Origin of the sequence: Parabacteroides provencensis (genome assembly GCF_900232875.1) — a bacterium.
GTDB lineage: Bacteria > Bacteroidota > Bacteroidia > Bacteroidales > Tannerellaceae > Parabacteroides > Parabacteroides chinchillae.
Map to the genome: position 1 here is coordinate 115,344 of NZ_LT960491.1, position 57,671 is coordinate 173,014.

At 39.9% G+C, this 57,671-nt stretch carries 47 protein-coding genes, 3 pseudogenes and 1 riboswitch (2 of these 51 cut by a window edge); of the genes and pseudogenes, 24 read left to right on the forward strand and 26 right to left on the reverse strand.

The genetic code is table 11. From position 1 onward, the window contains the following. The 3 genes from CTY47_RS13815 to CTY47_RS13825 form a co-directional block, all read left to right on the forward strand. A protein-coding gene (locus tag CTY47_RS13815; RefSeq protein ID WP_099465371.1) for a glutamine--tRNA ligase/YqeY domain fusion protein crosses the window boundary here: on the forward strand, positions 1–380 show its 3' end. The gene continues 1,363 nt to the left of window position 1, outside the view; the window shows 380 of its 1,743 coding nt (coding positions 1,364–1,743); its start codon lies off the left edge, out of view; its stop codon occupies positions 378–380. An 82-nt stretch (positions 381–462) separates the two neighbouring features. Further along, positions 463–1,911: a CDC27 family protein gene (locus CTY47_RS13820; protein ID WP_099465372.1), complete on the forward strand. Its 1,449-nt coding sequence runs from the start codon at positions 463–465 to the stop codon at positions 1,909–1,911. 14 nt (positions 1,912–1,925) lie between these two features. Further along, positions 1,926–2,837, forward strand: a complete 912-nt coding sequence (locus CTY47_RS13825) for a DUF368 domain-containing protein (RefSeq protein WP_099465373.1) — start codon at positions 1,926–1,928, stop codon at positions 2,835–2,837. Between the two features lie 240 nt (positions 2,838–3,077). On the opposite strand, the gene CTY47_RS13830 is transcribed toward CTY47_RS13825, so the two are convergent. The 9 genes from CTY47_RS13830 to CTY47_RS13870 form a co-directional block, all read right to left on the reverse strand. Further along, positions 3,078–3,992, reverse strand: a complete 915-nt coding sequence (locus CTY47_RS13830) for a hypothetical protein (RefSeq protein WP_099465374.1) — start codon at positions 3,990–3,992, stop codon at positions 3,078–3,080. Positions 3,993–4,019: 27 nt separating this feature from the next. Beyond that, on the reverse strand, positions 4,020–5,294 hold the full coding sequence (locus tag CTY47_RS13835) for a porin family protein (RefSeq protein WP_099465375.1): 1,275 nt from the start codon (positions 5,292–5,294) through the stop codon (positions 4,020–4,022). A 2-nt stretch (positions 5,295–5,296) separates the two neighbouring features. Next, on the reverse strand, positions 5,297–5,842 hold the full coding sequence (locus CTY47_RS13840) for an RNA polymerase sigma factor (protein ID WP_099465376.1): 546 nt from the start codon (positions 5,840–5,842) through the stop codon (positions 5,297–5,299). Positions 5,843–5,916: 74 nt separating this feature from the next. Then, complete coding sequence (locus CTY47_RS13845) at positions 5,917–7,098, reverse strand: TolC family protein (RefSeq protein WP_099465377.1); 1,182 nt, start codon at positions 7,096–7,098, stop codon at positions 5,917–5,919. A 3-nt stretch (positions 7,099–7,101) separates the two neighbouring features. Continuing rightward, positions 7,102–10,209 carry an efflux RND transporter permease subunit gene (locus CTY47_RS13850; protein ID WP_099465378.1) on the reverse strand — a complete coding sequence of 1,036 codons (3,108 nt, stop codon included), beginning with the start codon at positions 10,207–10,209 and terminating at the stop codon, positions 7,102–7,104. Between the two features lie 11 nt (positions 10,210–10,220). Continuing rightward, the gene (locus CTY47_RS13855) at positions 10,221–11,423 is read right to left on the reverse strand and encodes an efflux RND transporter periplasmic adaptor subunit (RefSeq protein WP_099465379.1); all 1,203 of its coding nucleotides are present in this window, start codon (positions 11,421–11,423) and stop codon (positions 10,221–10,223) included. A gap of 110 nt (positions 11,424–11,533) precedes the next feature. Beyond that, complete coding sequence (locus tag CTY47_RS13860; RefSeq protein WP_099465380.1) at positions 11,534–11,926, reverse strand: DUF6769 family protein; 393 nt, start codon at positions 11,924–11,926, stop codon at positions 11,534–11,536. A 65-nt stretch (positions 11,927–11,991) separates the two neighbouring features. After that, the gene (locus tag CTY47_RS13865; protein ID WP_143813398.1) at positions 11,992–12,960 is read right to left on the reverse strand and encodes a FimB/Mfa2 family fimbrial subunit; all 969 of its coding nucleotides are present in this window, start codon (positions 12,958–12,960) and stop codon (positions 11,992–11,994) included. 11 nt (positions 12,961–12,971) lie between these two features. Then, positions 12,972–14,360: an Mfa1 family fimbria major subunit gene (locus tag CTY47_RS13870; RefSeq protein WP_233202198.1), complete on the reverse strand. Its 1,389-nt coding sequence runs from the start codon at positions 14,358–14,360 to the stop codon at positions 12,972–12,974. A 261-nt stretch (positions 14,361–14,621) separates the two neighbouring features. Between CTY47_RS13870 and CTY47_RS13875 the strand changes: the two are divergent. Continuing rightward, positions 14,622–15,582 (forward strand): annotated as a pseudogene (locus CTY47_RS13875) (hypothetical protein). A gap of 103 nt (positions 15,583–15,685) precedes the next feature. Here the strand turns inward: CTY47_RS13875 and CTY47_RS13880 are convergent. Beyond that, on the reverse strand, positions 15,686–17,914 hold the full coding sequence (locus tag CTY47_RS13880; RefSeq protein WP_233202199.1) for an alpha-amylase family protein: 2,229 nt from the start codon (positions 17,912–17,914) through the stop codon (positions 15,686–15,688). A 141-nt stretch (positions 17,915–18,055) separates the two neighbouring features. Next, complete coding sequence (locus CTY47_RS13885) at positions 18,056–18,826, reverse strand: sulfide-dependent adenosine diphosphate thiazole synthase (protein WP_099465383.1); 771 nt, start codon at positions 18,824–18,826, stop codon at positions 18,056–18,058. Between the two features lie 62 nt (positions 18,827–18,888). Next, positions 18,889–18,986: riboswitch (TPP riboswitch) on the reverse strand. Between the two features lie 134 nt (positions 18,987–19,120). Between CTY47_RS13885 and CTY47_RS13890 the strand changes: the two genes are divergently transcribed. The 7 genes from CTY47_RS13890 (at position 19,121) to CTY47_RS13915 (ending at position 25,096) form a co-directional block, all read left to right on the forward strand. Beyond that, entirely contained in the window at positions 19,121–19,354 is a 234-nt protein-coding gene (locus tag CTY47_RS13890) for a 4Fe-4S dicluster domain-containing protein (RefSeq protein ID WP_099465384.1), read from the forward strand. A 17-nt stretch (positions 19,355–19,371) separates the two neighbouring features. Then, positions 19,372–20,457 carry a 3-methyl-2-oxobutanoate dehydrogenase subunit VorB gene (locus CTY47_RS13895; protein ID WP_099465517.1) on the forward strand — a complete coding sequence of 362 codons (1,086 nt, stop codon included), beginning with the start codon at positions 19,372–19,374 and terminating at the stop codon, positions 20,455–20,457. Positions 20,458–20,470: 13 nt separating this feature from the next. Continuing rightward, a complete protein-coding gene (locus CTY47_RS17135) occupies positions 20,471–20,641 on the forward strand; it encodes a hypothetical protein (protein ID WP_199163429.1) in 171 nt (56 codons plus the stop codon). A gap of 60 nt (positions 20,642–20,701) precedes the next feature. Further along, complete coding sequence (locus CTY47_RS13900; RefSeq protein WP_099465385.1) at positions 20,702–21,466, forward strand: thiamine pyrophosphate-dependent enzyme; 765 nt, start codon at positions 20,702–20,704, stop codon at positions 21,464–21,466. A gap of 7 nt (positions 21,467–21,473) precedes the next feature. Further along, positions 21,474–22,016 carry a 2-oxoacid:acceptor oxidoreductase family protein gene (locus tag CTY47_RS13905; protein WP_099465518.1) on the forward strand — a complete coding sequence of 181 codons (543 nt, stop codon included), beginning with the start codon at positions 21,474–21,476 and terminating at the stop codon, positions 22,014–22,016. A 137-nt stretch (positions 22,017–22,153) separates the two neighbouring features. Beyond that, complete coding sequence (locus CTY47_RS13910; protein ID WP_099465386.1) at positions 22,154–24,241, forward strand: putative porin; 2,088 nt, start codon at positions 22,154–22,156, stop codon at positions 24,239–24,241. 30 nt (positions 24,242–24,271) lie between these two features. After that, a complete protein-coding gene (locus CTY47_RS13915) occupies positions 24,272–25,096 on the forward strand; it encodes a transporter substrate-binding domain-containing protein (protein ID WP_099465387.1) in 825 nt (274 codons plus the stop codon). Here the strand turns inward: CTY47_RS13915 and CTY47_RS13920 are convergent. After that, positions 25,081–26,658, reverse strand: coding sequence for a PAS domain-containing sensor histidine kinase (locus tag CTY47_RS13920; RefSeq protein WP_099465519.1), 1,578 nt, complete (start codon positions 26,656–26,658; stop codon positions 25,081–25,083). The genes CTY47_RS13915 and CTY47_RS13920 overlap by 16 nt on opposite strands. Before the next feature lie 187 nt (positions 26,659–26,845). On the opposite strand from CTY47_RS13920, the gene CTY47_RS13925 reads away from it, so the two are divergent. Then, positions 26,846–28,108 (forward strand): DEAD/DEAH box helicase, encoded by a 1,263-nt coding sequence (locus CTY47_RS13925; protein WP_099465388.1) that lies wholly within the window; start codon positions 26,846–26,848, stop codon positions 28,106–28,108. A 51-nt stretch (positions 28,109–28,159) separates the two neighbouring features. Here the strand turns inward: CTY47_RS13925 and CTY47_RS13930 are convergent, their stop codons facing one another. The 7 genes from CTY47_RS13930 to rbsK all read right to left on the reverse strand — a co-directional run bounded on the left by CTY47_RS13930 (position 28,160) and on the right by rbsK (position 34,895). Next, entirely contained in the window at positions 28,160–29,095 is a 936-nt protein-coding gene (locus CTY47_RS13930) for a glycosyltransferase family 2 protein (RefSeq protein ID WP_099465389.1), read from the reverse strand. Between the two features lie 8 nt (positions 29,096–29,103). Then, entirely contained in the window at positions 29,104–29,484 is a 381-nt protein-coding gene (locus tag CTY47_RS13935) for a GtrA family protein (protein ID WP_099465390.1), read from the reverse strand. Continuing rightward, entirely contained in the window at positions 29,459–30,220 is a 762-nt protein-coding gene (locus CTY47_RS13940; RefSeq protein WP_099465391.1) for a hypothetical protein, read from the reverse strand. Before CTY47_RS13940 ends, CTY47_RS13935 begins: the two co-directional genes overlap by 26 nt. Before the next feature lie 146 nt (positions 30,221–30,366). Further along, positions 30,367–31,368, reverse strand: coding sequence for a GRP family sugar transporter (locus CTY47_RS13945; RefSeq protein WP_099465392.1), 1,002 nt, complete (start codon positions 31,366–31,368; stop codon positions 30,367–30,369). Between the two features lie 7 nt (positions 31,369–31,375). Continuing rightward, a complete protein-coding gene (locus tag CTY47_RS13950; RefSeq protein WP_099465393.1) occupies positions 31,376–32,392 on the reverse strand; it encodes a nucleoside hydrolase in 1,017 nt (338 codons plus the stop codon). Positions 32,393–32,403: 11 nt separating this feature from the next. Continuing rightward, on the reverse strand, positions 32,404–33,921 hold the full coding sequence (locus CTY47_RS13955) for an ADP-ribosylglycohydrolase family protein (protein WP_394340721.1): 1,518 nt from the start codon (positions 33,919–33,921) through the stop codon (positions 32,404–32,406). A gap of 59 nt (positions 33,922–33,980) precedes the next feature. Beyond that, entirely contained in the window at positions 33,981–34,895 is a 915-nt protein-coding gene (rbsK, locus tag CTY47_RS13960) for a ribokinase (protein ID WP_099465395.1), read from the reverse strand. A 435-nt stretch (positions 34,896–35,330) separates the two neighbouring features. On the opposite strand from rbsK, the gene CTY47_RS13965 reads away from it, so the two are divergent. The 6 genes from CTY47_RS13965 (at position 35,331) to rpiB (ending at position 43,429) form a co-directional block, all read left to right on the forward strand. Continuing rightward, positions 35,331–36,851, forward strand: coding sequence for a hypothetical protein (locus CTY47_RS13965; protein WP_099465396.1), 1,521 nt, complete (start codon positions 35,331–35,333; stop codon positions 36,849–36,851). A 189-nt stretch (positions 36,852–37,040) separates the two neighbouring features. Continuing rightward, the gene (locus tag CTY47_RS13970) at positions 37,041–38,120 is read left to right on the forward strand and encodes an aldose epimerase family protein (protein WP_099465397.1); all 1,080 of its coding nucleotides are present in this window, start codon (positions 37,041–37,043) and stop codon (positions 38,118–38,120) included. A gap of 34 nt (positions 38,121–38,154) precedes the next feature. Then, positions 38,155–39,432 carry an MFS transporter gene (locus CTY47_RS13975; RefSeq protein WP_099465398.1) on the forward strand — a complete coding sequence of 426 codons (1,278 nt, stop codon included), beginning with the start codon at positions 38,155–38,157 and terminating at the stop codon, positions 39,430–39,432. 121 nt (positions 39,433–39,553) lie between these two features. Continuing rightward, positions 39,554–40,705 (forward strand): galactokinase, encoded by a 1,152-nt coding sequence (galK, locus tag CTY47_RS13980; RefSeq protein ID WP_099465399.1) that lies wholly within the window; start codon positions 39,554–39,556, stop codon positions 40,703–40,705. A gap of 256 nt (positions 40,706–40,961) precedes the next feature. Next, a complete protein-coding gene (locus CTY47_RS13985) occupies positions 40,962–42,989 on the forward strand; it encodes a transketolase family protein (protein ID WP_099465400.1) in 2,028 nt (675 codons plus the stop codon). Further along, the gene (gene rpiB, locus CTY47_RS13990; protein WP_099465401.1) at positions 42,989–43,429 is read left to right on the forward strand and encodes a ribose 5-phosphate isomerase B; all 441 of its coding nucleotides are present in this window, start codon (positions 42,989–42,991) and stop codon (positions 43,427–43,429) included. Before CTY47_RS13985 ends, rpiB begins: the two co-directional genes overlap by 1 nt. A gap of 116 nt (positions 43,430–43,545) precedes the next feature. On the opposite strand, the gene CTY47_RS13995 is transcribed toward rpiB, so the two are convergent. The 4 genes from CTY47_RS13995 to CTY47_RS14010 form a co-directional block, all read right to left on the reverse strand. Next, positions 43,546–45,108: a carboxylase gene (locus CTY47_RS13995; RefSeq protein WP_099465402.1), complete on the reverse strand. Its 1,563-nt coding sequence runs from the start codon at positions 45,106–45,108 to the stop codon at positions 43,546–43,548. A 167-nt stretch (positions 45,109–45,275) separates the two neighbouring features. Next, positions 45,276–46,106 carry a metallophosphoesterase gene (locus CTY47_RS14000; protein ID WP_099465403.1) on the reverse strand — a complete coding sequence of 277 codons (831 nt, stop codon included), beginning with the start codon at positions 46,104–46,106 and terminating at the stop codon, positions 45,276–45,278. A 33-nt stretch (positions 46,107–46,139) separates the two neighbouring features. Next, on the reverse strand, positions 46,140–47,717 hold the full coding sequence (locus CTY47_RS14005) for a sulfatase family protein (protein WP_099465404.1): 1,578 nt from the start codon (positions 47,715–47,717) through the stop codon (positions 46,140–46,142). Continuing rightward, positions 47,714–49,144, reverse strand: coding sequence for a sulfatase family protein (locus tag CTY47_RS14010; RefSeq protein ID WP_099465405.1), 1,431 nt, complete (start codon positions 49,142–49,144; stop codon positions 47,714–47,716). The genes CTY47_RS14005 and CTY47_RS14010 overlap by 4 nt, the downstream gene beginning before the upstream one ends. 162 nt (positions 49,145–49,306) lie before the next feature. Here CTY47_RS14010 and CTY47_RS14015 point away from each other — a divergent pair, with 162 nt between their 5' ends. Together CTY47_RS14015 and CTY47_RS14020 are read left to right on the forward strand one after the other, a co-directional pair. Beyond that, positions 49,307–51,334, forward strand: a complete 2,028-nt coding sequence (locus CTY47_RS14015) for a DNA topoisomerase 3 (RefSeq protein WP_099465406.1) — start codon at positions 49,307–49,309, stop codon at positions 51,332–51,334. Between the two features lie 28 nt (positions 51,335–51,362). Next, a complete protein-coding gene (locus CTY47_RS14020; protein WP_099465407.1) occupies positions 51,363–51,857 on the forward strand; it encodes an NUDIX hydrolase in 495 nt (164 codons plus the stop codon). Positions 51,858–51,961: 104 nt separating this feature from the next. Here the strand turns inward: CTY47_RS14020 and CTY47_RS14025 are convergent, their stop codons facing one another. Continuing rightward, a complete protein-coding gene (locus CTY47_RS14025) occupies positions 51,962–52,279 on the reverse strand; it encodes a hypothetical protein (RefSeq protein WP_099465408.1) in 318 nt (105 codons plus the stop codon). A gap of 561 nt (positions 52,280–52,840) precedes the next feature. On the opposite strand from CTY47_RS14025, the gene CTY47_RS14030 reads away from it, so the two are divergent. Together CTY47_RS14030 and CTY47_RS14035 are read left to right on the forward strand one after the other, a co-directional pair. Then, positions 52,841–53,527, forward strand: coding sequence for a response regulator transcription factor (locus tag CTY47_RS14030; RefSeq protein ID WP_099465409.1), 687 nt, complete (start codon positions 52,841–52,843; stop codon positions 53,525–53,527). A 12-nt stretch (positions 53,528–53,539) separates the two neighbouring features. Then, positions 53,540–55,309, forward strand: coding sequence for a sensor histidine kinase (locus CTY47_RS14035; RefSeq protein WP_099465410.1), 1,770 nt, complete (start codon positions 53,540–53,542; stop codon positions 55,307–55,309). Positions 55,310–55,311: 2 nt separating this feature from the next. On the opposite strand, the pseudogene CTY47_RS14040 reads toward CTY47_RS14035, so the two are convergent. Both CTY47_RS14040 and CTY47_RS14045 read right to left on the reverse strand, forming a co-directional pair. Next, a pseudogene (locus CTY47_RS14040) lies at positions 55,312–55,964 on the reverse strand (LytR/AlgR family response regulator transcription factor). After that, positions 55,961–56,510: pseudogene (locus tag CTY47_RS14045) on the reverse strand (histidine kinase); the annotation flags it as partial. The pseudogenes CTY47_RS14040 and CTY47_RS14045, both read right to left, overlap by 4 nt. 144 nt (positions 56,511–56,654) lie before the next feature. Between CTY47_RS14045 and CTY47_RS14050 the strand changes: the two are divergent. After that, complete coding sequence (locus tag CTY47_RS14050; protein ID WP_099465411.1) at positions 56,655–57,410, forward strand: DUF5131 family protein; 756 nt, start codon at positions 56,655–56,657, stop codon at positions 57,408–57,410. Between the two features lie 182 nt (positions 57,411–57,592). Beyond that, positions 57,593–57,671, forward strand: the 5' portion of a protein-coding gene (locus CTY47_RS14055; RefSeq protein WP_099465412.1) for a nitroreductase family protein. Its footprint extends 650 nt past the window's final position; 79 of the gene's 729 nt are visible here — the first part of the coding sequence; its start codon is at positions 57,593–57,595; the stop codon falls past the right edge of the window.

Consider the following 57,671-nt stretch of genomic DNA (forward strand, 5'->3'; position numbering starts at 1 on the left):
AAAGCGGCATGCCTGACAGCAACCGCAAGGTAAAGGGTACATTACACTGGGTAAGCTGTGCACATTGCCTACCTGCCGAAGTGCGCTTATACGACCGTCTGTGGAAAGTAGAAAATCCGCGTGACGAACTAACTACTATACGAGAAACAAAGGATTGCTCTGTCTTAGACGCAATGAAGGAAATGATCAATCCGGACTCTTTAAAAATATTGACAAATTGTTATGTAGAGAAATACCTGGCAAATGCTAAGCCTTTGGATTATCTACAATTCCAACGTATCGGTTATTTTAATGTAGATAAAGACTCTACACCTCAAAATCTGATCTTCAACCGCACTGTATCTCTGAAAGATACATGGTCGAAAATCAAAACTAAATAAAAATGATGAGTCAATTCTTCAATATGCCAATGTACCAATAATAACTTTATTGGCATATTGGCATTTAACTAAATATTAAGACATGAAAAAAGACGATATCTCACGCTTATTGCAACGTTATCTGGATACTCGTGATTCAGGCAAAGAACCTTATTTTGATGCCGACGAGATTGATGATTTGCTTGAAAGCTTTGAAAAGTCTGACGATTACGCCTACTATGATGAAATACTAGAGCTTGGCCTAAAACTTCATCCAAACAATACAACCCTGAAAATCAGAGAATGTAGGCGATATGCATATAACGATAACTACGAAGAAGCCTTAGCACTCATCGAAAACATTGGTGAAACGAATAATGAAGACCTGGATATTCTACGAATCGAATGTTATTGCTATACAGATCAATCGGAGAAAGCTATTAAATTCGCTAAAGATCTTATTTCAAATGACTGCGAATATTCTGAAGCCATCTTCGAATGCATTATACCAATATTAAACGATCTGGATTTCCAGAAAGAAGCCCGTGAATTTCTGGAGCTTGGTTTAACAATCTTTCCAGATAACCAACTTCTTAAAAATGAATTATGTTTTTTATTGGAAGCCGAAGGAAAAATACAGGAAGCAATTGATATATGCAACGAATTAATAGATAAGAATCCATATTCCAATGATTACTGGTTCACATTGGGACGTTTATATTCCATGATTCCTGATTATGACAAGGCTATCGAAGCATTTGACTTTGCTCTTACCTGTGATGATTCGGATCCTGAATTAAAAGTATTAAGAGGATACTGCCTCTATATGAACGAGAATTACGAAAAAGCACTGGAAGCATACAAAGAAGTAATAGACAGCGAATCTTTTTACAGGGTAAAACCTCTTATGGCTGAGTGCTATGTTAAATTGGAAAGGTTTGATGAAGGCTATAAATTATTAAAAGAAATTCTAAAGCAAACCGATACAGAAAAGGATCCTTCTGTCTACGTAAACTTTATCCGTTGCTGTCTGGAAACCGAAAGGGAGAAAGAAGCTACATCCATGTTGAATAAAACAATCAAACTTTTTCCTGATAATGTACGGATACTGTCCCTTTTGGCTCTTACCTATCTGGAAAATGATCATGAAGAACAAGCACTACAAATAACCGACTATTTGTTCAAAGCTATTGACTCTGCAGAAGAAGAAGGTACTAAAGAAGGATGTGACAGCCTTTTACGGGCAGGTCAATATTTATACCTGAAAGGTGATATAGAAAAAGCATTACTCTATTACAAAAAGATCTTACAACGGAACCCGGATATACCTCATATGAATATCCACATGGCTATGGCTTATTTATCATTGGGAGATATCAAGAGATTTCAGGAATATTATGAACAAACATCTCCTGTGGAAATGATGAATTTCCTGAAAAAATCAGGTATAAACCTTGATAAAATAGATTTGAACAATCCGTTTATCAGCCGCCACATTCCGCCGGAAGACCTCGCAAAAGAATTTTTAAAAAACAAAGACAACAGTAACTAACAAATTAATTAAAAATGGACAGAAATCTAAAAGACTACGGTCTCTTGGTTCTTAAAGGCATGGGAATGGGCGCAGCAGATGTAGTACCCGGTGTCTCAGGAGGTACAATAGCCTTTATTGTTGGTATTTACGAGGAACTGATCAATTCTATCAAAAGTATCAATGGAACTTCATTAAAATTATTATTTACAGGAAAAATTGCCGCTTTCTGGAAAGCGATCAATGCAAACTTCCTGTTGTCTATTGTTGCAGGTATCGGCATCAGTATATTCTCATTAGCCAAGCTTATCACCTATTTATTGATTTACCATCCTATTTTAGTTTGGGCATTCTTCTTTGGCTTGGTGTTAGCCTCAACCTGGTTTGTTGCTAAAGATATCAAACAGTGGAATTGGAAAACCATCCTGAGCTTCATCAGCGGAGCTATTATTGCTTATTATATAACTGTTGCGACGCCTGCTGAAACATCCAACAGCCTGCCTTTCATCTTCCTTAGTGGAGCAATAGCCATCTGTGCCATGATATTACCAGGTATTTCCGGCAGTTTTATTCTTGTATTGATGGGAAAATATTTCTATATAATGGAAGCTGTAAAGACATTCAATATTCCGATAATGCTTACATTCATCTGTGGAGCAATCATAGGTATCACTTCTTTTTCAAGAGTATTGTCTTTTGCTCTACGTAAATTCCACGATATTACAATTTCCGTATTAGCAGGATTTATGCTAGGTTCGCTTAATAAAGTATGGCCATGGAAAGAAATAATAGAAACTTATACCGACAGCCATGGTGAAATCAAACCATTGATAGAAGCTAATATTATGCCCAATCAATTAGTATGGGAAGCTATAGGTTTGATGATACTTGGATTTGCATTGGTTTATTTTCTCGAAAAATTATCGATGAAAGGAGCAAAAGTATAATACAAAAACCTCTCTCTTATACTCACGTACCAGAGAGAGGGCTGTTTCTCTTTAGAGAAACCATCAATTATGTTTTAAACTTCATTGTTTATAGCAAATAGTATGCCAAAACATATAACACGCTATCATACAACAAAGTAAATATATATATTCACTTTGTTTATTGTCTTATTATTGGACACTGGCGTAAAAATATTTTACAATTCCGGACATTTATTGAATAGCACATCTATTTACAGGCTATTGCCCTTCCATTACTATTTCTTCTACATGGCGCATTCCTCCTTCATATTTCTTTCCGACTTTCGTATAGCTATATATTCCGGAATCCGTCATGACAGAATAGATTAAAGCCTTACCATCCAGAATAGAATCATTAATCAGGAACAATGAATGGCGTACTGTAAAAGTCGCCTCTTTTGCTACATATCCTTTCGAATATTCGGCCACCAGCGTATTGGCACTTCCGGCGTCAATACTGCCATAGTAAATATAAATACATTCATCCATAGATGTATGGAACGGCCAGCAATTCACATCGGCAGGACGAACCGTCACTTTGCGAATCTGCAAATCCAAACCTGTCTTATTAACCAGTTTGATATCCAGAATGGAAGTGGCATGTTTCATCGTTATCACCGTCCCGTTTACAGTATCTATTTTAGCTGTTCCTACCATAAGATCGTCATAACGGAATACTTCGGGAACAGAGTCTGTCCTATACTGCCGCTTCACATAGTTGAACCGTAACATGTCCATTGACGTTCGGAAAATAACCAGAGAATCATCTCCTTTTACCACGAGGCCTTTAACAACACCAAGGTCCGTTCCTATTCCATCTGTCAGATAGAATAACCTTCGCGGGTCTATAACCGAAGTTCTTGTCTTTGCAGTAGTCGATTTGAAAGAAGCATCAAAAGCCTCTTTCGTTTTCATAGAATATCCCAGAATACGATGTCCTTCATTCCATTTGGAGACAAAATGTACAGCAGGATCGGTTGTTGTATTTTCCGTCAACCGGACATTCAGATCAACACTTACCATCCCCGGCGCCGGTTTGGGAGGTATTGGCGGTGGAAGAGGCGACCAGGTATCTTCATTGTTACAAGCGGACATAAGAATGGCCGTTGCTGCCAAAAGCATCACTTTTTTCATGTTTCTATTATTTAAGATTAATACTGTCTAATAAGAGAGCCGCAAACCCAATTGCAAGCCGAACATCCAGGGACGTTCGTTCCGGATAGTCGGCATATCATCGCCTGTATCAAAATAGTAGCCAACTCCAGGTTCCATGTATAATGATAAAGGATGAATCAGTTTAACTTCTGCTCCAATCGCTGCATTGACAGAGAATTGCCATCTATTCATCTCCGGTTTTGTTATTTCGTGGATAATGCGGCGTTTGGCCGACACACAATATTCGGTCAGTAAGCCACCTGAGAGATACATAGAGAAAATACCTTTCCGGTAAACAGTCCCGTTCGCCTTCAGCGGAATACCAAGATAATGGATACGTTGGTCTCCTATATATCCTTTCGTACCGGACTGCTTAATATCGGAATAAAGGAAAGTATAGGTCAATCCGCTCTCTAATCCGAAACGACCTGTAATGTTTTTTTTCACAGAAAAACCTACAGACAAAGGCATACGGTGCACATATTCATAAGATGCGTTTCTCATTTGAGGCAGTCTTTGTTCAGCTCTGGTTGACAATAGAGTTGCCGACGGCTCAATTTCAGGATTATCAGGTTTTTCGTCAGGATTGTCAGGATCGTCTGGATTCTCAAAAGGAGGTTGCATATCGCCCGGAGAATTACACATATCATCATTACTAAACATATTCATTCCGCTGACCGTCTTGCCGCTACCACCACCCACGCCAAATGACCACCCTTCGGATTTCTTTTTCCGGTTCTTTTTATTTTGGTCTACAACTTCTTTTGATAATACCTTTTTGTGTTCCGGTTCAGGTCCAGCATCAGAACGCTTTGACTTCTGAGTCTTTACAGGTACTTCTTTAGAAACAGCCTCACTTTCTTTTTCCAATTCAGGTTTAGAGAGAACAAGCTCTGCTTCTGCAATTGCAGGAGACTCGGAAACTACAGATACAGACGTTATCTGACGTATCAAATGTTTACGAACAGGATCATTAGAATGCTGCGGTAAAGCAGAAGGCTTTTCCATAACCGGATCGTTCTTCTGCTCTACAACCTTCACTGGTTGACTATCTGAGACAAGTACCGCAGCTTCTTTTGGTAAAAACATAGGTATAGAAAGAAGAACACAAACTAATATCGCTGCAGCTACCGCCCACCGGCGATAGTTCAGACGACGAACTACAACAGGTTGAGGAACTAGCTCCTTCTCCAGCCTATTCCATCCGCCATCCCGTAACGGAAGATGAAATTCATCTTGCCGTTCACGGTATATATGCAATATGTCGCGTTCCTTATCCATCGTTATTCTATTCTTTTTAATTCTTCCCGGATCCGGGTAGCCAATATTTTACGTGCCCTGTTTAATTGTGAAGCAGATGACTTCTCATTTATATGCAATTGTGCCGCAATTTCTTTATGCGACCAATGCTCAAAAACAAACAAGTTAAATACTGTACGGTAGCCATAAGGTAAATCCGTAACAAAGCGCATAAGAATATCCATTGAAAGATTGCATGCATCAGGTTCCGGTTCATTTGGCAAGTCATACACTTCATCCAAAGATATACCCTGGCGCAATAAATCCTTTCTGCGCAGATATTCCAAAGCCGTGTTTGCAAACACCCTACTTAGCCAGGCACGTAAACTGCCCTCGCCTTTATATGTAAAAGAAGAAATGGAAGAAAAGACTTTAAGAAAGCCATCATGGAGGAGATCGTGCGCCACATCAATGTCGCCGGCATATCGGTAACAAAGGCACAACATCTTTTCCGCATAAAGCTCATATAGCTCTTTGTGGGCCTGATTATCTCCCACCCTGCATCTGTCCGTCACTTCAGACTCACTCATCTCTCTTTATATAGTGCTTTTATATAGTAAATGTAATGATTCCTGAAATACTGCATGCAGGGTGGAAAAATATTTTATAATTTATATTTATACAACTGAGCCATTACTTTTTGGTATTCGTTCTGCAACTGCATATAGTTTTGCATACTCTGGTAATAAGTGGTTACATCCACAAAATACTCAATCATGGAAATCTGTCCGGATTGAATGGCCTTATTCAGCAATGCCAAGTTATTCTGACTATTGAGCACCTGATCGTATTCATCTATTGAAGTCTTCAACGCAACCGATTGGTTATATAATTGATACAATTCGCTCTCCACCGAAGAAGTAGTACTCTCCAATTGCAAGTCGGCATACAAGCTCTGCGCTTTTGCCTGCTTCACATTGTTCCGATTAGAAAACAACGGTATGGATACTCCTACCAAAAAGCCATTAAAGCGTTCTCCGCCGGTAGCCGTATTCAAACGATAACCCAACTCAAAACCCGGCAAACCTTTTGCTTTGTTTACGCTAATCTGCCGTAAGGCCGTTGCCTGCGCACTCTGCAAAGAAAGCAGTTGCGGATCAGCCTCCATCGCTTCCAGCTTCAAATCTTCAAAAGAAAGAATGTCTGAAACCGAAGCATATTCCGTATCAGTAAAAGAAATGGGAACGCCACCATTTAATGTTGCCAATTCCTGCAGCTTTGCTATACGCGCAGATTCATTCAGACGAGCTTCATTTTGTGCATTCAGGAGTTCCAGATCAATCTTATTCGTCTCCAGAATATTTGCATCACCTGTTGTAAGACGCGTCTGATACAACTCGGATAACTGTTTGGCATTCTGCAAACGCGTTTCCAATAAATTCTTTTGTTGATTAAGCAAGATCAAATCCAGGCAAACCGTTTTTGCCTGCAATAAGATTTGTTGACGAACCCCGGCATGTTGCCTATCCATTCCAACCGATTTCGTTTTTGCCAGCTTATTCCTCTGGGCATAAACCGAAGGAAAATCGAAAGACTGTGATGCAACCAACTCTCCTTGGATCCCCATACCTTCCCTATTACCGTATTGATGTACATATGATACCGAAGGGTCAGGCAGGTTATTATCCAATTTCGCTTCCAGCTTCATTGCTGTCGTAAGTTGGCTGTTTGCTTTCAAATCTTTATTATTCTCTTCAATACTGCGGAGAACATAATCTATAGAAGTCTGCGCCGAACCTGAAAAAGCCACAAAAGCCAATGAAGCTATAATAATATATCGTTTCATAATTTATTCCTTATTCTTATTCATCAATAAATAAACAATCGGTATAATGAATCCGTTCAGGAAAGTAGAAGTCAACAAACCTCCCAGAATCACCCTGGCCATCGGACTTTGGATTTCATTACCCGGTAAATCGCCATTCAACGCCAATGGGATCAAAGCCAGCGCCGAACTTAACGCAGTCATCAGGATCGGGTTCAAACGGTCCAACGATCCTTGTATAACAGCATCTTTCAAAGCATAGCCTTCGGAACGTAACTGCGTATAATGACTTATCAATAACATTCCGTTCCGTGTTGCAATACCAAACAGCGAAATGAAACCGATAATAGCCGGAATACTGATCTCACCTGAAGTAAACCACAGGATAAAAACCCCACCTATCAAAGCCAAAGGCAGATTCAACAAAATAACGCCACTTTCTTTTGCATCCTTAAATTCATTATACAATAGCAGAAAGATAACCAAGAATGATATAAACGATGTAAATAACAATGTACGGCTAGCCGCTTCTTCACTTTCAAACTGTCCGCCATATTCAATATGGTAACCTTCCGGTAACTTGATGCTCTGCTCAACTTTTTGCTGTATATCGTTTACCACACCGCGCAAATCGCGACCGGAAACGTTAGCACTAATTACAATCTTACGCTGCACATTCTCGCGGTTAATTGTATTAGGCCCGGTTACCGAACGAATATCAGCAACATAACTCAACGGTACTTTTTTACCATCCGCGTCAATCATCAGGTTCCTGATGTCTTCCATTGTTGCGCGACTGGCATCCGAAGTCTTCACGGTCAAATCAAATGTCTTACCATCATCATAAACCTGGCTGACAACTTCTCCACCCAGCATCACATTAACATACTCTTCAAACTCGGGAAGAGGAATACCAAACTTGGCTAACAACTCACGTTTTGGAGTGATAGTTAACTGCGGACGTTCTATTTGTTGTTCCACTTTCAAGTCCACAAGCCCGTTTATACCTTGAACGGCATTTTTAATCTGAGTACCGATTGCAAACATCTGGTTCAGATCCGTACCAAACAACTTGATTGCAATATTGGCTTCCGTCCCCGAAAGCATCGCATCAATACGGTGTGAAATAGGTTGCCCTATCTCTACATTAGCTCCACTAATAGTGGAAAGTTTCTTACGAACATCGTTCATTACCTCATCACGGCTACGGTCTTTCAGCACAAACGGAGCCTCTATTTCGGAAACGTTCACACCTAAAGCATGTTCATCCAGCTCTGCACGACCGGTTTTGCGTGCTACAGTCTGTATCTCAGGAACCTGCATCAATAATTCCTCCGCACGCCGTCCCATACGATCCGATTCATCCAAAGAAACACCTGGCAACGTACTCACATTAATGGTAAACGAACCTTCATTAAACGGAGGCAAGAAGCTACGCCCCAAACTAAAGAACACAATCAGTGCCACCACAAAAAGCGCCAACGTAGATCCTACTACTATTTTCCAATGAGTTAACGCACCTTTCAATGCACGGCCGTAAACAACTTTCAGTTTTAGTGCCACCCAAGATTCTTTCAAAGCTGCAGCACTACTTCCTTTAGAACTATTCAGCAGATAACTACACAAAACCGGAGTTAACGTCAGTGCAACTACTGTACTGGCAAACAGCGATACAATAAAGGCAATACCCAGAGGAATCAACATGCGGCCTTCCATTCCATGCAAAAAGAACAAAGGCACAAAGCTGACTACAATAATCAGCGTGGAGTTCAATATCGGCATACGTACCTCACGAGATGCGTCAAAAACAACCTCCAGGATAGAACGTCTCTCTCCTTCAGGTAATAAACGATTCTCACGTATCCGTTTATATACGTTCTCTACATCCACAATCGCGTCATCCACCAAAGAACCGATAGCGATTGCCATACCACCCAAACTCATGGTATTAATCGTCAGCCCTAAGTAATGGAGTACCATAATAGTAACCAATAATGAAAGTGGAAGTGCTACCAGTGAAATAACTGTTGTACGTACATTCATCAAGAAAATAAACAGCACGATGATAACAAAGAAACTTCCTTCAAACAAGCTATTCTTTACATTATTGATAGAATTATCAATGAAATGGCTCTGACGGAAAATATCCGTTGAGATATGCACGTCAGCAGGCAAGCTTTTTTGTAAGTCTGCAATAATGCCATCCAATTTATTTGTCAGGTCTATTGTACTTGTATTAGGTTGCTTGGTAACAGTGACCAGCACAGCCGGCTTTGTACGTTCCGAAGCCAAACCTAACTTCGGGCTCTTACCACCTACTTTAACAGTAGCAATATCCTGTAAAGTAACCGGATAACTATCCACTGTCTTAACCACACCTTTGGCAATTTCATCTGCTTTAGCAGTAGAAAGAACACCACGGATGATATATTCATTATCAAACTCATACAACACGCCTCCATTAGCATTCCGGTTCATATTGCGGCAAATAGTCAGTACTTCATCCAGACCAACGCCGTAAAACTTCATTTTATCGGGATTCAATAAGATTTGGTATTCTTTAATATCACCGCCTATAACAGCAACCTGAGCAACACCTCCTGTAGATAGCAAACGAGGACGGATCGTCCAATCGGCAATTGTACGCAAATCCATCTCGGTAGTAGGCACAACTTCTTTCTTCGTACTGTCTACTGTGAGTCCTATAATCATCATCTCTCCCAAAATTGAAGATTGCGGACCTAGTGTAGGTTTACCCACATTCTCAGGAAGACTTTCACCTACAACAGCAAGCTTTTCAGATACAATCTGACGGGCACGGTATATGTCTGTCCCCCAATCAAATTCCACCCATACAACAGAAAATCCTGTCGTAGAAGACGAACGTACGCGACGTACGTCCATTGCCCCGTTTACTGCAGTTTCTACTGGAAATGTAACCAAACGTTCTACCTCTTCGGGTGCCATTCCGTTTGCTTCCGTCATAATAACAACAGTCGGAGCGTTCAAATCCGGGAACACATCCACATCCGTATTAAACGCAGTGTAGGTTCCGGCAACCATCAGTAACACGGCACAAACCAAAACAACCAGCCGATTATGCAGCGAGTAATATATAATTTTATTCAGCATGACTATCGGATTTAATGACTATGAGAATGTGCCGGAATAGCATTGGAAGCCGAAGCCAGCTTAATTTGATATGCACCTTTGGTTACCACCTTATCTCCAGGTTGCAAACCGGAAAGGATTTGCACTTCCGAACCATTGTCCGCTCCAAGGGTAACCGCTTTCTTCAGATAACCTTCTTCATCCAAACGAACATATACAGAATAAACGCCCTGTTCTTCTATTAATGCAGACACTGGTACACTCAACACATTTTCCATAGGAGACGATAGCAGATAAATTTCCACAAAAGAACCGGGAATAACGGCTCCTTTATTATCAAATTCAAATGTTACAGGAACATAAAAAGAATTTGAATCAGACGATTTACCATAGGAAAGCAAACGTCCGTGGAGTTCGGATAATTTGTATGTGGCATTATCATACGGAGTACGGAAATTGGCCGACGTAATAGCCGGCAGCTCGTTGTAATACTTTTCCGAAACTTCGGCACGCAACACCAAACGGTTGTTTTGTGAAATCGTAACAATAGGCTGACCTACGGAAACATAATCGCCCTCCTTCACCTGTATATTTTTTAGATAACCATTGATTGGAGAAACCACAGATACTCCGTTTGCCGTTTGTTTGCCGGCCACAGCTTCATAGGCCACCTTGGCATTCTCATAATTCAAACGGGCCTGTTCAAAATCTTTGGCCGAAACAATCTTATCGCCAACCAATTGCTCCATACGCTCATATTCTTTCTTCGCCGTCTCGTAAGCATACTTAGCTTTAGCAGCTATATTACCATCGGAAATGCCACTGGAAGCAAGACTCAGGATAGCCTGGCCTTTACGTACAGATGTTCCGTCCACAAAAGGAAGACTGCCCAACGTAACGACACCGGGCACAGTAGCAACCACTACCGATTCGTCTCCCTGAGCCGCCATCACGCGTCCGCTCGTCTTAATAACATTGGTAAACGGGGCAAGCTGCAAATCTATTGTTTCCAAACCAACGGCTTCTGCCAATGCCTGCTTAAAGATCACCTCACCGGGAGTATGTTCGCCGGCAGCTTCTTCGTGTTCATAGTCGTGCCCTTCTTCGTTTTCATGGTCATGGGCTTCTTGTTCATGTGAATGATCATGTCCCTCATGTCCGGATTGTGAAGCATTTCCTGCACATCCGGCAAAAATGTAGGCGCAAAGCACCCACAAGATTGATATCTTTTTCATAAATGTAATTTGTTTTTGTGCTTATTATTATGGAAGGAAAAAACAATCCTTCCGGGAGAAAACAAAATTTCTTTCGAAAGAAATTTAAATTTCATCCGAAAAAATTTATTTTAGCACATAGGAGGGGCACGCAGTCCGGAAGCCGATACGATCCACGTATCGTGCAGCGATTCTATATAGACTGCACTTTCTTTATGGAAAGAGCAATCACATAGGAGCGGTTCGGGAGGATTTACATAATCAAACAACACTAACAGGGGGAAAAGATGCATATTGGCATCCATATCTGTTACGTGCAATTGTAATGATGAGAAAAAGGCAATGTTGTGTCCGTCACAACAACATCCGTGTGTCGTATTGGCATGATGCGATTCTGCCAACGATTTGTAGCAAGGAAATCCGTCTTCATGATGATGATGCGGAACTATTACCGACATCAACAGCACGATACCTGCCAGAAGCATCACATATCGAATAATATATTTCTTTGTCTTTTTCAACATCGCAACAAAGATATAAAGTATTTTTCTTATTTGAAAGAGATACAACTATATTCGTAAATTCCTCATTATAAATCGCCCTCCTCCTCTTTCAGTTCCCAACCATTGATTTTAATGCTTACAGGCATATAGCCGTCTCCAAACGTAATTTCCACCGTAAAATCATGATCATAAACAAAATCGACATCAGGGTATTTTTCAAGAAGAGCTCCCATCAGGTTCTCGTCATATCGTACATCACGGGAAACATCATCGACAATCCGCAAACGAGGTTCACGACCGGGAAGCAAACGCATAACCGTAAAATCACCTACCAATTGTCCTTCTTCATTACCTGAAGCTCCATAATCAGGGTAATAAGTTAATTTATTGTCTGCTGCAATTGTATGATAAAAATCACATTTGCCATTATTATCTTCAATATACATGGAATAACGCCTGTCCGGATTCAAACCATTTACGATTACACGAATGTCATTTGTTGTACGATATAAATCGACTGGAACAACTGTTATACTTCTTTTTTCAATATGTATAGCCTCATGAATCCCATGGTACAATAAATGAGATTGACAATTTATAGTGTTATCTTCTTCACGATTCAATTGCAGCCAAGCATTTTCTATCTTCGTTTCATCCGGGATAAACGAAACAACAGAACAAAGATTTTCCATTAAACCAGCCCATGCAACAAACTGGTATGTGCCTTCTCCCAACTGCAGACCCAATTCATATCCGTTACTCAACGAAATAGATTTGCAATCAATCCTATCCAGATAATATCCGTCTTTATCAAATATAAAAACAGAAACACAGTCAACTTCCGGAGGTTGTATGCCCGTTGGCTTATCCGGCGAAACTGCATACCGAAACTTGAGCACCACATCCTGCGGGCACTCGTCCAAGCCGTCGCGGATACATCCCGTGAAAAAGCTCAGACTTATTAGCACCGACAAGAGTATGGCAAATCTGGCTGATAAACCAGTATTAGGCTGAATAGCATACGGTTTCATTTCTATCCTTTGTTCTGTTGCCAAATCAAGTATAATTACAAGTCATGATTTTCTTCTATTAAATTCCATGGATTTACTTCTATATCTACAGCAATCCACGCATCAGTTGAGATCGGTTTTCCGTCATCAAAATTATCTCCCGGATTACCCGGAGCTTGAATAGAATTGATTGTAACTTTAAAATATTGATTACGGTATACATTAAACGGAGCATAAGGAGCAGCAGTTGCATTTGCATTCACAAACACATGATAATAACATTTACCTCCAATATATGTATAATTACTCACATCATAAGGTCCTGTCAGTGACGGCATACCATTCGCCCCGGCAATACACAGGTTCGCAAAAGCCGTGGCCACGGCATCGTCTGCAAAATAATTGGCAACCCCGTCATTTGTCCGTACTACATAGAAATTAGAATTTGGAGCTGAGCTGTTATTAACCGTTTCAAAATCTGCTCCTGTTTGAGGTGTGCTGACTCCGCCTTTCAAGGCAATTACTTTATCAGGGCGGAAGTTTCCCGAAATGCTCAGGTAAGTAGCTTCGTCAACAGTTATAGAAGGGGAATAATCAAATGTGTTTTCTAAAGCATACGAAAACTCTGTAGCTGCTACTCCATTATCATTTACAGCAATTTCATCCGTACCGCGTACAAAATAATCAACAGGAACAGTAAAATGATCCCAGTTATAATCCTTTATAACTCCACCATCTACTTTCTGAACAAAATAAAATTTCGAATTTATATTACGCCAACCATAACTAAGATTACTCATTTCGCCTCCGCCATTTACTACAAAGCCAGAACCTTTAAAGACGGCAGCTTTCGCAACAGTACGGTCTACACTTAATTGTATGTGTGCCGCCTCTGCTTCTGTTTCCGTATCAAACAACGCGTTTTCAGGAGTTACCACAGGAAATTTATCGTTGAACATAACAAAGCCGTTTGTTCCGTCTGTAAGTTGGGCCACAGTTTGCGCAAACTCACGATAGTTAAAAGCACCAAAACCGGTCGACGTAATTTCTTTTACTATATCATTATTCAGGTTAACACCGACAAAAATATGTTTATCGGCTTTTTTGGTTTTAATAGCTTTACTGGTTTCCCAGACATTAGAGGTTCCTTGTTTTAGGCCAAGTGTCCCTCCGGATACACTAAATTCTGCAACAGTAGGCGCATACGGAGCTACAACATCATACATAAACACATGAAGCGAGGTTACCGTGTTTTCCTTAGCAACTCCGTCATCCGTAGCACGCGTTATAGCCTCCGAAAATGGAACCGAAATGGAAAATGCAGCATAGGCATCAGACGCATTGCTGTTTTCATTCCCATCTCCACCCGCGTTTATGGGATCTTCTTCATTGCTACATGCAACAAAGCTCATGGCGACAAAAGCCATTACTAAATACTTGTTCATTTTCATCTTTCTTTCATATTAAAATTATACATTCTTATTCAACATTACAAAGTTATGTCCGCTCATTCAGGTATTTGTAGCTAATAAAATGTATCACAGAAGAAATAAGTTTCTAGTTTGACAAGTATCCAAACAGGTTGGCTTGTAAAGCGAAACTTTATCCGGTAAAAAAGATAAAGTTTGCGTTTTTCGAAACAAACGGATTGTAGTTTTGTTTATTATAAATATAATAGTCAACAAATTAACAGAGGAGTCTTACAAATGACAATCGACGTATTAAACAACGGGTTAATTGAAGCAATGAAAGAAAAAATACCCGATGGAATAAATTTAGCCAACACTTTAATGGATATTCTGTACATCGGGAAAGAAGCTGTCTACCGGCGTATGCGTGGAGAAGTACCTTTCACATTCAATGAAGCAATCATTATTTCACGAGAACTAGGTGTATCTTTAGACCACATAGCCAGTAGTAGCGCACAAGGCAACGCTATGTTCAATCTGAATATAATACACCATGCAAACCCGATAAAAAGCTATTACACAATTATCGACCATTATGTAAAAATATTCAGGGCTTTCAGAGATAATCCCGCAGCAGAACTAAGTACGGCATCCAATATCATACCTCAGACTTTTTATCTGAAATATGACAATTTATCACGCTTCCGGCTTTTCATGTGGATGTATCAGCACGAAAAAGTAAATTGTATCAAAAAAATTTCGGAACTGAAATTGTCCGACGAGTTGATTAATGCCCAGAATGATTTTATCTATGAAACACAACGGATTCATACTACAAATTATATATGGGATAGCATGATGTTTTTTTCGCTTGTGAACAATATAAAATATTTTGTAAGCATACACCTCATTTCAGAAGAAGAGCTTTCATGCCTGAAACAAGAATTATTGGATTTACTGGATAAACTGGAAGAAGTTGCAACCAAAGGTAAATTCAATACGGGAAAAGATGTACATATATATATCCAACATAAGTTTTGAAGCAACTTACAGCTATTTCGAAGCTAATAACATCCAATTGAGCCTCATTCGTGTATATGCAATCAACTCTCTTACCTCAATGGACAAAGATTTCTGCGATTTACAGAAAGAGTGGCTGCAATCTTTAAAGAAGTTTTCCACTTTGATTTCGGAAAGCGGAGAAATGCAACGTATCCTTTTTTTCAAAGAACAGAGAGAAATCGTCAATTCTTTATAAAAACGAACAGCTATTTAAATCATCCCGATCATTTGCAAAAAAGATCGGGATGATTTTATAAAATGATCGGGGCGATTTATAATAAACAAAAGTGAAGCTTTAATCAAAGCAATCCCAGTGACTTTCTGAATAAAGAAATGGCTTCTTCTACAGGCAAGTCAATATCCAGGAATAAACGTCCGGCAGCAGGTATAACAACCTTACCATCTTTTTCACGTATCGGGATTCGTTTACCTATAACATCCGACAAGCGGATTTTACGTTTGTCTATATCCAACACCACTTCTCCACTTCCCGACATATGCCAATACACAATACATGTTTTACCATGTTTCTCAAAAACAAATGCCCGGATAGGAAGCTCCGCATCTGTAGTTATTTGTTTATAAGGATATAAGTCATACCGCCCGCCCTTATCCTTTAATAAGATATATTCCTGATCAAGATTTTTCAGCATTTCTTTCTGCGCTTCGGTAAAAACTCCCTTCAACTTGGCCTCCTCCCACCAGCGAATAACTTGGAGGTTATCATCCGTACGAGGATGTTTCCGCAGATCATCCAGGTTACCAACCAATGAAATAGGACTATTCCATGCAACCGCATGGCTACATATATATTCATACATATCAGGCTGCATGCCGATTGTTTTCTCCGAAGGAGCAAGATAATTTACCCAACCAAAATTGACCGATGTAAAATCTTTTGCTATCTGACGTGCCGCACGCGTTGTATATTTCTTCATTGCAGGACGAATACGTTCCGGCGGAAAAATATCGAAAGCATTTCCACGGCTCAAAATATGCCATCCGTAATGCGACTTCAAAGCGCCTTCAGCATATAATGGTTTTGGATTTAATTCATTATAAACAGCCAATTGGGAGCGGGATACATTATACCAATAAGGCATAGGAACATCTTCGGCGCCATCAAAATAGACAAAGCGGAAACCGGCACCTTCATATATCTGCCCTAACCTTTCAGCTATTTCTTTTTGTAAACCGGTGTTCTGATCTACACGGACAAATAAAGGCCAGTCGTCTACATCCAACAGCCCGAATCTTTCGCCTTTATCATAAACACGGGGAACAGAGCCGCCTACACCGCGCGTACAACCGGTTAACTGATATGGAGGAGTGGTAGTAAAGCCTGTATACAATATCAACTCCTTTCCTATCTGAAGCAATGTACGGTTCTTTTCCATTTGTATTCCTTCCGGATTCTCTTCTATATAAAGAACTGTAGAAGTAGAATCGGCCGGACGCGCCAAAGTAAAATTACGCACATGGTTAAAGCGCGTATCCGGATTATCCCCCATTAAATAAGGATCATCCCGTCCAACCTTTGAGTAATGCAAATGCAAACCCGGGATCATTCCGGCTTTATATATCTTGTCTGTTATTTCTTTCAGGTCTTTCATTCCGTTCGGATATTCCTTGCGCCAGGGATAGTGGCCGCAAGATTTCGCAAAGTCTACATAATAAATAACAATGGTTTTAAAACCGCCTTTTTTCGCGAAAGAGATATGTTCATCTATATTTTCAGTCGTCACATTTCGCAATTCATAATAAGAATAAGGATATTCCTGGCGAAGCCGGCTTTCAACACCCAACGGCATATTGTAATCGCGCTCCAACCGGTCAATACATGGCAACAACCGGTCTTTTGACGTGGTTATCAATGCAGCACCAGCTCCAAACAATTTCACCTGATAGTCAAGGCCTGCATATAAGTTAATTGCATTTTTTTGTTGAAAAGCATCAATACGGGTACACGGAGAAGTTGCAAGAAGGTTCACAGCCACGTCTCCATCCCATACAACATTTAGCCATTCACCGAAATTTTCACGTTTACGAACAGGCAATTGCATAAGAGTAAATTCATCGATCTCTGTTTTGCGTTTTACTCCAAAATCTTCAATACGGTAATCAATCTTGTCGAGAGTAAAATGGATATAGTCATCCGTAATATGCATCGGTATATAAGCAATATCATATGTATCTTCAAATTCAACCCGCAAGGTATCTCCAATCCGTTCTACTTTGTTTGAAGGAAAAGTGCGGGGCTTGGCCGGAAACATAAGGAAGTTCTCATTATCATAAGGCCTATATTGAGTTATAGCACAAACCGGGAGTTCCGACTGAGTATCCAGACATTCCTGGCCGCTGGATTTATGTATCAAACTACGTGCCTTGCCATCCGAACTGATGACCAGACGCATCTGACTGTTTTCAATAACAATATCCGAAGACTTACCGGTTATCGCATTTGTGGTAACCGAATAAAAAAGAAGGCATAAAATAGCCGGAAAAAGATTCATTAGTCGACTCTTCATAATAGTGGTTTTAAACATATTCCTAATCTGGACGCCGGTTTTTTAACCGGACGAGACAAATATAAATATAAAATTGGCTTTAGCCAAACATTATATGAATGCAGCTAAAGCCAATATATCATTAAATAAAATTACCTCCGGTTATTTACCCAGCTTGTCGCAAATCAGTTCGGCAGCTTTTTTACCACTCATTAACATACCTCCGAAAATAGGCCCCATACGGAAACTGCCACTTACACCGTTAGCAGCCATACCTGAGACAAACAATCCGGGATAAATCTCTTTCGTATTTTCTACAGTAGTAGACTCGCCTAATTCCACATTCAAAGAACGTTCTCCTATCACACCTCCGGTAGGTGTATTCAATTTAATATCATTCTTACGGGCGACTGTGCGGGCAACTTCACAATCGTGTCCCGTACCTTCCAAAACAGCTTTTGCCATAATAGTCAATGGATCGACATGCATTCCTTCACGGATTACCGGAGCCCAGTTTACCACCACGCCTGCTACGACATCGTTATGGAATACGACGTCTTCTACCGAATAACAATTAAAAATTGTGGCCCCTGCTTTAGTAGCCTGATAAATCAGTGCAGAAGTGGTATGAACAGAATCCATAATATAAGTACCATTACCCGCAGCATGATAAGACACGCCCAATTCTTTAACAATAGGCATAGCTTCTTCCTGTACTACAATATCATTAAACATCATAGCACCACCCCACATACCTCCTCCGGGAGCTAATTTACGGTCAAAAAGCGCTACCTTCTTTCCGGCTTTTGCCAAATAATAAGCAGCAACAATACCGGATGGGCCTCCACCTACGATAGCTACGTCTACTGATAAATTACTCTTTAACTTTGCAAAATAGGAATCAATAATTCCTGTTGAAACAATCTGTTCCATTACCAATTATAATTTAGAGTTAAAAACATCAGAAAGCACATAGAGGTAAACGCTTTCTTTTATTCAATCATTCTACCTTCTTCCCTTCGGCGGCATTACCCGGATCAGGTTCAATGGGTATAATCTCAGCCTGTATATTAAGGCACCCCTATGATAAGTCGTTGCAAATATAGTACATTTTTCCACTCTTCTGACAGGATATGGTTACTAATTACAGCGAAAAGGAAACACTTTTCAAAGTTTTTGCTAACTTTGGCGACTTGAATGAAACAATAGATTTTAAACAGAATAATTATGGCGAAGATAAAAGGAGCTGTTGTTGTAAACACGGAACGCTGCAAAGGCTGCAACCTTTGCGTTGTAGCCTGCCCATCAGATGTACTGGAACTACATCCCAGGGAAGTTAACAACAAGGGGTACCATTATGTGTACATGAAAAATCCGGATGCATGCATAGGATGTGCTAGTTGTGGTTGGGTTTGTCCGGACGGTTGTTTAACCATCTACAAAAAGAAAATCGATAATTGAAAGTTGAAAATAAAGATATGGCAGAAGATATAAAATTAATGAAGGGTAATGAAGCTATCGCACACGCTGCAATCCGCTATGGTGTAGATGGATATTTCGGTTACCCGATCACTCCTCAGTCCGAGATTTTGGAAACCCTTATGGCTGAAATGCCGTGGGAAACTACAGGAATGGTAGTTTTGCAAGCAGAAAGTGAAGTGGCTGCTATCAATATGGTGTATGGTGGAGCCGGAACAGGAAAAAAGGTAATGACCTCGTCTTCCAGTCCGGGGATAAGTCTGAAGCAAGAAGGTATATCTTATATAGCAGGAGCAGAACTTCCCTGTCTGATTGTAAACGTAATGCGTGGAGGTCCAGGACTGGGAACAATCCAGCCCAGTCAGGCCGACTATTTCCAAACTGTAAAAGGCGGCGGACACGGCGACTACCGGTTAATAACCCTAGCTCCTTCTTCCGTACAGGAAATGGCAGACTTTGTTGGTTTAGGCTTTGATCTTGCGTTCAAATATTCTAATCCTGCTATCATCTTAGCTGACGGTATCATTGGCCAGATGATGGAAAAAGTGGTTATGCCTCCATTCCATAAACGCAGAACCGAAGAAGAAATTATTGCAGAATGTCCTTGGGCTGTACAGGGCAAAACGACCAATCGCAAGTCTAATGTTATCACTTCCCTTGAGCTGGATCCGGCAAAAATGGAAGAGAATAATATCCGCTTTCAGGCTAAATATAAAAAAATCGAAGAAAACGAAGTTCGTTATGAAGAGTTCTTTTGTGACGACGCAGAGTATTTGCTAATCGCTTTCGGTTCTTCAGCACGTATTTGCCAGAAAGTAGTAGAGAATGCCCGTGCAGAAGGCATTAAACTGGGTTTATTACGTCCTATCACTTTGTGGCCGTTCCCTACAAAAATAATTGCAAAATATGCTGATCAGGTAAAAGGCATGCTTTCTGTTGAGTTAAATGCCGGACAAATGGTAGAAGATGTTCGCCTGGCTGTAAACGGTAAAGTAAAAGTCGAGCATTTCGGACGTTTAGGAGGTATCGTATTTACTCCGGATGAAGTATTGGATGCATTGAAGACGTTGATAATTGAGAATTAAAAATTATCAATTTATGAAACGTGGAAGTAAAATAGACGAAATACTGACATTGCTTTTTATGCTATTGGCTATTGCTGCCGTAATATGTTATTTTGCGGTTAGCGACCGCAGTGTATTCTTGTATTGTGGCGGAGCTGCTATTGTACTGAGATTAGCACAATACGTAGTAAGGTTTATTAATTAATAATATGCTGGTCTTTAGAGTAAATCCATTAGCATATTAACAAATTGAAAAATTATTCATATGGAACTCAACGAAATAATTAAACCGGAAAATCTGGTATATGAAAAACCCAGATTAATGAATGAAAATTCCATGCACTACTGCCCCGGTTGCAGCCACGGTGTTATACATAAGCTTATTGCCGAAGTAATTGCCGACATGGATATGGAAGAAAAAACAATAGGTGTCTCCCCCGTAGGATGTGCCGTATTTGCTTATAATTATCTCGATATAGATTGGCTTGAAGCAGCTCATGGACGTGCACCGGCAATTGCCACTGCCGTAAAAAGGCTAAATCCCGAAAAAATGGTATTTACTTATCAGGGAGACGGTGACCTGGCTGCTATTGGTACAGCAGAAACTATCCATGCAGCCAATCGCGGAGAAAATATCGTGATCGTTTTCGTAAACAATGCTATTTACGGTATGACCGGAGGACAAATGGCTCCTACCACGTTGGAAGGCATGCCTACATCTACCTGTCCGTACGGACGTAATATTGCCTTAAACGGCTATCCTCTTAAAATAAGTAATTTACTTGCAGAATTGGAAGGAACTTGCCTGGTAACCCGTCAGAGCGTACAAACTCCGGCAGCTGTAAAGAAAGCAAAGAAAATGTTGCGTAAAGCATTTGAAAATTCAATGTCCGGTAAAGGAACCTCGGTTGTTGAATTTGTTTCTACCTGTTCGTCCGGATGGAAAATGACACCGGAAAAAGCAAACAAATGGATGGAAGAGAACATGTTCCCCTTCTATCCGTTAGGTGACTTAAAAAATGTTGAATAATAGTAAGATGAAACAAGAAATAATTATAGCAGGTTTCGGAGGCCAAGGTGTTTTATCAATGGGTAAAATATTGGCTTACTCCGGGTTGATGGAAGGAAAAGAGGTAAGTTGGATGCCCTCTTACGGTCCCGAACAACGTGGCGGTACGGCCAACGTGACAGTAATTTTAAGTGATGACCGTATAAGTTCTCCTGTTCTGAACGAATATGATATTGCTATCATATTGAATCAACCATCAATGGATAAATTTGAAAGTAAAGTAAAGCCGGGCGGTATTCTTATTTATGACGGTTACGGGATCCATACTTCCGTAAAACGTACGGACATCTCTGTCTATCGCGTAGATGCTATGGATGTTGCCACGGAAATGAAGAATGAAAAAGCATTTAATATGCTTATCCTTGGAGGTCTGCTTAAAATCGTTCCAATGGTAAAATTAGAAAATGTACTGCTTGGGTTAAAGAAATCTTTGCCCGAACGTCATCATAAGCTAATACCGATGAACGAAACAGCCATAAAAAAAGGAATGGAAATTATCAAGAAAATATAATTTGCAAACTCTGCAAAAACAAGGATACCTCTTTTGGCATCGAAAGTCCCGTCTTTTAAGTGTAAAAGTCTTGTCTTAACATTTAAAAAGTCCCGTCTTTTGAATTCAAAAGAGGTATATTATTATCTTTGCAGCCCATGAAGTATTATTTATTCATATTACTCTTCCTGTGTGAAACCGTAACTATGTCAGCACAGGATCGCCGGGAAGGAGGTGGACGAGGCAGTTTCTCGCTAGCAAATCTTTCATCGGCAAAAAAAAATATACCCGACAGTCTGCTGGCAGTAGACAGTGCCGCATTAAAATCCAAACGTATCATTGCTTATCATCTTACACCTTTATTAGGAGAGCCTTATATTGCCCCTTTAGATACGGGACGACTTAATTATGCAAATTCTACCCTGGTTGAAAGTAAGTCATTAGCTGTAGGCTACCAGGCAAACGTTGGTTCGGCCGCCCAAACAAGAATGTTTTTTGAACGGAAAGAAGCCCGTGATTTCATTTTTGCCGACCCGTATGATTACTATATCACGACACCCGAAAACGCCTATTTTTACGACACAAAAATCCCATATACGGATATTATGTACACTACGGCCGGTTCCAGCCAGAATAAGGATGAACGGTTAAAAGGAACTCTTACCCTGAATTTTGGGAAAAAGATAAATATAGGAGGCGACTTGGACTATATTTACAGCCGTGGTCATTACGAATCAAATGGGAACAAACTTTTGAGTTACCGGCTATTCGGGAGCTATCTCTCCGACAAATACGACTTATATGCCTATCTGAGCAACTTCAACTTTATTAATAAAGAAAACGGAGGGCTCACAAACGATCGGTACATCACAAACCCGGACAATCCGGTAGAAGGTTTCGACAGTAAACGTGCAACCGACACGAAAGCTTTTCCCGTACGTTTTTCCGATACGTGGAACCGCGTACGTGGTAAGCAATATTTCTTTACCCAAAGATACAATTTAGGGTTTGAACGCGAATTGGATGAAACGGATGAAGAAGGCAACGCAAAAAAAGTATTTGTACCTATATCCAGCATCATTCACACTTTTGAATATAAAGACAACCGCAGACATTTTGGCTCCGGAGATCAAGGTATCGACACCTGTTATGTTGATCATTTTATAGATACGGAAAATTCAGAAAACAAGCAAGTGGTAGAAGACCGTACATCCTATTGGAGTTTAAGCAACACATTGGGGCTATCATTGCGGGAAGGATTCCAGGATTGGGTAAAATTCGGATTAACAGCTTATATAAACTTCGAGAAACGTCGTTTTAAATTACCTGCAGCTTATGACACAGAAGACGGGATATCCGGTACTCAAATTCTCGTGACTCCAAAAACACAACAAATTTATGATGAATTTTCATCCTTCATCGGTGCTGAATTATCAAAAAGCCAGGGTCGGTTGCTAACGTTCAATGCACGTGGAGAATTAGGGTTATTCGGTAGTGATGTAGGAGAATTACGTGTAACAGGAAATCTGCAAACCCGTTTTACTTTATTCAAAAAAGATGCTGTTATCAAAGCTGATGCGTACATAAAGAATGTGAACCCGGCTTTTTATGTGCGTCATTTCCATTCTTCGTTTTTTTGGTGGGATAACGACTTCAAAAAAATACAACAAGTATACGCCGGTGGAGAGATCAATCTGGAATCAACAAAAACAAAACTATCCGCCGGAGTGGAAAGTATACAGAATTATATATTCTTTAATCATAAAGGATACCCAGAACAAAAGAACGGGAACATTCAAGTTATCTCTGCCCGTTTAAAACAAGACCTGAAATATCGTGCCTTTGGATGGGAAAATGAAGTTGCTTACCAGTTAAGCAGTGATAAAGAAGTATTACCTTTACCTCAGCTTAGTTTATATACAAACATGTATGTTGCATTTAAACTGGCAAAAGTTTTAACCATACAATTAGGTGCAAATATGTATTACAATACAGCTTATTATGCACCATACTATGAACCGGCTACGCAACAATTCCAATTGCAAAGACCTAATGAACAAGCTAAAGTGGGTAATTATCCATTAATAAACGCCTATGCCAATTTCCACCTGAAACAAGCCCGTTTTTTTGTGATGGCATATAACTTAAGCTCCAAGTTTGTAGACCCGAACTACTTCTCTCTATCGCACTATCCTCTTGATCCGATGGTACTCAAGATGGGTGTAGCTGTTATGTTCAATAATTAATACATACGTAATTATCAATAATTAGATGGTATGAGAAATAAGAAATTGCTGATTCTTTATTTTATCTTATTGGTTATTGCTGTTTCAACCATGATCATGTTATGGCAACATAAAACACATGAAATACCTCCTCGTGACTATGAGCAGATCAAAAAAGAAGGTGTATTAAGAATGGTAACCGAATACAACCAGTCCGGCTATTTCATATCAGGAGATACGATAGAAGGGTTTCAATATGAATTGGGTAAAGCGATTGCCGAATTATCCGGGTTAGAAGTACAAACTCATTTGGAAATGAGCCTCGCCGAAAGTTTTAAAGAATTATCTGATAACAAATGCGACATCATTGCCCGCAACATCCCGATTACAAGTAAAATCAAAGAAGAGTATCTCTTTACAGAGCCAATTGTATTAAACAAACAAGTATTAGTTCAGCGTACAGCCGAAGCTAACGAAGGTAAACAGCCCATTCGCAATCAATTGGATTTAGCTAAAAAGACTTTATATATACCCAAAGACTCTCCTGCCCTTTTACGTCTCCGTAATCTGGAAATAGAAATCGGCGATACTATTTATGTAGAAGAAGATGAGCTCTATTCGTCCGAACAATTAGCTATTATGGTAGCTAAAGGAGATATAGATTATGCAGTATGTGATCAACAAATGGCTCGTCTGTCCAAGGAACAACTTCCTGAAATAGATATTGATACGGATATTAGTTTTACACAACTCCAATCATGGGCAGTACGTAAGGACTCACCGGTATTACTGGATAGTTTAAACAGCTGGTTCAACCAAATACGCGCAAATGGTTTATATGACAAGATATACAAACGTTATTACGGGAAACGATGATATTTGAGGTCTTTACTATGGCAAGGCAATATAAATGAAAAGCGGGAACCTTCTCCCAACTTGGATTCCACAGAAATAGAACCTCCCATTTTTGTAACCAGACTTTTGCAAATAGCTAACCCCAAACCTATACCTTCCACATAATCGTTCAATTTAACAAAACGATTAAAAAGGGATTCCATTTTCTCTTTTGCAATACCAACACCGGTGTCTTGTACATAAAATTCATACAGTTCATCCGGCAAGCTTTTATATCCGATAGTAATACAGCCTTCTTTCGTATTCTTTATAGCATTGTTTACCAGATTATTTACCAACTGCAATAAACGGATCTGATCGGTTACAAATTTACAGGCAGGCTTGTCTTTTTCTAATTTCATTGTCACATTTCCGGCTATACGCAATTTTGCCGATGCATAAATAGTGTCCATCAGTTCATTTATATCTACCGGAGTATAGTTTATTTTAATAGCATCGGCTTCGATCTTCGACAAATCAAGAATATCATTGATAAGCTGCATCAAAAGCTGATTGTTGGTCTTTATAATTTCATAATAAGATAAGCGCTCTTCATCGGAATCGGCAAACGCCATCAATTCGGCAAAACCTGTAATTGCATTTAACGGAGTACGAATCTCATGGCTCATATCTGCCAGATATTTAGACTTCATTTTATCTGCATCTTCCGCCTTTTGAAGAGCTTTTTCCATACCTAATTCCTGATCTTTACGGCTCTGAATATTTGTGGAACAACCTAATAAAACAGTAGGATCTCCATTTTCATCATATTCATAAATATAAGCAGAAGTATCACGCCATGTATAATCTTCCGATCCGGGATATTTTACCCGGACTTCTTGTTTTGTTTCTTTAACCTCACCACGACAAAGCCTTAGGAAATTCTCAATATATAAATTATAATCATCCGGATGTATTCTGGACGCAAACACTTTCCATGGCACGTTTACCATTTCTTCATCATTCGTATCCCAATTATTCAGGCTTACTATGGAATCTTCATAATTTAATTTACTATTAGGATTTACAAAAATAGAACAAGTACGGATATCACTGGTACGTAATGCCATCTTGGTTAAAGTACGAGTTCTTTTTAATGCATTTTCTACCTCACGTTTGGAAGTAACATCACGCCATAAGGCAAGTAGCAAAGGTTTTCCATTTTTCAGGAATATTGGAAATTTTGTAATCTCAATATCTTTATATGTACCGGATGTTGTTTGTATCCGTCCCTGAAATTCGAGTGTTTTACCAGTTTTCAGAATCTCAAGATCCGTTTTCAAACGTTCTTCTTTTGACAATACCGCACCATAATGCACTTCAAAATCATTATGCCCCTCTATGGCTGATGTTTTAATACCGGTAATCTCTTCCATAAAACGATTCCAATAAAGATACCGGAACTGATCCTCTGCATCTTTAACAAAAACACCCAGCGGAAGATGATCTAAAATAGTATTAATCAGTTCATGAAGTTCAAGACTATCTTTTGCTTTTTCCTCTAATTTTAACTGAAGATTATTAATATCTTCACCCCTATTCATACTTGCCATTTTAAATAAAGCCACGATTGTGGCTATAAAGGTATTTCATTTTTCAATATTAGCAACTAAAAGACAAAGAAAATCAACCAATATCATTCAAATCAAAGATGCAAAAAAAGAAGTAATTAGGTAAAGATCATATATTGCCAAATATTATATATCTTTACCGAGAATTTAATGATGTAAGATGAGATTTGATGAATTACAACTAGAAGAAGAGATCTTAGATGGGCTTGATGCAATGAATTTCATAGAAACAACCCCTGTACAAGAGCTTACTATCCCAGTTATATTAGAAGGAAAAGATATTATCGCTTGTGCCCAAACCGGAACAGGAAAAACAGCGGCCTATGTATTACCTGTAATTAATGAACTGAGCAAAGGAGAACATCCTGCAAATGCAATAAATGCTATAATCATGGCTCCAACCCGTGAGTTAGCCCAACAAATAGACCAACAAATAGAAGGTTTTTCATATTTCATCCCTGTATCTGCAGTAGCAGTATATGGTGGAACTGATGGTATTGCCTGGGAACAACAAAAAAGAGGTTTGGAAATGGGTGCTGACATTGTAATTGCAACCCCGGGACGCCTATTATCACATATTAAATTAGGTTCAGTAGATTTATCCCAAGTCTCATTTTTCGTTCTTGATGAAGCCGACCGCATGTTGGATATGGGATTTTACGAAGATATTATGCAAGTATATAAGCTGCTCCCTCCTACATGTCAGTCTATTATGTTTTCGGCTACTATGCCACCCAAAATACGCACTTTAGCCCAAAACATATTAAAAAATCCGGTAGAAGTAGAAATTGCGATTTCCCGTCCGCCGGAGTCAATCATGCAAACGGCATATATATGCTATGAGACACAAAAAATAAGCATCTTAGAAGACCTGTTTTCCCAAGGTCGCCCACAGCGGGTTATTATCTTTTCTTCTTCAAAAATGAAAGTGAAAGAACTTGCCAATACTTTAAAACGGATGAACTTCAATGTAGCTCCGATGCACTCCGATTTAGAGCAATCGCAGCGGGAAGAAGTAATGAAAGAATTTAAGAATGGCCGTATTGACATTTTAGTAGCAACAGATGTAGTTTCAAGAGGAATAGACATCAATGATATTCGTCTCGTTATAAATTTTGATATTCCTCATGACCCGGAAGACTATGTACACCGCATCGGACGTACAGCCAGAGGAACAAGCGGAGAAGGGCTTGCCATCACATTTGTTTCAACCGACGAACAAGCTTCATTTAAACGAATTGAAGATTTTCTTCAAAAAACAGTTTATAAAATTCCTATAGACCCTAAATTTGGAGAAACACCTTTGTACGAACCTAAGAAACATGCAACTCCCCAACGTGGACGTTCACGTAAAGATGGCGGAAACCGTAGCAGCAGTAAACGTACGAACACCTCAAATAAATCAACAACTCATAAAAAATAGAGTAATAAGAAAGGCCATGATTATACATGGCCTTTCTTATTACTCTATTTTTTATTTAAAATTCTTTGTCTCATCTATAATATACTCCGGGCGTGCTTTGATCTCATCAAATAGAATACCGACATATTGCCCCAGAACACCAACAGTCAACAGTTGAACTCCTCCGAAAAAGATTACAGAAGTCATGATAGAAGTCCATCCTGTCTCGGCATTACTAAATCCATATATTTTTCCCAAAGTAAACCAACTTGCCAATACAATACCCACCAGTACTGAAATAAACCCCAAACTGGTAGCCAACCGTAGCGGTTTCTTAGAAAAATATAACATAGCTGTAGAAGCAAACTTCACCATTTTACTTAACGGGTACTTCGTTTCTCCGGCAATACGAGCTTCACGTTCATAATAAAAAGGTACCTGGTGAAATCCAACCCAACTAATTAGACCGCGTATATATTTCCCCCGTTCTTTAAACCGGTCAAATTCATTCATAACCTTACGGTCTACCAAACGGAAGTCTCCCGTGTCCAAAGGAAAATGGACTTCACTCATATAGTTCATGATCCGATAGAACGCTTTAGCTGTAAACAGTTTGAAAACACTTTCTCCTTCCCGTGATTTACGAACACAATATACCACATTCGCATTTTCCTTCTCCTGTAGTGCTAAAATATCAGGAATCAATTCCGGAGGATCTTGCATATCAGCGTCAATAATTATAGCCAAATCCGCCTCACAGTTATTGATGCCGGCAGTAACAGCCGGTTGGTGTCCAAAGTTGCGCGAGAAATGGATTACTTTTACTTCAGGATCGTCGGCCGCAATATTATCCAGCATTTCACGTGTCTTATCACGACTTCCATCATTGATGTAAATAATCTCGGTAGGGTTTGGCAAAGAAGCCAATACCTCTTTTGTACGCCGATAAGATTCCGCAATAACGGCCTCTTCATTGTAGCAAGGAACAATAACTGCCAGTCTTTTCATCCTTCTTTCTACGATTTAAAGGTGTAAAACTTATTCATTATAAAATTAATCACTGTATAAAATGCCATTCCTATCAAGTGGTTATAATAATGATCGATGGTTAAATGTTTATTCAGCAACATAACCAATCCGTATTGCAACAAATAACAAATAACAAATGCTACAGCAAAACGATATGCACTCTTCCCCCATCCTGAAGAACTGGACTTAAATGTCCATTGTTTATTCCAGACAAAACTATTCAAAATACCGGCAATATATCCTGTAATATTGGACAGACCTTCACGGCACCCGAAAAGTTTCATCATAACCCAAATAACTACCATTGTTATGAGGGTATTGCTTATACCTACGATACCATATTTAATCGCTTGTTTTACTGTTTCCATTCTTATTTATAATCTCTTCTATTTCAGCATGAGTAAGTTCCTTTACATTCGTTATCGTAAAAATATCGGAAAGAAAGTTACCATATTGGTTGCACTCATTTATCACTATATCGAGTGTTCCTTTAATATCAGCACGAACAGGTATTAAAAAGACCAGTTCCACAAATTTTTCTCCAATTGTAAGACGTTCTATTTCACAATTGACTTTAGGTAGGAAATAAGCAAATTCGCGTTCAATAATTTGTTTCTGATAATCTGCAAAAGGTTTCTTATCCGTCGACAAAATCAGAACATAAAAACGCAGTTTCTCACCTTTTCCTCCTAATCCGGTAGATATATAAATCTGTTTTTCATCCGAGAGCTCCGATTCCAAAGAAATACGACATTCCATCAGTGCCATAAAAGCCCAATCGGTAACTTCCGGGTCAGGAGTTTGTACGTATTCTTTCAGCAAACTGTATGCTTTTACATTCTTAGATGTTGCAAGCAAAGTAAGGAGTTCTCTTTTTTCATCTTTCTCAGCCTCTTTGCCACTAGCCAAAAGGCCAAAAACATCCAGGCATTCCTGATCTGACAATGGACGAGGAGGTTGGTTCTCCTTTCTTTTTTCTTCCGAATGCTTAAAGTACTCCATTTGAAGTTCTACAGGCACACGCTGCTCAAGTATATGGAAATGTCCGTCCATCTTTTCAAAAGAATCCCGAAACTTTTTAAAAACATCACCTTCTTCTTTCATTGATTTCTTTTTTTAGTATATGTACATATCCAATAAACAAGAAACAAAGGCAAATGTACGGCTTTTTCATGACATAAATATAAAAAAAAGACAAGAACCATTAATCCGGTTCTTGTCTTATAAAAATATACCCAAATCTATTTTTGCTATGCTCCTGCGTATATCAAGAAACCCAGTCCTATAATAAACAAGATAAACATACCTATATTCAACTGGTTTGAGATTTGCGGAGCTCCTTTAAACTCTTTCCATATCAAGATTCCCCATAAGGCTGAGACCAATGTTGCTCCCTGGCCTAGTCCATACGAAATTGCGGCGCCGGCTTTTTCGGAAGCAATCATACTAAAAGACTGTCCTATACACCAGATAACACCACCCAATACACCCACTAGGTGAGTACTCATATTTCCTTTAAAGTAGCCGGATATAGAAACAGGTTCCCCTTCTACAGGGTGTTTCATTGCCAACGTATTAAATAAAAAATTACTAATAAAAACTCCTAATGAAAATATGAATACGGCCGTATATGGGGTCAGTTTACCAGCTGCGGGAGAAGCAAAATTTTCCAAATCCATAGACGCTGCTACAAAACGGTAAAAGAATGCCATAATCACACCGGCTGCAATAGAAATAAAAATTCCCTTTGCCGAAACGTTACGAGTACCCACCAACGCTTTTTTGTAAGCCAGTCCGTTCAACAGTATTGCAACCGTAATAAAAGCCACACCAACAAATATATATAACGGTTCGCCTTTTGCTGCTCCAAAATAATTTACCAAAACACCCAATATCAAAGCCAGTCCGATACCTACCGGAAAAGCAACCGACATACCGCAAATTGCAATTGCCGCAGAAAGTAAAATATTAGCCGCATTAAAAATAATACCTCCTAAAAAAGCACTACCCAAACTCGACATATCAGCCTGCGCCAGATTTGTAAGGAAACTACTTCCTTCAGTCCCGAAACTTCCTAAAGTAAAAGCAGAGATTATTGAAAAGAGCAGTACCCCTATCACGTAATCCCAATAAAAAAACTCATACCGCCACGTTTTAGAAGCCAGTTTCTGAGTGTTTCCCCATGATCCCCAACAAAGCATGGTAATCACGCAAAACACAATTGCCAACGAATAATTTTGTACTATAAACATATCTTTCTTATTTTATTACGGGTTGATGCATCATATAATTTTCAAGAATAGCAGCCATTTCTGCATGAGGAACTTTTTCTTTTAAGCAAAGATCTTTTCCGTCCGAGCCGGGAGTCCAGCTATTGGTACCCTCATTGTCTACCACCTTAAAAGTACCTCGTTCCACATCATAATAGGGTTCATAACCCTTTACGGCAACTAATACAGCAGTAAGATCCCAACTCATACGTCCATCGGGATCGCCTTCGGCAAAACATAGTTCATACGCCTCTTTTACCGGATTATTCCTAATATCCATCCTGACCAGTTTTTTCCCTGTAAGAATGGCGTTTCCTATCTCAAAACCACTAAAGACAATCTCCGTAGGCCATTGCTCCGCAACCGTACGGGAGGAAAGGACATCACAATAAACATTGAACTCCTTTCCTTCAGGAAATACACCAGCCATAGCCACTAACCTTTTTACCTTTTGGGCAACCAATTCTTTTCCGGATAAAGGACTATATTCGTCACTACCGGATAATAACAGATCTTTCAAATTAGTAAAAAAACCAATCGTGCAGATAACCACACTACTATCCGGTTGGGCACTCAGCAATTGCCGATATACTTTTACCGCATCAGGTGCATCGGAAGTCTTAGCCGTCTTATGCGGATATTTAGCCGGCAACACATCTGTCCATCTGGTTTTATGTGAAGACGTAAGAGAAACACCTCCTTCACTCTTCGGTCCGCCAACAGGAATATCCGGGCGGTTGAAGTAGGTATTCAGAACCTCTATACATGGAACTACATTTTCGTCATGATTAGACGAAAGTACTCCCAATATATTTACCTGGCCACTATCAGCCAGTGCATGCATTAATGCCATTGCCCCCACATCATCATAATCGGGACCGATATCCGTATCAAGAATCAGATTTACGGGAAGCAATGTTTCAGTTTGCATCGCTGTCCCAGTATTACTACTATTACATGACACAAACAGAAACATTCCTATAATTAACAAAGCTATTTTATCCATACGTCAATCTGTTACCGGTGGGCTAACTGCAAAGGTGCATCCGAATAGACTAATGCCTCGCCAAACATAACAGAGGTACCCGCTATCGGATTCAACCATTTGAAAGAAACAGTATGTTTTCCTTTTGGCAGCTGATACTTCCAGAACAATTCATTACGACGGGTTACGTATGACGCTGGCAGGTTAGCTGTCTCTACCAGCTTGCCGTCTATATACATTTCAGCCTTTGCCACATAATCCTGATCCGGCGATTTTACATAGCCTTTAAACACGATTGAAGTGCCATCAAACGTTACTTCGCCTACATCAGTAATATTTTTATCTATAGCAATTTTCCCCGTTGGGTATTGCCCTTCAAATGCTTTCTCATATTTTACGGGAACAGGCTGCTGGCAAGCTATAACAATATCATTTCCTTCTATTTTTCCACCATTGCGTTCTATCATCTGCATAGCCTGATCAAAACTCATCTGATACGTTTTATTCAGAGAAATAGTTGTATAAGCAAAATTTATGTCTTCAACTTCCTTCAGATTTTTTGTCCAATATTCCGGAATGCGGCTATACCCCAGCATAGTTCCGAGAATACCTGCAGCCGAAGCCGGGTTACAATCAGAATCCTGTCCGCAACGTGTCGAAATATCCATCGTTTTATAAAAGTCCCCTTCACCATACAACAGACCTATTATTATATAAGCACTATTAATAACCGCATCTATATTAAGCGGGACAAAAACTCCATCCGGGCAGCCTATATCCTGACTCCACTTTTTTTCACATTCAAACCAAGTACGTTTCCAATCATTCGGGAATTCTTTATGCCAACGGATTACATCATTCATACATTGGTAATAAGTGCTTTGTTCGGGTATTGTTTTCAATGCTTCCGTAACGATAAATTCAATATCGTCGGATATGAAAGCCAAAGAATACATAGCACCTACATACACACCGCCGTACCAACCATCGCCATAATTCATGATATGCCCTATTTTATCCGAAATAGCAGAAGCAGCGTTAGGCATACCCGGAGACATCAAGCCTGCATAATCGGCCTCTATCTGGTAATCAATATCATCAGCATGCGGATTATTAAGCCAATGGCCGGAAGCCGGAGGCATAATACCTTGCAGAATATTATACCTTGCAGCCTGATTAGCATGCCATAATGTATATCCCGCATTAGCAAATGCAACTGCAAAAGAATCGGCAGGAGCGTCTAATCCCAACCGGTCAAACACTTCAACAAATGTCAGATCCATGTAAACATCATCATACAATCCGGGGAAAGTGTCATACCACCACTTTATATAGCCATCCGGCCAGGGAATAGTAACATAATCCTGAATCATCGTTCCATTATATCTGAATTCTGTAGGTCCACCATAAGAGCAACCTATCGTTTGTCCGGCCCAGCCGCCTTTGATCTTATCCATCAAAACTTCACGGCTAATGGTAAAATCTTTGGGAACCGTAGTCTGATTTGCAGGTGCCTGTTGTTGGTTGCAAGAACTGAAACAGCAAAGCATCGTAGCTAAACCTACGGCAAGAAAAGTCTTTTTTTTCATGATAGTCTTATTTTTGAAGATTAACCAAATATATCTACTTCATTCCGGTACGGAGCCGAAGATTGCGCTCCAACACGAGTAACGGATATAGCCGAAGCCTTACATGCAAAACGTACCGCATCCGGTAAATGACGCCCTTCGGAAAGTGCAACAGTAAGTGCTCCGTTAAATATGTCTCCTGCCGCAGTTGTATCAACTGCATTTACTTTTAATGCAGGAATAATATCCACCACAGAATCCTGATAAACCAGCGCACCTTTTGAACCTAATGTGATAATGACACATTGGACGCCCATATCCGAAATTCGTTTGGCAGCCTCTCCTGCCGATATTTCATCCGTAATTTTTATTCCGGAAATCATTTCTGCTTCGGTCTCATTAGGAGTAATCATATATAAATGTTGAAGCAAAGACGAAGGAAGAGGACATGCAGGAGCCGGATTAAGAATAACTTTCTTATTTTTACGGTAGGCTATTTCGGCCACATATTCGACAGTCTCCATAGGTATTTCTAACTGCATAAGTATTAAATCCGCCTCATCAATAGCTTCAATAGCTTGAGCCAGATCCGATGGTAGCAAATTTGCATTAGCTCCCGATGCCACAACAATGCAATTTTCGGCATGAGCATCTACCGTTATCAACGCCACACCCGAAGGATTATTCGGATCAGAGAAAATATACGAGGTATCGATACCCTCCTCTTCAAACAATTGTTGGGACTGGTGACCAAATATGTCACTACCTGTCTTACACACAAACGAGACTTTCCCTCCCAAACGAGAAATGGCAACTGCCTGATTAGCACCTTTTCCTCCGGGGTTCATGAAGAAAGTTCCTCCGAGAACAGTCTCCCCCGGACGAGGAAGATGCTCGGTTTTAATCACCATATCAGTGTTACTGCTGCCAACTACCAATATTCTATGTTCCTGCATTTTTTTCACTAATAATTATCTTTAGTTAAACATTAATTCCGTGAATATCCTGGATTTTACTCCAACCTTGGATTTGTATCAGTCATCCAATAGTCTCGTTCAAAGTTATACTTTTTCCGTTCAGAATAAAGTTAATAAATAGGTAAACATCAGATATCTTATTAAAAACAAAATCATCTCGATCTTTTCTTCAAATCATCGGGATAATTTTTCAAAAACATCGAGATGATTTAGAACAAAGGTAAACACATCCCTTAACAGAAAACACAACAATTTTAAAACAAAATGATAAACCCAAAATTAAAAACAAACGGATATTGTCTTTCGGATTAAATAAAAAGAATTATTTTTGGGATTATCTAATTGGGTAAATAATTCAATTTATCATATTCAATTACACAATTATTTTGTATCTTTTATAAACAAAATACTATTATGAATAAAGCATCTTCTCTTGTCATTTTAGTAAATTCTCTGACAAAGGCGGAAAAAAGGTATTTTCGCCTGTATGCTAACCTACAAAATGGAGAAAAGGTATACTTATCCCTTTTTAATTTATTGGATAAAAAACTATCCATGGATGAAGTTTACACCCATTTTTGCAAAGAACAAAATGGCTGCAGTTTCGACATGGCCGTAAAACATCTTTACAGAGTCATTTTGGATTGCTTAATTAAATTGAGGGAAAAACAAAACATACAAACCGAAATATTTAACTATATTTCCAAAGCAGATATTTTATTTGAAAGAGCTTTATTTGACGATTCCTTTACAGAACTGGAAAAAGCTAAAAAGCTGGCCACAGCTTATGAAAATGATCCATTATTATTGTTAATTTTCCGAACCGAAATAAGATATTTAAGTACCCTTAATTTTGAAGGAGTAAGCGAACGGAAACTAGTAACAAAACAAATGAAAATACAAGAGACGATGAAGTATTCGAGAAATGTGAATATGCATCGGCAACTATATGATATTTTAAAACACCGCTTAATCTATAAAGGATATTCACGTTCTGACAAACAAAAAGAAGATCTGAACGATCTGGTATTAAGTGAACTTAATCTTATAGCAAACAGTTCTTACAAAGGTTTTGAAGCAACTAAGCTACATTTATTATTTCAAGCGACCTATTATCTGAACTCCGGTAATTATAAATCGGCAATACGGCATTATCAGGAACTGATTAACCTATTTGAAAAAAACAAACATTTGATATTAAATCCACCTATTTATTATGTAAGTGCCATTCAAGGCATATTAGACAGTTTGCATACAGCCGGATTATATAAAGAAATGCCTTTTTTCTTAACCAAACTCAAAGAACTAGAAAACAAAGATTACCCGACAGAATTTGTATTAGATATAAAAGCTCGCATTTTTCAATATGAATTAGCGAGTTTTCAGAATACAGGTGATTTCAAATCAGCAAAAAAGTTAATAGATAACCATGAAGAATGTCTAATCAAAAAAAGCGATTTACTGGAACTTGAAGCCCAATTAAAATTATATACCAACATTGCTATTTTTTATCTTAGTTGCGGAGACATACCAAATGCTAAAAAGAAAATAAAAAAAATATTTAGTTCAGGCAAGCTATTTTATGCTCTGCCTTCATACAAAATAGCCCGGCTCATTAACTTACTTTTACAGGCAGAGTTAGGCAATTATGATTTCTTAATCAGCGAAATCAGTTCTATAAAGCGGAATATCAGTTTTGAAAAGCAAGTGTATATCACCGAGAAACTCATATTTCGATTTGTACAGGCATACCCGCTCCCATCTTATAAAAAAATGCAAAACAAATTATGGGCCCATTATCAAAAAGACATCAGCAAAATCAAACAAGATAAATATGAACGGCACTTATTAAAAACATTTGATTTTCTTTCATGGATAGAAAGCAAATTGACAAACCGTCCTTTTGCCGAAATATTGCAGGAAAAAGCTTCATAGCAGACTTTGAAAGCAAACATGAACAATCTTCATAATAGCAAAGACACACTAAACAGCTATAAATGACAAACAAATGTTCAAAATAGCCGCTTAAAAAATAAAAGCATGCTCTAAAACATCCTTTTATTATTACATAAATACAAAGAAGAAAGTTACTTTTACACTCAATTTTGAATAACTAATATATACATGGAAAACAAATACACGCTGTCTGGCTTGATGGTTACTGATTTCAACAAGCTCATAGACGGAAAAAATACAATGCTCTGTATTCTCAAAAACAGACAAGGAGCAGAACTTTCCATTACCAATTACGGCGCAAAAATCATATCGCTAATGGTTCCTGACAGAAATGGGAAGTTAATAGATGTAGTTACAGGGCATAAATCTATTGATGATTACCTAACTTCTGAAGAACCTTATTTCGGAGCAATTTGCGGTCGCTACGGAAATCGCATCGCTAAAGGAAAATTCTCTATTGACGGTATAATATATGACAAATTAGCTATTAATAATGGACCAAACAGTCTCCACGGAGGAATAAAAGGTTTTAATGCCCAGGTATGGGATATACTTCAACAGGACGAACAAACGGTAACATTAGAATATATTTCTGCTGATGGTGAAGAAGGTTTTCCCGGCAAATTACAAACGACCGTAACTTACCATTTGACAGATAATAACGAAGTTGTTATTTCTTATCATGCCACAACCGATAAGCCTACCGTTCTGAATTTGACCAATCACTCTTATTTCAATTTATCCGGAGCCGGAGATCCCTACATCGGAGATCATATTCTAACAATTAATGCCGATTATTATTTACCAACCGACAGTACGGCCATACCTTATGGGCCTAAAGAAAAAGTCGAAGGTACACCTATGGATTTCCGCACTCCTCATGAAGTGGGCGAACGCATTAACGATGACTTTGAACAACTGTTTTTTGGAAAAGGCTACGACCACACATATATTTTAAATAAAGAAGACGATGAACTCTCTTTTTGTGCACGTTGTCTTTCTCCTAAGACCGGCATTATTATGGATGTATATACCACACAGCCGGGTGTACAATTATATACAGGAAACTGGATGACTGGAAATTTTGAAGGAAAAAAAGGCCAACGTTATCCTGAACGTGCCGCATTATGCCTGGAAACGCAGCATTATCCCGACAGCCCGAATAAGCCGGAATATCCTTCTACCCTTCTACGTCCGGGCGAAATATTCGGTAGCACAACTATCTACAAATTCAAAGCAGAGAAATAATTATTAATCAATAAATTTAAAAACATTAAAAACAATGGAATCTACCAAACAAAAAAATTACACGTTGCCAATTATCATGATGGTGGCTTTATTTTTCATGATATCATTTGTAACAGGTTTGCAGAACCCGTTTGGCATTATCGTTAAAAATCAATTCGCAGCCAGCAACTTTATGTCTCAGCTGGGTAATGCTGCCAACTTCATTGCCTATGCATTTATGGGTATTCCGGCAGGTTTATTATTGCAGAAAATCGGTTATAAGAAAACTGCATTACTAGCAATTATCGTTGGTTTCTGTGGTGTAGCTATTTCTTATTTGTCTGGTGTAGTTGGTAGTTATACCGTTTACCTGACTGGTGCATTCGTTTCTGGTTTCTCTATGTGTATGTTGAATACTGTAGTAAACCCAATGTTGAATACGCTTGGTGGCGGTGGCAACAAAGGAAACCAATTGATTCAGATTGCAGGTTCTGTAAACTCTATCGGTGCAACTATCGTTCCGGTATTGGTAGGCTATCTGATTGGTGATGCTGCAAGAGCACAGATTAGCAACGCTAACCCGGCCTTATTCCTGGCTATGGGTATTTTCGCCGTTGTATTTATCGTTCTGTTCATTATGGACATACCTGAACCTCACATGGCTATGGCTAAAGAGGCTGCAAAGACTCCTGATAAGCATAGTGCTCTTTCTTTCCGTCACTTTATCATGGGAACAGTTGCTATCTTCCTGTATGTAGGTGTAGAAGTTGGTATTCCTAATTTTATGAATTTGTTTGCTACTTCTCCTGAAATCGGCATCGATACAACAATTGCCGGATCTCTAGTTGGCACTTATTGGTTCCTTATGATGGTTGGTCGTTTATGCGGTGCATCTTTAGGAGCCAAGATTTCAAGTAAAGTCATGCTGACAACGGCTGCAACCGTAGGTATTATCTTTATCTTGATTGCGATCTTCTCTCCAGAAGACACAAAAGTTAGTATGCCGGTATTCTTGTCTGATATTTCATTCGGAATGGTAGAAGTTCCTATCGGAATCATGTTCATGGCTCTTTGCGGTTTATGTACATCAATCATGTGGGGTGGTATTTTCAACCTGGCAGTAGAAGGATTGGGTAAATATACAGCTGCTGCCTCGGGCATCTTTATGGTAATGGTTTGCGGCGGCGGTATTCTGCCATTGGTTCAAGGTGCAGTAGCCGATGCAGCAGGTTTCATTGCCAGCTTCTGGGTAATCATCCTGGGTCTTGCATATATTCTTTACTACGCATTGGTTGGCAGCAAGAATGTAAATAAAGATATTCCTGTAGAATAATACTTCAAAATCAAAATAGACGAAGGTAAGAGATTAGTTAAGATTGTCTGATCGTACAACTTAACTAATCTCTTCCATTTATAAATAAAATTGTTTTTAACCTCATTAAAAGACTAAGATCATGGATATAGAATTTGTAAGAAGCCGTTTTATCAAACATTTCGACGGAACAACAGGATCTGTATACGCTTCACCGGGGCGTATTAACCTGATAGGTGAACATACCGACTACAACGGTGGTTTTGTATTCCCCGGAGCCGTAGATAAGGGCATGGTAGCCGAAATAAAAACCAACGGAACAGATAAAGTATGCGCGTATTCCATTGACCTGAAAGATTATGTAGAATTCGGATTGAATGAAGAAGACGCACCTCGTGCAAGCTGGGCAAGATATATCTTCGGCGTTTGTCGTGAAATCATCAAACGCGGCGGCAAAATCGGCGGATTCAATACAGCTTTTGCCGGCGACGTTCCTCTGGGAGCCGGAATGTCTTCTTCTGCGGCATTAGAAAGCACTTATGCATTTGCTTTAAATGAAATATTCAACTGCGGTCTGGACAAATTCGAATTAGCAAAAATCGGACAAGCTACCGAACACAACTATTGTGGTGTTAATTGTGGCATTATGGATCAATTTGCTTCCGTATTCGGTAAGGCCGGAAGTCTTATCCGTCTGGATTGCCGTTCATTAGAATATCAATATTTCCCATTTAACCCGGAAGGTTATAAATTAGTACTGCTTGATTCAGTAGTTAAACATGAATTGGCTTCTTCTGCATACAATAAGCGTCGTGAATCTTGTGAAAGAGCTGTTGCAGCAATTCAAAAAAATCATCCACACGTAGAGTTTTTGCGTGATGCAACTATGGATTGGCTGAAAGAAGTTAAAAATGAAATATCAGCCGAAGATTACATGCGTGCAGAATATGTAATTGAAGAAATTCAACGTGTACTGGATGTTTGCGATGCTTTGGAAATAGGCGATTACGAAACAGTAGGTAAAAAAATGTACGAAACTCATCATGGTATGAGTAAACTATATGAAGTGAGCTGTGAAGAACTGGACTTCCTGAATGATATTGCCAAGAAATGCGGCGTAACAGGTTCACGTGTCATGGGCGGTGGATTTGGCGGCTGTACCATAAACTTGGTGAAAGAAGACAAATATGATGCATTTATTGAAGAAGCAACAAAAACATATAAAGAAAAATTCGGACGCAATCCGAAAGTATATGATGTTGTGATTAGTGACGGTTCCAGAAAACTGTGCTAAATAAAGTAAGGGGAGACTTTGCAAAGCCTCCCCTTTTCTTCTTAAAAGTTTTTTAAAAGACCTTGTTTATACAAACACTATCCCATTTCTTTCACAGAAAGTTCTACTTTCTTCTTCAAGACCTTGTTTATTATCAGCTCATTTACAAAAAAACAGGATGAAAGAAACCTTTTCCCCGGACGAATTGTTTCACTGATATAATGACTGATACAAAGAGATTAACTATCTTTGCACAAAAAATAATAATTCTCCCAAAATGAATGATATTAAAATATTGAATAGAGCAGCAAACAATATTCGTGTTTTAGCTGCTTCAATGGTGGAAAAAGCAAATTCAGGTCACCCGGGCGGTGCTATGGGTGGTGCTGATTTTATCAACGTACTATTCTCAGAGTTTTTAGTGTACGATCCTAAAAATCCGAGATGGGAAGGCAGAGATCGTTTTTTCCTTGATCCCGGGCACATGTCTCCTATGCTTTACTCTGTTCTGGCACTTACAGGCAAGTACACAATGGACGAACTAAAACAATTCCGCCAATGGGGCAGTATCACTCCGGGACATCCCGAAGTAGACGTAATGCATGGCATAGAAAACACTTCCGGTCCTTTAGGACAAGGACATACATATGCCATAGGTGCAGCCATTGGTGCAAAATTCCTGAAAGCGCGTTTGGGAGAAGTTATGAACCAGACTATTTATGCCTATATTTCTGACGGAGGTATTCAGGAAGAAATATCACAAGGAGCCGGACGCGTTGCCGGAACTCTGGGTCTTGACAACCTGATCATGTTTTACGACTCCAACAACGTACAGCTATCTACCACTGTAGAAGAAGTTACAGCAGAAAACGTAACCATGAAATACGAAGCTTGGGGATGGAAAGTCATTACAATTAATGGTAACGACGCAAATCAAATACGCCAGGCTTTAACAGAAGCAAAAGCCGAATCCAAAAGACCAACCCTAATCATTGGTAATACAATTATGGGAAAAGGTGCTTTAGGAGAAGATCATAGCAGCTACGAAAACAAAGTATCCACACATGGTCAACCCCTATCGGCAGCTGGTGTTTCAATGACGGAAACAATCAAGGCATTAGGAGGTGATCCGGAAAATCCATTCACCATATTCCCTGAAGTAGCCGAATTATATACAAAACGCGCCAAAGAACTGGAAACTATCGTTGCCGAACGTTATGCGGTTCGTGACGCTTGGGCTAAACAGAATCCGGAATTAGCAGCCAAGATGAAAAAATGGTTTTCCGGTACTGCTCCGGAAATAGACTGGGCAGCTATAGAACAAAAGCCGAATCAAGCTACACGTGGAGGCTCTGCAACCGTATTAGGCGTATTGGCTACCCAGGTTGAAAATATGGTAGTTGCTTCTGCCGACCTTTCAAATTCGGATAAGACAGATGGTTTCTTAAAGAAAACACATTCATTCAGAAAAGGTGATTTCAGTGGTGCTTTCTTCCAGGCTGGTGTATCAGAATTAACTATGGCCTGCGTATGCATCGGTATGTCTTTACATGGTGGTATCATTGCCGCATGTGGTACATTCTTTGTATTCTCAGATTACATGAAGCCTGCAATCCGTATGGCCGCATTAATGGAACAACCGGTCAAATTTATCTGGACACATGATGCATTCCGTGTTGGTGAAGATGGCCCTACACATGAACCGGTAGAACAAGAGGCACAGATCCGCCTGATGGAAAAACTGAAAAATCATAAAGGACATAATTCAGTTTTAGTACTTCGTCCAGCCGATGTTGTAGAAACAACTGTTGCATGGAAGATGGCTATGGAAAATATTTATACTCCTACAGCATTAATCCTTTCCAGACAGAATATAAACGATCTGCCAGCCAAAGACAACCGTTACAAAGAAGCATTGCAGGCAGAAAAAGGAGCTTACATTGTAAATGAAGATGCAAATCCTGATGTAGTTTTGGTTGCTTCAGGTTCGGAAGTATCGACACTGGTAGAAGGAGCAGAATTACTTCGTAAAGATGGTATTAAGGTTCGTATCGTATCTGTTCCGTCGGAAGGTTTGTTCCGCAACCAAAGTAAAGAATATCAGGAATCAATCATTCCCGCAGGCAGCAAAGTATTTGGCTTAACTGCCGGTTTGCCGGTTAATCTGGAAGGCCTGGTTGGCGCAAACGGTAAAGTCTGGGGATTAGAATCTTTCGGATTCTCTGCACCGTATAAAGTATTGGATGAAAAATTAGGTTTCACAGGACAAAACGTATATAAGCAAGTAAAAGATTTATTAGCATAATGAAAATGATAGGTTTAGCGTGTGACCATGCAGGTTTTGAATTAAAAGAGTATTTAAAGCAATTGTTCGATAAAAAAGGACTACTTTACAAAGATTTCGGAACTTATTCAACCGAAAGCTGCGATTATCCCGATTTTGCCCATGAACTGGCTCAAGCCGTCGAAAAGGGAGAAGTATATCCGGGTATTGCTATTTGTGGTACAGGAAACGGCATTGCAATGACTCTCAACAAACATCAAAACGTACGTGCAGCGCTCTGTTGGAATGAAAAAATAGCCCGGCTTGCGCGAGCTCATAACGACGCAAACATATTAGTTATGCCCGGCCGTTTTGTCGGCAATGAAGAAGCAGCTAAAATTGTCAATTCTTTTTTTGACGAACCATTTGAAGGCGGACGTCATCAAAGAAGAATAGATAAGATACCTGTTTCAATTATGTAATAAGAAAGATATTTCTTTTAAATATAGAAGTCCCGTCTTAACATTTCAAAAGTCAGCTCAATTGAAATGTTAAGACGGGACTTTTAATTATAAAAGTCAGCTCTTTTAAACCCGTATCATTTATTCATCTTTTGCTTTGTCAAAAACGTACGCGCAACAGTAGGAAATAATTCCAATAAAAGGATTTCCTTTTCATTTTCGGCTAATAATACACCACTCTCCTCTAATACCGGATTTTCCTGCATCACATATGTGGAACCATCATAAGGCATTTCATCGCTGATTCCCGCAATCTTCAGACGGAAAGCCGGATCAACAGGGACAGGAGTCTTTCCGTATTCACCTCTAACCAAAGCTATAAACTGATTGGAAGGATTACTATACATCGGACGCCCGTTTTCTTCATCCAAAGCACAAGACACAGCTTGAGCGCCGATAATCTGGCTTGTAGGAGTAACCAGAGGAGGCAATCCTGCATCCATTCTGACCTGAGGGATCAATGACATTGCCTTTTCCAATAAATCAGACTGTCCCAATTGCTTCAACTGGGCAACCATATTCGTGTACATTCCTCCGGGGATCTGAGCTTTCTTCACCAAGTCATTCGGCTCTGGGAAATCAAAATATTCTTCTATTGCATGGCAATAAAGCAGCAGATCATCTTCTTTATCTTTACGCGCAGCCTCAATAGCATCATTAAAGAAACGATTTATTTCGGCAGGAATTTTATCTTCCAGCGGATCAAAGTGCTTCGGTAACTTCTTTGCCGTATCAAACGCAGATAATTCTTTACGTATTTCAAGCAATTCCGCATTAATCCTGGCAACAGCTTCCATATTCAAATCGAGCTCTATTCCCATCTTCCTGCAAAAAATATAAACCAATTCAACTGCCGGTGCGGCCGGGCCACCTGCAAAATTCCATATATTTGTATCAACGATATCAGCACCATTCACTATTGCCATCAATACAGATGCCAAACCATAACCGGGCGTACAATGTGTATGAAAATCCACAGGGACTTTCAGGTTCTTTTTTAAAAGCCGTATCAGTTCTGCCGTACGCCCCGGAGGAATCAAGCCACTCATATCTTTCAGAGTTATCATATCAGCCCCCAGCGATTCCATTAAAAGAGCTTTATTCAGAAAATACTCATCTGTAAAGATAGGTTTATGCAGAGGATGTCCATGCAAAGCTGCCTTAATACGTTCTACTGCCGAATGGTGGGGATCTATCGTATAACAAACGGCGCAATCCGCTTTTCCACCATACTTTTTAACGTAACGAATAGTAGATTTAATATTGTCTACATCATTCAAAGCATCAAAAATACGCATAATACTTATACCCGACTGAATGGCATTCCGGCAGAAGCCATCTATAATCTCATCCGTATACGGATTATAACCGAATAGGTTGCGACCACGGGAAAGGGCAGTAAGTTTGGATGCGTCTCCTATTATCGCTTTTATTTTTTCCAGGCGTTCCCACGGATTTTCATTTAAATAACGCATTACGGAATCGGGCACTGCCCCACCCCATACTTCCATGGCATAAAAACCAGCATCTTTATAATAAGGAAGAACGCGGTCTATTTGCTTCTGTGACATTCTTGTAGCAAATGCAGACTGCTGACCATCACGAAGAGTTAAATCTCGAATTAATAATTTACGTACCATACCAAACTTATTTAAATCGTTCTATCAGACTGAAGTCTTTACAATATTATAACAAACGCTAAATAAGATTGGCACGGTTTTTCAGGTTAAGAATAAACAAATTTTCTAAACCCACAGAGCAGGAAGAAAATACCGTAAATAGTTTCCTCCATATTTTTATGCAATTACTATAAATTTACTTTTACAGGAATATTATCCAAATCATAGTAATCCGACTCGATACGGTCCGGATAAACCTTTACAATACGGAAACCAACTTTGTCTTCACCTAACGGATAGCACAATGCACTTGAAGTTATCATCTTAAAATTACCTGCAGAACCTTTGGCATTCCGATGCAAATGTCCCGAAAACATAGCATCGACATTGTATTTATTAAACATATCAATATAATTTCCGCGCTTCGTCAATGGAATATTGAAATATTGGTCTGCCTCATCCGGTGTTTCCACAAAAAAAGAATAGTGGCTGAAAAGGATACGATGGTTACACTTCTGCGAGTTTTTCAGGATTCTTTCCATCCACACCAGCTGCGATTGTTCTTCATCTTTCTTGTCGGCGAAGATAACCGGGCTATTCAAGCCGATAAAGCAAGTGTTCTTAACCTGGAAATTAAAACTGTCGTAGCCATATTCATCCAGATAAGCCTGAAAAGCTTTGTCTGAAACATTTACATCAAAATCGTGATTGCCAGGCAATACATACACCGGAATTTCTTTTTTTATCTGCCCCAAGATTCGCCGGAATTCGGAAATCTGTTTTTTATCATTCCAGACATTCACCAAGTCACCTGTAAAAACGATAAATTCCGGATTCAACTTGTTTACAGCCTCCACAGCCTGTTCCATCAACTTCGTTTCTTTTGTGAAAGATTTATTACCATCCAACATCCCGAACTGCGGGTCTGACATCTGAACAAAATAAAATGCATCCGACTGAGCAAATGCCTGATTCATACAAAGAAATACTGTTACTAAAGAAAAAAATAATTTATTCATGAGTATATGATTTAATAATTGTCAACATCACATTTACCAATAACAGGTATTTATAATTTCCTGCATCCGTGGGGTTTCCTGATCCGTATCTTTATATTGTTTGCGCAATTCAAGAAGTTCCCGTTTCATTTCTTTAATTATATCCGCGTATTCAGGATCATTATACATATTATGATCTTCATACGGGTCGGTCTGTAAATCATGAAATTCCCAAACAGGAGCGGTCGGAGCATCTTCCGATCCTGTTGTATTCAAGCGATCGCCATACAGAAACATTAACTTATAACGTTCATTCCTTATTCCCATGTGTGCCGGACGAATGGAATGGTGCATCCAGTAACGATAATACATCTTGTCTCTCCAATCGGCCGGGGTATTACCTTTCAAGTTTGAACGAAAACTACATCCCTGCGAATGATCCGGAGTTTTTATACCTGCGTAATCTGCCAAGAGAGATGCAAAATCCACGTTCAGGATAATATCTTTATTGCGTGTTCCGGCCGGAATTTCTTTCGGATAACGGATGACAAACGGCATGCGCAAAGATTCTTCATACATCATACGTTTATCAAAAAATCCGTGTTCACCCAAAAAATACCCCTGATCGGAGACATATATTACAATTGTGTTCTTTGCCAGGCCTTCTTCATCCAAAGTTTTCAACAAACGGCCTATATTATCATCAATCGTAGCTCCGCAACGAAGATAGTCTTTAATCATTTTCTGGTAAATCTTTTTACGGGAAGCCTCCTTTTCCATACCCTGAACAGAGAAAGGTAGTTCCGGGTAACGACACCACCAGCTATCAGGATCTTTTGAGGCTGTTTCCCATCTCCACGCCAGATTTTCAAGTTGCTGGCCGGGAAATACACGCCCGGATTTTTCTTGCCCGAACTCCATCAGACTAGCCGGCTCCGGAAATACGACATCATCATACAAATGCTTCATGCGTTCCGGAAAATCCCAAGGTTCATGCGTAGCTTTAAAATGGCAACACATCATAAACGGCTTATCTTTCTGCCGGTTCTTTATCCATTCGATCGTGCGGTCTGTAACAATATCCGTAGAAAAGCCCTTTACCACATCACCACGCTTTCCTTCCGAATCATCTACCCAATTATCGGCCGATTTGAATACCGGATCAACATAATCGCCCTGATCGTGAAAAACATAAAAGTAATCAAAACCCGAGGGACGTTTTTTCAGATGCCATTTACCTATAATAGCTGTCTGATAACCTCCGTTTTGCATCTGCCTGGCTATATTATCCGATTCGGGCGACAAGGCATCATCCAGTGAACGTACTCCATTCACATGGCTATAAGCCCCTGTTAGAATTGTTGCACGGCTAGGTACCGATATTGAGTTGGTGCAAAAACAATTATCCAGCACACAACCTTCGGCGGCCAGACGGCGAATATTTTCGTTCTTTACATAATCGGCCAATACGCCGCCATAAATTCCCCACGATTGCGATGTGTGGTCGTCCGAAAGGATAAACAGAATATTCGGACGATCATCTGTCTTTGCCTTATCTGTAGCCAACAATAACTGGCAGCTACCCGAAAGGTAGCAAACAGTTAATCCCAATGTCAATATAGAAGGTTTCATAAATCGTGTCTTGCCTTACCGGTTATTAATCCTGGTTCTCTTTTCTCTGTCCCTTTTACGCGCGTGAGGTTATCACCCAATTCCCGGCGCATTTTATCTGCAATCTTCATCAGACTGGCTGCTTCTTCAGGGTATTGGGTAATCACATCATAGCGCTCTCCCGGGTCACGGCGAAGGTCATACATCTCAGCTTTTTGCAATTCAAGATTTGTCAATTTGCCCGGCTGCCCATCATTACCCGGCACATAAGCCCCGTATGTAACATATTTATGAGGAAACACAATCTTAAACATACCGTCTGTTACGGCCTCCAAGTCATTCTTGTTGTAATAATAAACGAATGATTCGCGAGGATTGGCCTCCGTTTTCCCTTCTATAAGCGACAAAATGCTTACACCATCAATCTTGCGTGCAGGGAGCGGAGCACCGCTTATTTCTGCAAAAGTGGGGAAAAGATCTATGTTTGAAGAAAGCTTATTGCAGATAGTCCCCGGTTGCGTATGTCCTTTCCAGTACATGATACAAGGAATACGGTTGCCTCCGTCAAACGTAGTAGCTTTTGCTTCTCTCAGCCCTCCTGTCGAACCGGCGTGATTGCCATAGTTTGCCCAAGGGCCGTTATCTGAAGTTAATATAACCAGCGTATTGTCTTCTAGCCCAAGTTCGCGTATTGTCTTCATCACCTCTCCCACGCTCCAGTCTATCTCCATCATCACATCCCCATACAATCCCTGTTGGCTTTTACCTTTGAATTTATCCGATACTGCCAAAGGGACATGAGGCATGGAATGTGCCAGGTACAAAAAGAAAGGCTTGTTTTTATTCTTCTTTATAAAGTTAACCGACCGGGTGGTATAATCGGTGGTAAACCGGCTTTGGTCAGTATTATACCCTATCACTTTATTTCCATCGTATGTAGGCAAATCGGGAAAATTGAATATCTCGCCTTGTTGCGGGTGGAATGGCCACATATCGTTAGAATACGGAAGCCCGTAGTATTCGTCAAAGCCATTTTGCAAAGGGAGAAATTGTTCCTGGCTTCCCAAATGCCATTTGCCAAATACAGCCGTGCTATATCCTTTTTGTTTCAACAACTCTCCCATTGTCATCTCGTCCTGATGAATACCATAATTGGAATCGGGGCCGGGAGCACCGGCAAAACCTATACGGTTGGGATAACATCCTGTCATCAAACCGGCTCTCGAAGCACCGCTGATAGGTTGCCCTGCCAAAAAGTGCGTGAAACGAATCCCCTGGGCGGCCATCCGGTCTATATTAGGAGTACTATAGCCATAAGCACCATTGAAAGAGAAATCGCCATAGCCTGCATCATCCAGGTTTATAAGTATGATATTTGTATAATTTGAAGCTACTGCCGACAAGGAATAAGCGGATGCAGCAACTAATACTATTAGTTTGTTGTTCATGATATATATTTTACATCATACAAAACTAAACCAAATTATGAGAAAGACCAAAAGAAGGCAATTAAAATCATCCCGATGTTTTTTGTAAATCTTCCCGATGATTTGAAAAAATGATCGGGATGATATACCTTTGCCTCACAATTCAGAAAAGGAACGGAGCTGATGAAAGTATGTATTGCCGAAAAGCCCAGTGTGGCTCGCGAAATTGCCGAAGTCCTCGGTGCAACCCAACGAATGAACGGGTATATCGAAGGTAACGGTTATCAGGTAACCTGGACATTCGGCCATTTGTGTACCCTTAAGGAACCGCACGAATACACTGACAACTGGAAACGGTGGAGCCTCGGTTCCCTCCCGATGATACCTCCCCGCTTTGGCATCAAGCTGATAAATAATCCTACTTATGAACAACAATTCAAGACAATAGAAGGCCTGATGCAGAATGCCGAAATGGTAATAAACTGTGGTGATGCCGGACAAGAAGGGGAACTTATCCAGCGTTGGGTAATGCAAAAAGCCGGCTGCAAATGCCCGGTTTACCGTTTGTGGATTTCATCATTGACAGAAGAAGCCATTCGTGAAGGTTTCCGGGGATTAAAGGAACAAACAGATTTCAACAAACTATACGAAGCCGGATTATCCCGGGCTATAGGAGACTGGCTGCTAGGCATGAATGCCACCCGTTTATACACGTTGCGTTACGGCCAGAACAAACAGGTACTCTCCATCGGGCGCGTACAAACACCCACACTGGCACTCATAGTCAACCGGCAGGCAGAAATAGAGAACTTCAAACCGGAACCCTATTGGGAGCTGAAGACCGTTTACCGGAATACCACCTTTTCTGCAACCAAAGGAAAATTCACAAAGAAAGAAGAAGGAGAAGCATTCCTCGAGATTGTACAACAAGAAGACTTTACCGTCACAAATGCATCCGAAAAGAAAGGAAAAGAATATGCTCCCCGGTTGTTCGACCTAACATCTTTGCAGGTAGAATGCAACAAGAAATTTGCTTTTACGGCCGACGAGACATTAAAGCTGATACAATCATTATACGAAAAGAAGGTAACCACCTATCCCCGTGTAGATACAACTTTCCTGAGTGAAGACATCTATCCCAAAGTGCCCAATACGCTTAAAGGGCTGGCCGATTATGCAGAACTGACAGCCCCTGTGCTCTCAGCCAAGATTCCGAAAAGTAAAAAAGTATTCGACAATACCAAAGTTACCGACCACCATGCCATAATCCCGACAGGCGTACAGGCAAGAAACCTGACAGATAATGAACGAAAAGTATACGATTTGGTAATACGCCGTTTCATTGCCGCTTTTTATCCGGATTGTGACATCTCAACAACTACCGTATTAGGAAAAGTAGGAAAAGTAGAGTTCAAGGTAACCGGAAAGCAAATACTAAAACCCGGATGGCGCGTAGTATTCGGTGCCGAGCAAAAAGACCCGGATGCGGAACCGTCAGAAGAAGAAGGCGTACTTCCCGAATTTAAAGTTGGCGAAAGCGGCCCTCATAAGCCAACTTTAGGAGAGAAATGGACACAGCCACCCAAACCATATACGGAAGCAACCCTGCTGCGTGCTATGGAAACAGCAGGTAAACTGGTAGATAACGATGAATTGCGCGATGCCCTGAAAGAAAACGGCATTGGTCGTCCTTCTACCCGTGCGGCTATTATTGAGACGCTGTTCAAACGCAATTATATACGGAAAGAACGGAAGAACTTATTTCCTACGGCAACGGGTGTAGAACTGATAGGCACCATAAACGAAGAACTTCTGAAAAGCGCCGAGCTTACCGGGCTTTGGGAAAAGAAACTTCGCCTGATTGAAAAAGGCACCTACGAAGCACGCACTTTTCTGGAAGAACTAAAGCAACTTGTCGGACAAATTGTCAACAACGTCCTCTCCGATCAAAGCAACCGTACTATCACTATCGAGCAAGTACCGGTTGAAGAAGAAAAAAAAGAAAAGGGCAAAGAAAGGAAACCTCGGAAACCCCGTACAAAGAAACCCGTCTGCCCCATCTGCAAAAAAGGCTCCATCCTACGTGGAAAAACGGCCTATGGTTGTTCAGAATATAAGAACGGCTGCACCTTCCGTCTGGATTACACAACATATGGTGAAGGATTATCGGATGAAGAATTGGCAGAAGTTATAAAGGGGCTTGGGAAATAACAACTTTTGTATCACAAATTATACAGGAATGAAAACAGAATGGTTCCCACTTGTAAACGAAACAGGTGAAACAATAGGAAAAGCAACCCGGCAGGAGTGCCACAGCGGAAGCAAACAATTACATCCGGTCATCCACCTCCATATATTTAACGACAATGGAGATTTATACTTGCAGAAACGCTCCATGGCAAAAGATATCCAGCCGGGCAAATGGGACACTGCAGTGGGCGGGCATATCGATTACGGAGAAACGGTTGAAGAAGCCTTGCGCCGTGAAGTGCGTGAAGAATTAGGCATAATAGAGTTCACTCCGGAATTCATTACCAGCTATGTATTCGAATCTGCGATAGAAAAAGAACTGGTGAATACCTTCCGCACAACATACAACGGAATAATTACTCCTGATAAGGAAGAATTAGACGGTGGCCGTTTCTGGCCGTTGGAAGAGATAAAAGCCAATTTAGGAAAACAGGTTTTCACACCGAACTTCGAAAAAGAATTCAGTAAACTGTTCCTTACATAATTAACAATGATTTTTTGAAAAAAAGATCAGATGACCCTGCGATATTGAACAAGACATCATAAAACAATCGCCTAGAATATTACTGCTCTAGGCGATTGTCTCATTTATTTTTTACCACGGAACGCTTTTTTTAAGATTTCTGTATAATTCTCCTTAACATATTTGCTTACATTTTTAAGTTCATCAAGATCATGATTTCCAGGTTCTTTATAACCTGTTACTACATATCCTGGTCCACTTGTAGACGGGTCTGTACGAAAAAAATAATGAGCTTCATCTTTTCCATTAGGCTTCTCCAATGTAACATGTTTTTTCTCTTGATGTAGTGTAAAGTGATAATTTCTACCATCCATTGTGAATTTCGGACATTTTCCAGGCGTAACTAAAACGCCACCTATTGGAATTTTTTCTTCTGCTGCCATAATATTAAATACTAATTTTCCTACTCTATCTAAGGTTTTTCGGAACTCACCTATAAATTAACTATCTCTGTAAGCTTACAGGAACAAAGATATAGGTAGTATAAAGGAAAAGATATTATAATGTTTGAGGTTGGGAATTTAGTTTACGAGGTTAAGAAACTTGGCTTTAAAGTAATAAAATGACAAGAGCTTCATAGTAACTTCTAAATGGCTATTTTTTTCTTTTCATGAGCAATCTAGTTACATACCCAATACCAAGCAGTAAGCCACCTGATAATACTCCAATAGCCCAACCGCCAACATCCCGTATGACACACGCATCCGGCAGCTAATGAAAACATTTGTAAAACACAAAGTAAAATATTAGAAAACTGATAATATTCCGTATTTTTGCGCCACTTACGCCGTTTACAGTAATCAACTATATTTCAATCATTTGTGAAAACAGACTTTGAAAATAATGTCTATCTTCACATAATTGTAATATATATTTCACTTAGCCGAAATAAGAAACATCGTCCTTTGTCAAAAAGAATTATATTTGTAAAAAGAATAAAGAGTATGGCAACAACCCGGATCCTTGTAGTAGATGATGAAGAAGATTTATGTGAAATCCTCAAGTTTAATCTTGAAACAGAAGGTTATGAAGTAGATACTGCTTTCAGTGCCGAAGAGGCTTTAAAGATGGATTTATCCGTTTACCAGTTACTACTGCTTGATGTAATGATGGGAGAAATATCCGGCTTCAAACTGGCAAGCATATTACGTAAAAATGAAAGCACAGCAAACATTCCCATTATCTTCCTAACTGCCAAAGATACGGAAAACGACATGCTTACCGGATTTAACCTGGGAGCCGACGATTACATATCCAAACCATTCTCTATCCGCCAGGTTACAGCACGTGTCAAAGCCGTATTAAGGCGGACAGCAGATAAAGAGCAAACCAAAGAAAGCGACCTTTTGGTTTACGGAACATTGGTTATGGACACCAAACGCATTAAAGCTACCGTGGATGGCGTAGAAGTAGCTCTTACCAAAAAGGAATTCGAGATACTAAAGCTACTGTTAGAAAATAAAGGGAATGTCTTTTCAAGAGAAGAAATTCTGTCGCGTATCTGGAAAGACGAAGTGTATGTGTTAGACCGTACTATAGACGTTAACATTACGCGTCTGAGAAAGAAGATAGGCATATATGGAAAGAATATCGTAACCCGCTTAGGTTTCGGTTACTGTTTCGAATTTTAACAGAAGGCAAATATGGTCAAGATTGAAGAAGAAAAAAGAAACCGGGTCCCATTTAGCCAACGGCTGTTCTGGTCTATTTTCTCTATGTTCCTGGGGTTCTCTGTTTGCTTCCTATTGTTCCAATATCAGCGGGAACGTGAATTTGCACAGGAGAAGCTGAATAATGTGTTAAGCAATTACAACTACCAATTATTTCGCAAAAACCAGCAAGCTGATAATATCAATCTTGCTGTCAGACAATTCATTGAAGATATTCCCCATAAAGAGCTCCGGGTAACCGTTATCGACCCTTCCGGCAAAGTACTGTTTGACAACAGCGGAACAGAAGAATTCAGCAACCATAACGATCGCAGCGAAGTACGCAAAGCCCGTTTATACAACGAAGGATTTGCCATCCGTTCGTCGCGTTCTACCGGTAAACGTTATTTCTATTCGGCCAACAATATAGGCGGATATATTTTCCGTACCGCCCTGCCTTACGATCCATACGTAAAAGGAATCCTTTCCATCAATAAAGACTTTATCTACTTTGCAGTCTTAATGATATTGATCTTCTTCTTTGTCCTTTCACGTTTCACATTCAATATTGGCCGGACTATTTCAAAACTACGCGACTTTGCTTTAAACATCCAAAAAGGGCAGATACCCGAAACAGACTATACTTTTCCGAATGACGAATTAGGTGACATTTCACAAAATATCGTTACACTTTATCATCGCCAGCAGAAGGCCAAAGACGAGCTTTCGATGGAACGGGATAAGATTATCAAGCATTTCCAATACTCCAAGGAAGGTTTTGCCATGTTCACTGCCGATGGAAAGGAAATACTGTCCAATATCCTTTTTATCCAATTCCTGAACATCATATCCGATACACAGATACACCAGGCAGAAGATGTCCTGGATATTCCGGAAATGGAGCCAATCCGCACTTTCCTTACCAAGACAATCAACCTGCAAAACCGAAAAAATAAAGTACTCCGCCAATCTGTTACCGTCGACAAAAACGGAAAAATATTTCTAATTGAATGCATCCTGTTCCTCGATAACAGTTACGAATTATCTGTTAACGATATTTCGCGACAGGAAGAAGAAAGCCGTATGAAACGCCAGCTAACACAAAACGTAGCGCACGAACTGAAAACACCGGTCAGCAGCATTCAAGGATATTTGGAAACTATTATAAGCAATCCGGATTTAATGCCCGACAAACGCCAATTCTTTTTGGAACGTTGTTATTCACAAAGTACCCGGCTAACCGGATTACTCCGCGATATATCCGTATTAAACCGTTTGGATGAAGCTGCAGGTATGTTTGACTTATCGGAAGTAAATATACCCAAATTAATAGCGGAAATACAGAAAGAATGCTCCAAAGAAATGGAAGAAAAGAAAATTACAGCCGAAGCCATCTTACCGGATAATCCAACCATATACGGCAACTATTCACTGCTTTATTCCATATTCCGCAATCTGTACGATAATGCAATCGCTTATGCCGGTGAAGAAGTTCATATTACAGTAAACTGCTATAAGGAAGATCCTAAGTATTATTACTTCAGTTTCTCCGACAATGGCACCGGCATAGCTGAAGAACATATCAACCGTATTTTCGAACGTTTTTACCGGGTAGACAAAGGGCGAAGCCGTAAAGTAGGCGGAACCGGACTAGGCTTATCCATTGTAAAGAATGGCGTCAACTTCCATAAAGGGCAAATCTCGGCCAAAAGCAGCCTGGGAAAAGGTGTCACATTTTTCTTTACACTCAAGAAAAAAATATAATATCAGGAAGTAAACCATTCCTTAAACTCCGAAACGCGGGCTTTGCTTACCAGTATCTTTTCGGGAGCAGGCACTTTCAGATTGACAGACAAACGGCTGTTAAACCATAGGTCTATATCTTTTACAGCCATGCGGGAAATAATAAATTGCCTGTTTACGCGGAAAAACCGTAGAGGATTAAGACATTCACCCAATTCATCCAATGTTTGTGCAAAAGCAGAAAATGTGTACGGTAGCTCTCTTCTTTTCTTAATGCCCGGATAAGGCTATTGTAATCCGTTTCCTTTGTATTGGGTTCTGCATGCAACCTGTCAAATTTTTCCAAAGCCTTGCGGATATCATTCTCGTCGATCGGTTTCAGCAAATAATCGATACTGTTCACCTTAAAAGCACGGAGAGCATATTCATCATAAGCCGTGGTGAATATGACCGGGCAAGTTATTTCCACATGTTCAAAGATTTCAAAAGCCGAACCGTCCGCCAGATGAATATCCATAAACACAAGCTCTGGAAACGGATGGGTACGAAACCAGTCGATACTCTCAACAATACTGTCCAATGTGGCTATAATTTCGGTTTGCGGGGCAATCTCCAACAATAAAACCATCAGGTTGCGTACGGCTGCTTTTTCGTCTTCTATAATAATTGCTTTCATATCAATGGTATGATTACACTAAATATATGATTTTCTTCCTTAATCCCAATATCCTCTTTAAACAGGAGTTTGTATCGTTTAGCCAGATTCACCAGTCCGATACCCATACCGGCACTGACCGTCAGTTTAGGTTGCAACAAATTTGAGACTTCCAACCTGTCTCCTTCCGCTTTAATACGGATCGTAAGTGGATGGCGGTTGCTTATTTCATTATGCTTAACCGCATTTTCTATTAACAACTGAACCGACATGGGAGGCAACCGGCGCATTTCGCTTCCGGCATCCACTGCTATATCAAACACTAAATTATCTTCATATAGCACCCGGGAAAGTTCTTGTATATAATCTTGCGCCCTGCCGGGTGCTTCGCGAACCAACGACCGCAACGTATTCAGTGAGTTGAACAGCATGTGCGGATTCAAGATGTACCATGGCATCTATAGCCGGAATATCAAATTGATGATGCAATAATACAAATCCCTTGCCCAGCATATTATTGGCAACCCATATCAACACGAAACAAGCTACTATCTTCTGCCAAGTGATACACGCACAAGCACAGCAATACATTCATCATTGTACACAGATGAAACTTGAATTATAATAATAGATTTGCTATTTTTGCAAAGGTTCGATAGAAAAGCACAAAAACTCGCACCTAACCAAATTTAAGAAAAACAACCAACTGCTATGCCCACCAATGGTATCGTCAAGAAATCCGCTCTTTGGAACCCGTGGCACGGCTGTCACAAGTTAAGTGAAGGCTGCAAATATTGTTATGTCTACCGTGGCGATGCCAAACGGGATGTGGACAGTTCTATAGTAACACAAACCAAAAGTTTTGACGTACCCATCCGCCGGAAGCGTAATGGAGAATATAAAATCCCGCCCGGAACACTGGTTTATACCTGTTTTACTTCTGATTTCTTTGTAGAAGATGCCGACCCGTGGCGTCACAACGCATGGGAAATGATACGGCAACGAAGCGACCTGCATTTTATGATGATTACAAAGCGGATCGACCGCCTCGCCCAATGTTTGCCCTTGGATTGGGGCGATGGATATGATAATGTAACTATCTGCTGCACCGTAGAAAATCAATCCCGTGCCGATTATCGCCTGCCGATTTACCGCACTTCCCCTATCAAACATAAAGTTATCATTTGCGAACCGCTGCTGGAGCGGATAAACCTTGCCCCATTCCAGATCGGCGAATGGGTAGAACAGGTTGTCGCAGGTGGCGAATCAGGCTACGATGTCCGTCCCTGCAACTTCGACTGGGTGATGGAGCTTCATGATATATGTGCAAAGGCAGGTATCTCGTTCTGGTTTAAGCAAACCGGAGCGAAATTCATCAAGGATGGTAAACTCTATCTCATCAAACGCCCTTTTCAGCATTCTCAGGCAAGGAAAGCAGGGATAAATATCGATCCACTTCAGAAATAACCACAAATCCAGAAATGCTACACAACTAAAAAAGAAGGTACTAGTTATCTTAGCAATCAAAATTAGAGGTTCACCTCATATTATGTTAAAAGTTGAGTTGATTAAGATACAATCAACTTGCAGGAGTGTTCTAATTCTATATAACTATAAAGCAAAAGTTATTTAATCAAACTAGTAAAAATATGAATTTAGACGAAATTCTCCATTACCGGCGCTCTGTCCGGGCGTATGATAAAGAAAAGCCCGTAGACACGGAAAGAG

Excerpts from the sequence above, each read along its gene's own strand:
- CTY47_RS13820 (WP_099465372.1), top strand. The coding sequence starts at position 463 with ATGAAAAAAGACGATATCTCACGCTTATTGCAACGTTATCTGGATACT.
- CTY47_RS13825 (WP_099465373.1), top strand. The coding sequence starts at position 1,926 with ATGGACAGAAATCTAAAAGACTACGGTCTCTTGGTTCTTAAAGGCATG.
- CTY47_RS13830 (WP_099465374.1), bottom strand. The coding sequence starts at position 3,992 with ATGAAAAAAGTGATGCTTTTGGCAGCAACGGCCATTCTTATGTCCGCT.
- CTY47_RS13835 (WP_099465375.1), bottom strand. The coding sequence starts at position 5,294 with ATGGATAAGGAACGCGACATATTGCATATATACCGTGAACGGCAAGAT.
- CTY47_RS13840 (WP_099465376.1), bottom strand. The coding sequence starts at position 5,842 with ATGAGTGAGTCTGAAGTGACGGACAGATGCAGGGTGGGAGATAATCAG.
- CTY47_RS13845 (WP_099465377.1), bottom strand. The coding sequence starts at position 7,098 with ATGAAACGATATATTATTATAGCTTCATTGGCTTTTGTGGCTTTTTCA.
- CTY47_RS13850 (WP_099465378.1), bottom strand. The coding sequence starts at position 10,209 with ATGCTGAATAAAATTATATATTACTCGCTGCATAATCGGCTGGTTGTT.
- CTY47_RS13855 (WP_099465379.1), bottom strand. The coding sequence starts at position 11,423 with ATGAAAAAGATATCAATCTTGTGGGTGCTTTGCGCCTACATTTTTGCC.
- CTY47_RS13860 (WP_099465380.1), bottom strand. The coding sequence starts at position 11,926 with ATGTTGAAAAAGACAAAGAAATATATTATTCGATATGTGATGCTTCTG.
- CTY47_RS13870 (WP_233202198.1), bottom strand. The coding sequence starts at position 14,360 with ATGAACAAGTATTTAGTAATGGCTTTTGTCGCCATGAGCTTTGTTGCA.
- CTY47_RS13880 (WP_233202199.1), bottom strand. The coding sequence starts at position 17,914 with ATGAAGAGTCGACTAATGAATCTTTTTCCGGCTATTTTATGCCTTCTT.
- CTY47_RS13885 (WP_099465383.1), bottom strand. The coding sequence starts at position 18,826 with ATGGAACAGATTGTTTCAACAGGAATTATTGATTCCTATTTTGCAAAG.
- CTY47_RS13890 (WP_099465384.1), top strand. The coding sequence starts at position 19,121 with ATGGCGAAGATAAAAGGAGCTGTTGTTGTAAACACGGAACGCTGCAAA.
- CTY47_RS13895 (WP_099465517.1), top strand. The coding sequence starts at position 19,372 with ATGGCAGAAGATATAAAATTAATGAAGGGTAATGAAGCTATCGCACAC.
- CTY47_RS17135 (WP_199163429.1), top strand. The coding sequence starts at position 20,471 with ATGAAACGTGGAAGTAAAATAGACGAAATACTGACATTGCTTTTTATG.
- CTY47_RS13900 (WP_099465385.1), top strand. The coding sequence starts at position 20,702 with ATGGAACTCAACGAAATAATTAAACCGGAAAATCTGGTATATGAAAAA.
- CTY47_RS13905 (WP_099465518.1), top strand. The coding sequence starts at position 21,474 with ATGAAACAAGAAATAATTATAGCAGGTTTCGGAGGCCAAGGTGTTTTA.
- CTY47_RS13910 (WP_099465386.1), top strand. The coding sequence starts at position 22,154 with ATGAAGTATTATTTATTCATATTACTCTTCCTGTGTGAAACCGTAACT.
- CTY47_RS13915 (WP_099465387.1), top strand. The coding sequence starts at position 24,272 with ATGAGAAATAAGAAATTGCTGATTCTTTATTTTATCTTATTGGTTATT.
- CTY47_RS13920 (WP_099465519.1), bottom strand. The coding sequence starts at position 26,658 with ATGAATAGGGGTGAAGATATTAATAATCTTCAGTTAAAATTAGAGGAA.
- CTY47_RS13925 (WP_099465388.1), top strand. The coding sequence starts at position 26,846 with ATGAGATTTGATGAATTACAACTAGAAGAAGAGATCTTAGATGGGCTT.
- CTY47_RS13930 (WP_099465389.1), bottom strand. The coding sequence starts at position 29,095 with ATGAAAAGACTGGCAGTTATTGTTCCTTGCTACAATGAAGAGGCCGTT.
- CTY47_RS13935 (WP_099465390.1), bottom strand. The coding sequence starts at position 29,484 with ATGGAAACAGTAAAACAAGCGATTAAATATGGTATCGTAGGTATAAGC.
- CTY47_RS13940 (WP_099465391.1), bottom strand. The coding sequence starts at position 30,220 with ATGAAAGAAGAAGGTGATGTTTTTAAAAAGTTTCGGGATTCTTTTGAA.
- CTY47_RS13945 (WP_099465392.1), bottom strand. The coding sequence starts at position 31,368 with ATGTTTATAGTACAAAATTATTCGTTGGCAATTGTGTTTTGCGTGATT.
- CTY47_RS13950 (WP_099465393.1), bottom strand. The coding sequence starts at position 32,392 with ATGGATAAAATAGCTTTGTTAATTATAGGAATGTTTCTGTTTGTGTCA.
- CTY47_RS13955 (WP_394340721.1), bottom strand. The coding sequence starts at position 33,921 with ATGCTTTGCTGTTTCAGTTCTTGCAACCAACAACAGGCACCTGCAAAT.
- rbsK (WP_099465395.1), bottom strand. The coding sequence starts at position 34,895 with ATGCAGGAACATAGAATATTGGTAGTTGGCAGCAGTAACACTGATATG.
- CTY47_RS13965 (WP_099465396.1), top strand. The coding sequence starts at position 35,331 with ATGAATAAAGCATCTTCTCTTGTCATTTTAGTAAATTCTCTGACAAAG.
- CTY47_RS13970 (WP_099465397.1), top strand. The coding sequence starts at position 37,041 with ATGGAAAACAAATACACGCTGTCTGGCTTGATGGTTACTGATTTCAAC.
- CTY47_RS13975 (WP_099465398.1), top strand. The coding sequence starts at position 38,155 with ATGGAATCTACCAAACAAAAAAATTACACGTTGCCAATTATCATGATG.
- galK (WP_099465399.1), top strand. The coding sequence starts at position 39,554 with ATGGATATAGAATTTGTAAGAAGCCGTTTTATCAAACATTTCGACGGA.
- CTY47_RS13985 (WP_099465400.1), top strand. The coding sequence starts at position 40,962 with ATGAATGATATTAAAATATTGAATAGAGCAGCAAACAATATTCGTGTT.
- rpiB (WP_099465401.1), top strand. The coding sequence starts at position 42,989 with ATGAAAATGATAGGTTTAGCGTGTGACCATGCAGGTTTTGAATTAAAA.
- CTY47_RS13995 (WP_099465402.1), bottom strand. The coding sequence starts at position 45,108 with ATGGTACGTAAATTATTAATTCGAGATTTAACTCTTCGTGATGGTCAG.
- CTY47_RS14000 (WP_099465403.1), bottom strand. The coding sequence starts at position 46,106 with ATGAATAAATTATTTTTTTCTTTAGTAACAGTATTTCTTTGTATGAAT.
- CTY47_RS14005 (WP_099465404.1), bottom strand. The coding sequence starts at position 47,717 with ATGAAACCTTCTATATTGACATTGGGATTAACTGTTTGCTACCTTTCG.
- CTY47_RS14010 (WP_099465405.1), bottom strand. The coding sequence starts at position 49,144 with ATGAACAACAAACTAATAGTATTAGTTGCTGCATCCGCTTATTCCTTG.
- CTY47_RS14015 (WP_099465406.1), top strand. The coding sequence starts at position 49,307 with ATGAAAGTATGTATTGCCGAAAAGCCCAGTGTGGCTCGCGAAATTGCC.
- CTY47_RS14020 (WP_099465407.1), top strand. The coding sequence starts at position 51,363 with ATGAAAACAGAATGGTTCCCACTTGTAAACGAAACAGGTGAAACAATA.
- CTY47_RS14025 (WP_099465408.1), bottom strand. The coding sequence starts at position 52,279 with ATGGCAGCAGAAGAAAAAATTCCAATAGGTGGCGTTTTAGTTACGCCT.
- CTY47_RS14030 (WP_099465409.1), top strand. The coding sequence starts at position 52,841 with ATGGCAACAACCCGGATCCTTGTAGTAGATGATGAAGAAGATTTATGT.
- CTY47_RS14035 (WP_099465410.1), top strand. The coding sequence starts at position 53,540 with ATGGTCAAGATTGAAGAAGAAAAAAGAAACCGGGTCCCATTTAGCCAA.
- CTY47_RS14050 (WP_099465411.1), top strand. The coding sequence starts at position 56,655 with ATGCCCACCAATGGTATCGTCAAGAAATCCGCTCTTTGGAACCCGTGG.